At 50.8% G+C, this 57,671-nt stretch carries 48 protein-coding genes and 1 pseudogene (2 of these 49 cut by a window edge); 24 read left to right on the top strand and 25 right to left on the bottom strand.

The window, feature by feature from the left end:
- From G9409_RS00985 to G9409_RS00960, 6 genes are all read left to right on the top strand, one after another.
- Positions 1–192, top strand: the final stretch of a protein-coding gene (locus G9409_RS00985; protein ID WP_166807023.1) for a WbuC family cupin fold metalloprotein. The gene continues 354 nt to the left of window position 1, outside the view; 192 of the gene's 546 nt are visible here — the last part of the coding sequence; the start codon falls outside the window, past its left edge; its stop codon occupies positions 190–192.
- A gap of 118 nt (positions 193–310) precedes the next feature.
- Positions 311–1,195, top strand: coding sequence for a glucose-1-phosphate thymidylyltransferase RfbA (gene rfbA, locus G9409_RS00980; RefSeq protein ID WP_166807022.1), 885 nt, complete (start codon positions 311–313; stop codon positions 1,193–1,195).
- Positions 1,196–1,249: 54 nt separating this feature from the next.
- Positions 1,250–1,849, top strand: a complete 600-nt coding sequence (gene rfbC, locus G9409_RS00975; protein ID WP_166807021.1) for a dTDP-4-dehydrorhamnose 3,5-epimerase — start codon at positions 1,250–1,252, stop codon at positions 1,847–1,849.
- A 30-nt stretch (positions 1,850–1,879) separates the two neighbouring features.
- Complete coding sequence (locus G9409_RS00970; RefSeq protein WP_166807020.1) at positions 1,880–2,623, top strand: YdcF family protein; 744 nt, start codon at positions 1,880–1,882, stop codon at positions 2,621–2,623.
- Between the two features lie 281 nt (positions 2,624–2,904).
- Positions 2,905–3,489: a UpxY family transcription antiterminator gene (locus G9409_RS00965; RefSeq protein WP_166807019.1), complete on the top strand. Its 585-nt coding sequence runs from the start codon at positions 2,905–2,907 to the stop codon at positions 3,487–3,489.
- A gap of 281 nt (positions 3,490–3,770) precedes the next feature.
- Entirely contained in the window at positions 3,771–4,970 is a 1,200-nt protein-coding gene (locus G9409_RS00960; protein WP_166807433.1) for an MFS transporter, read from the top strand.
- Positions 4,971–5,162: 192 nt separating this feature from the next.
- Here G9409_RS00960 and uvrA read toward each other — a convergent pair whose 3' ends face one another.
- Positions 5,163–8,009 (bottom strand): excinuclease ABC subunit UvrA, encoded by a 2,847-nt coding sequence (gene uvrA, locus G9409_RS00955; protein ID WP_166807018.1) that lies wholly within the window; start codon positions 8,007–8,009, stop codon positions 5,163–5,165.
- A 598-nt stretch (positions 8,010–8,607) separates the two neighbouring features.
- A complete protein-coding gene (ppdK, locus tag G9409_RS00950; protein ID WP_166807017.1) occupies positions 8,608–11,358 on the bottom strand; it encodes a pyruvate, phosphate dikinase in 2,751 nt (916 codons plus the stop codon).
- A gap of 152 nt (positions 11,359–11,510) precedes the next feature.
- On the opposite strand from ppdK, the gene G9409_RS00945 reads away from it, so the two are divergent.
- The 3 genes from G9409_RS00945 to G9409_RS00935 all read left to right on the top strand — a co-directional run bounded on the left by G9409_RS00945 (position 11,511) and on the right by G9409_RS00935 (position 14,082).
- Positions 11,511–12,374: an ABC transporter permease gene (locus G9409_RS00945; protein ID WP_166807016.1), complete on the top strand. Its 864-nt coding sequence runs from the start codon at positions 11,511–11,513 to the stop codon at positions 12,372–12,374.
- A gap of 132 nt (positions 12,375–12,506) precedes the next feature.
- Positions 12,507–12,842: a helix-turn-helix domain-containing protein gene (locus G9409_RS00940; RefSeq protein WP_166807015.1), complete on the top strand. Its 336-nt coding sequence runs from the start codon at positions 12,507–12,509 to the stop codon at positions 12,840–12,842.
- Positions 12,835–14,082 (top strand): type II toxin-antitoxin system HipA family toxin, encoded by a 1,248-nt coding sequence (locus G9409_RS00935; RefSeq protein WP_166807014.1) that lies wholly within the window; start codon positions 12,835–12,837, stop codon positions 14,080–14,082. Before G9409_RS00940 ends, G9409_RS00935 begins: the two co-directional genes overlap by 8 nt.
- Before the next feature lie 224 nt (positions 14,083–14,306).
- On the opposite strand, the gene elbB is transcribed toward G9409_RS00935, so the two are convergent.
- The gene (elbB, locus tag G9409_RS00930) at positions 14,307–14,963 is read right to left on the bottom strand and encodes an isoprenoid biosynthesis glyoxalase ElbB (RefSeq protein ID WP_166807013.1); all 657 of its coding nucleotides are present in this window, start codon (positions 14,961–14,963) and stop codon (positions 14,307–14,309) included.
- A 113-nt stretch (positions 14,964–15,076) separates the two neighbouring features.
- Positions 15,077–15,598 carry a methyltransferase family protein gene (locus G9409_RS00925; RefSeq protein WP_328700105.1) on the bottom strand — a complete coding sequence of 174 codons (522 nt, stop codon included), beginning with the start codon at positions 15,596–15,598 and terminating at the stop codon, positions 15,077–15,079.
- A 91-nt stretch (positions 15,599–15,689) separates the two neighbouring features.
- Between G9409_RS00925 and G9409_RS00920 the strand changes: the two genes are divergently transcribed.
- On the top strand, positions 15,690–16,232 hold the full coding sequence (locus G9409_RS00920; RefSeq protein ID WP_166807012.1) for a hydrolase: 543 nt from the start codon (positions 15,690–15,692) through the stop codon (positions 16,230–16,232).
- Positions 16,233–16,395: 163 nt separating this feature from the next.
- Here the strand turns inward: G9409_RS00920 and lpxK are convergent, their stop codons facing one another.
- Together lpxK and G9409_RS00910 are read right to left on the bottom strand one after the other, a co-directional pair.
- Positions 16,396–17,463, bottom strand: coding sequence for a tetraacyldisaccharide 4'-kinase (lpxK, locus tag G9409_RS00915; RefSeq protein WP_166807011.1), 1,068 nt, complete (start codon positions 17,461–17,463; stop codon positions 16,396–16,398).
- On the bottom strand, positions 17,456–18,073 hold the full coding sequence (locus G9409_RS00910) for a lysophospholipid acyltransferase family protein (protein WP_166807010.1): 618 nt from the start codon (positions 18,071–18,073) through the stop codon (positions 17,456–17,458). The genes lpxK and G9409_RS00910 overlap by 8 nt, the downstream gene beginning before the upstream one ends.
- Positions 18,074–18,217: 144 nt before the next feature.
- On the opposite strand from G9409_RS00910, the gene purD reads away from it, so the two are divergent.
- The 4 genes from purD to trpC all read left to right on the top strand — a co-directional run bounded on the left by purD (position 18,218) and on the right by trpC (position 22,622).
- A complete protein-coding gene (purD, locus tag G9409_RS00905) occupies positions 18,218–19,507 on the top strand; it encodes a phosphoribosylamine--glycine ligase (protein WP_166807009.1) in 1,290 nt (429 codons plus the stop codon).
- A 137-nt stretch (positions 19,508–19,644) separates the two neighbouring features.
- Positions 19,645–20,076: a Mov34/MPN/PAD-1 family protein gene (locus G9409_RS00900; protein WP_006365523.1), complete on the top strand. Its 432-nt coding sequence runs from the start codon at positions 19,645–19,647 to the stop codon at positions 20,074–20,076.
- A gap of 285 nt (positions 20,077–20,361) precedes the next feature.
- Entirely contained in the window at positions 20,362–21,840 is a 1,479-nt protein-coding gene (gene carB, locus G9409_RS00895) for a carbamoyl-phosphate synthase large subunit (protein WP_166807008.1), read from the top strand.
- Between the two features lie 5 nt (positions 21,841–21,845).
- Positions 21,846–22,622 carry an indole-3-glycerol phosphate synthase TrpC gene (gene trpC / locus G9409_RS00890; RefSeq protein WP_166807007.1) on the top strand — a complete coding sequence of 259 codons (777 nt, stop codon included), beginning with the start codon at positions 21,846–21,848 and terminating at the stop codon, positions 22,620–22,622.
- On the opposite strand, the gene rpe is transcribed toward trpC, so the two are convergent.
- From rpe to pheA, 7 genes and pseudogenes are all read right to left on the bottom strand, one after another.
- On the bottom strand, positions 22,603–23,268 hold the full coding sequence (rpe, locus tag G9409_RS00885) for a ribulose-phosphate 3-epimerase (protein ID WP_166807006.1): 666 nt from the start codon (positions 23,266–23,268) through the stop codon (positions 22,603–22,605). The two genes, trpC and rpe, sit on opposite strands and share 20 nt — an antisense overlap.
- A 48-nt stretch (positions 23,269–23,316) precedes the next feature.
- Complete coding sequence (locus tag G9409_RS00880; protein ID WP_235923203.1) at positions 23,317–24,687, bottom strand: BamA/TamA family outer membrane protein; 1,371 nt, start codon at positions 24,685–24,687, stop codon at positions 23,317–23,319.
- Between the two features lie 519 nt (positions 24,688–25,206).
- Positions 25,207–25,356: pseudogene (locus tag G9409_RS11975) on the bottom strand (POTRA domain-containing protein); the annotation flags it as partial.
- A gap of 211 nt (positions 25,357–25,567) precedes the next feature.
- A complete protein-coding gene (locus G9409_RS00875; RefSeq protein ID WP_006365518.1) occupies positions 25,568–25,795 on the bottom strand; it encodes a DUF2795 domain-containing protein in 228 nt (75 codons plus the stop codon).
- A gap of 20 nt (positions 25,796–25,815) precedes the next feature.
- A complete protein-coding gene (locus G9409_RS00870) occupies positions 25,816–26,595 on the bottom strand; it encodes a M23 family metallopeptidase (protein WP_166807005.1) in 780 nt (259 codons plus the stop codon).
- An 82-nt stretch (positions 26,596–26,677) separates the two neighbouring features.
- The gene (gene polA / locus G9409_RS00865; RefSeq protein ID WP_166807004.1) at positions 26,678–29,512 is read right to left on the bottom strand and encodes a DNA polymerase I; all 2,835 of its coding nucleotides are present in this window, start codon (positions 29,510–29,512) and stop codon (positions 26,678–26,680) included.
- Positions 29,509–30,351: a prephenate dehydratase gene (pheA, locus tag G9409_RS00860; RefSeq protein ID WP_166807003.1), complete on the bottom strand. Its 843-nt coding sequence runs from the start codon at positions 30,349–30,351 to the stop codon at positions 29,509–29,511. The genes polA and pheA overlap by 4 nt, the downstream gene beginning before the upstream one ends.
- Before the next feature lie 232 nt (positions 30,352–30,583).
- On the opposite strand from pheA, the gene G9409_RS00855 reads away from it, so the two are divergent.
- The 3 genes from G9409_RS00855 (at position 30,584) to G9409_RS00845 (ending at position 32,554) form a co-directional block, all read left to right on the top strand.
- Positions 30,584–31,336, top strand: coding sequence for a YebC/PmpR family DNA-binding transcriptional regulator (locus tag G9409_RS00855; RefSeq protein ID WP_166807002.1), 753 nt, complete (start codon positions 30,584–30,586; stop codon positions 31,334–31,336).
- 7 nt (positions 31,337–31,343) lie between these two features.
- Positions 31,344–31,910 (top strand): crossover junction endodeoxyribonuclease RuvC, encoded by a 567-nt coding sequence (ruvC, locus tag G9409_RS00850; RefSeq protein WP_166807001.1) that lies wholly within the window; start codon positions 31,344–31,346, stop codon positions 31,908–31,910.
- Between the two features lie 89 nt (positions 31,911–31,999).
- Positions 32,000–32,554, top strand: coding sequence for a CDP-alcohol phosphatidyltransferase family protein (locus tag G9409_RS00845; protein ID WP_166807430.1), 555 nt, complete (start codon positions 32,000–32,002; stop codon positions 32,552–32,554).
- 318 nt (positions 32,555–32,872) lie between these two features.
- Here G9409_RS00845 and G9409_RS00840 read toward each other — a convergent pair whose 3' ends face one another.
- Positions 32,873–34,276, bottom strand: a complete 1,404-nt coding sequence (locus G9409_RS00840) for a bifunctional UDP-3-O-[3-hydroxymyristoyl] N-acetylglucosamine deacetylase/3-hydroxyacyl-ACP dehydratase (protein ID WP_166807000.1) — start codon at positions 34,274–34,276, stop codon at positions 32,873–32,875.
- 155 nt (positions 34,277–34,431) lie between these two features.
- A complete protein-coding gene (locus tag G9409_RS00835; RefSeq protein WP_166807429.1) occupies positions 34,432–35,232 on the bottom strand; it encodes an inositol monophosphatase family protein in 801 nt (266 codons plus the stop codon).
- A 204-nt stretch (positions 35,233–35,436) separates the two neighbouring features.
- Between G9409_RS00835 and G9409_RS00830 the strand changes: the two genes are divergently transcribed.
- The gene (locus tag G9409_RS00830) at positions 35,437–35,913 is read left to right on the top strand and encodes a TspO/MBR family protein (protein ID WP_166806999.1); all 477 of its coding nucleotides are present in this window, start codon (positions 35,437–35,439) and stop codon (positions 35,911–35,913) included.
- Between the two features lie 144 nt (positions 35,914–36,057).
- On the opposite strand, the gene G9409_RS00825 is transcribed toward G9409_RS00830, so the two are convergent.
- From G9409_RS00825 to rsmI, 6 genes are all read right to left on the bottom strand, one after another.
- Positions 36,058–36,552 (bottom strand): DUF4405 domain-containing protein, encoded by a 495-nt coding sequence (locus G9409_RS00825; RefSeq protein ID WP_166806998.1) that lies wholly within the window; start codon positions 36,550–36,552, stop codon positions 36,058–36,060.
- Between the two features lie 279 nt (positions 36,553–36,831).
- Positions 36,832–38,835, bottom strand: coding sequence for an acetate--CoA ligase (gene acs, locus G9409_RS00820; RefSeq protein ID WP_166806997.1), 2,004 nt, complete (start codon positions 38,833–38,835; stop codon positions 36,832–36,834).
- Positions 38,836–39,023: 188 nt separating this feature from the next.
- Complete coding sequence (leuS, locus tag G9409_RS00815; RefSeq protein ID WP_166806996.1) at positions 39,024–41,453, bottom strand: leucine--tRNA ligase; 2,430 nt, start codon at positions 41,451–41,453, stop codon at positions 39,024–39,026.
- 135 nt (positions 41,454–41,588) lie between these two features.
- Positions 41,589–43,784, bottom strand: coding sequence for a polyribonucleotide nucleotidyltransferase (locus G9409_RS00810; RefSeq protein WP_166806995.1), 2,196 nt, complete (start codon positions 43,782–43,784; stop codon positions 41,589–41,591).
- Positions 43,785–43,990: 206 nt separating this feature from the next.
- A complete protein-coding gene (gene panC / locus G9409_RS00805; protein ID WP_166806994.1) occupies positions 43,991–44,842 on the bottom strand; it encodes a pantoate--beta-alanine ligase in 852 nt (283 codons plus the stop codon).
- Positions 44,826–45,560 carry a 16S rRNA (cytidine(1402)-2'-O)-methyltransferase gene (gene rsmI / locus G9409_RS00800; RefSeq protein ID WP_166806993.1) on the bottom strand — a complete coding sequence of 245 codons (735 nt, stop codon included), beginning with the start codon at positions 45,558–45,560 and terminating at the stop codon, positions 44,826–44,828. Before rsmI ends, panC begins: the two co-directional genes overlap by 17 nt.
- Positions 45,561–45,695: 135 nt before the next feature.
- On the opposite strand from rsmI, the gene G9409_RS00795 reads away from it, so the two are divergent.
- Entirely contained in the window at positions 45,696–46,679 is a 984-nt protein-coding gene (locus G9409_RS00795; RefSeq protein ID WP_166806992.1) for an ABC transporter ATP-binding protein, read from the top strand.
- 91 nt (positions 46,680–46,770) lie between these two features.
- Positions 46,771–48,480: a signal peptide peptidase SppA gene (gene sppA, locus G9409_RS00790; protein WP_328700104.1), complete on the top strand. Its 1,710-nt coding sequence runs from the start codon at positions 46,771–46,773 to the stop codon at positions 48,478–48,480.
- A gap of 181 nt (positions 48,481–48,661) precedes the next feature.
- On the opposite strand, the gene G9409_RS00785 is transcribed toward sppA, so the two are convergent.
- From G9409_RS00785 to G9409_RS00775, 3 genes are all read right to left on the bottom strand, one after another.
- Positions 48,662–49,969 carry a DcaP family trimeric outer membrane transporter gene (locus G9409_RS00785; protein WP_166806990.1) on the bottom strand — a complete coding sequence of 436 codons (1,308 nt, stop codon included), beginning with the start codon at positions 49,967–49,969 and terminating at the stop codon, positions 48,662–48,664.
- Positions 49,970–50,086: 117 nt separating this feature from the next.
- A complete protein-coding gene (locus G9409_RS00780) occupies positions 50,087–51,637 on the bottom strand; it encodes a YifB family Mg chelatase-like AAA ATPase (RefSeq protein WP_166806989.1) in 1,551 nt (516 codons plus the stop codon).
- 106 nt (positions 51,638–51,743) lie between these two features.
- The gene (locus G9409_RS00775) at positions 51,744–54,500 is read right to left on the bottom strand and encodes a phosphoenolpyruvate carboxylase (protein WP_166806988.1); all 2,757 of its coding nucleotides are present in this window, start codon (positions 54,498–54,500) and stop codon (positions 51,744–51,746) included.
- Positions 54,501–54,729: 229 nt separating this feature from the next.
- On the opposite strand from G9409_RS00775, the gene G9409_RS00770 reads away from it, so the two are divergent.
- On the top strand, positions 54,730–55,380 hold the full coding sequence (locus tag G9409_RS00770; protein ID WP_166806987.1) for a photosystem P840 reaction-center cytochrome c-551: 651 nt from the start codon (positions 54,730–54,732) through the stop codon (positions 55,378–55,380).
- Positions 55,381–55,459: 79 nt separating this feature from the next.
- Here the strand turns inward: G9409_RS00770 and queF are convergent, their stop codons facing one another.
- On the bottom strand, positions 55,460–55,810 hold the full coding sequence (gene queF / locus G9409_RS00765) for a preQ(1) synthase (protein WP_166806986.1): 351 nt from the start codon (positions 55,808–55,810) through the stop codon (positions 55,460–55,462).
- A gap of 178 nt (positions 55,811–55,988) precedes the next feature.
- Between queF and G9409_RS00760 the strand changes: the two genes are divergently transcribed.
- The 3 genes in view from G9409_RS00760 to G9409_RS00750 are tightly spaced (each overlapping or abutting the next) and all read left to right on the top strand, a layout consistent with a single transcriptional unit that may run on beyond the window.
- On the top strand, positions 55,989–56,699 hold the full coding sequence (locus G9409_RS00760; RefSeq protein ID WP_166806985.1) for a class I SAM-dependent methyltransferase: 711 nt from the start codon (positions 55,989–55,991) through the stop codon (positions 56,697–56,699).
- Positions 56,696–57,559: a DUF4905 domain-containing protein gene (locus G9409_RS00755; protein ID WP_166806984.1), complete on the top strand. Its 864-nt coding sequence runs from the start codon at positions 56,696–56,698 to the stop codon at positions 57,557–57,559. The genes G9409_RS00760 and G9409_RS00755 overlap by 4 nt, the downstream gene beginning before the upstream one ends.
- Positions 57,556–57,671: the start of a tyrosine-type recombinase/integrase gene (locus G9409_RS00750; protein WP_166806983.1), read on the top strand. Its footprint extends 895 nt past the window's final position; the window shows 116 of its 1,011 coding nt (coding positions 1–116); the start codon lies at positions 57,556–57,558; the stop codon falls past the right edge of the window. The genes G9409_RS00755 and G9409_RS00750 overlap by 4 nt, the downstream gene beginning before the upstream one ends.

The raw sequence follows: 57,671 nt of genomic DNA, 5'->3' as shown, positions 1-57,671 counted from the left end.
GAGTTACCTTCCGGCTCATGGCATACAGTCGTTGCATTAGTTCCCGGGTCGGTACTTTTTGAAGTTAAGGCTGGGCCATTTAATCCTGACCAAGCTAAAGAGGTTGCTCTATGGGCACCTCAAGAAGGCAGTGAAGAGGCTGCTTTGTATTTGAAAAATTTGCAAGTTATTGTGCAAGAGGATAAGAGATGATGCAGGTGATTACTAATACTTCAAGAGATTATTGGTTTTGAATGCCGATTTTGGAATTAAGAGGGGGAGGTGAGTGTGTTATGCAAATTCCCGGAAATATTGTAATCAAGTACGAAGTATGAAAGGAATAATTCTTGCCGGGGGATCTGGTACGAGGCTCTACCCGGTAACAAAAGGAATATCCAAACAGCTCCTGCCGGTTTATGACAAGCCGATGATCTATTATCCCCTGACGACCCTGATGCTTGCAGGAATCAGGGAGATACTCATCATCACCACCCCTGAAGACCAGTCGATGTTTATCAAATTGCTTGGTAACGGCAGTGACTGGGGGATTTCACTCTCCTATACTGTCCAGCCCTCTCCGGATGGACTTGCTCAGGCGTTTATTCTTGGTGAATCTTTCATTGGTAGTGATGACGTGGCGCTCATTCTCGGTGATAATATCTTTTTCGGATACGGGTTTACGCAGATGCTTGAAGCAGCAGTCAGAATGGTGGCGGAAGAGCGTCGGGCAAACATATTTGGTTACTATGTCAGTGACCCCGAGCGATATGGTGTTGCTGAGTTCGATGCGGCGGGAAATGTACTCTCGATTGAAGAAAAACCGGTATACCCGAAATCGAATTTTGCTGTCGTCGGGCTTTACTTTTATCCGAATGATGTGGTGGAGATTGCAAAAAATGTTTGTCCATCAGCAAGAGGAGAGCTTGAGATTACCTCGATAAATGAAGTATATCTGAAGCGTGAAGTATTACAATGTTCGATGCTTGGTCGCGGTTTTGCATGGCTTGATACGGGAACGCATGAATCCTTCCAGGAAGCGGGAAACTTCATCCAGACGGTCGAAAAACGGCAGGGGTTGAAAATCGCATGTCCTGAGGAAATTGCCTGGCGTTACGGGTGGATAACAGATGCAGATCTTTTGCTGTTGGCGGAACCGCTCATGAAAAATCATTATGGAGAGTATCTGAAGAAGCTGCCTTTTCAAGGAAAATATTGATGGTGTTGTGACGCGGCGCTGTATTTTGGGCTTAATTTATATTGAATAAAGGTTATGCGAGTAACTGTTTCAGCTATACCTGATGTGCTGTTTTTTGAGCCGGAAGTTTTTGGAGATAACCGTGGTTATTTTTTTGAGTCATTTCGTCAGGATGAGGTCGAGACGCAGATAGGAAAGGTTTCGTTTGTGCAGGATAACGAGTCGAAATCCGGTTATGGCGTGCTTCGCGGTTTGCATTTTCAGAAACCGCCCTTTACCCAGTCGAAACTTGTGCGTGCGGTTCAGGGCCGGGTGCTTGATGTCGCGGTGGATATCCGCCAGGGATCGCCCTGGTATGGCAGGCATGTATCCTGTCTGCTTGATGGTGATCGCAAGAACATGATGTGGGTGCCGAAAGGGTTTGCGCACGGATTTGTTGTACTCTCGGAGGCGGCGGTTTTTGCCTACAAGTGTGACAACTACTACACCCCTTCGCACGATGCCGGTATCATGTGGAATGATCCCGCTCTCGGTATCGACTGGACTCTTCCGCAAGAGGATATCAGGGTATCTGCAAAGGATGCCTGTCAGCCTTTTTTCGATCAGATCGATCTGTTCCCATACAACGAATACAGGCAGGAAAAACTCTATCCGGGTAAAGCCCCGCACGTATAACCCGTTTCATAATTCATAAGAGGGAAGCAGGTGATTAACAAGATACTTCCGATACTGGTGCTGCCGTTGGGTTTGAGCCTGCTGCTTTTAGTTGCAGGGCTGTTTTTTCGCCGTCGCCTGCTGATTGGGCTCGGTATCATGGTTCTGGGAATGTTCAGTATGCCGGTTGTCAGCGCTTCCTTGATACGGGCAGTGGAGGGCTGGGCAAGCAGGGTTCCGGTGAGTTCTCTGCACAAAGTGGATGCTGTTGTGGTATTGAGTGGGATAGTTGGTCAGATTAAAGGGGCACCTTTGGGAGAATGGAATGGCGGGGTAGATCGTTTTGAAGGTGGTATTGATCTGTTCAAAGCAGGCAAAGCTCCGGTGATTGTTTTTACCCGAGGTCAGGTGCCATGGCAACCTGAATCAATTCCCGAAGGTGAGCTGCTTGCCAAAAGGGCTATGCTTATCGGTGTGCCCGAAAAGGCGATTCTCTTAACCGCAGTTGCAGGAAATACAGCGGATGAAGCGGTAGCAGCAGCGCGGCTGCTTGGGGTCAGAAGTGGTGCGCGGAAAAAAATTATACTGGTTACGAGCGCATTCCATATGCGTCGAGCTGCAATGCAGTTTGAAAAGGCAGGATTTCAGGTAGAGCGATATCCTGTGGATTTTCAGGCAGGAGACAATAGTGAAGTGACCATTTTGGATTTTCTTCCTGATCCCGGTGCGCTTGCTCTCTCTTCAACAGCCTTGCGGGAGATGATCGGATTGATTTATTATTGGGCGAAGCCCTGATAATAATGATTCTGAATTTTGAATTATTGATTTTAAATTAAAAACATAAAAACGAGGACTACCCTTTTTAAAATCCGGCATCCATAATAATCAGGGCCGAACAATTACTCTAATCGCGCTTTCAGCGCTTTTTTTTGGTTCATTTTTTGCCGCTGAAAGGGTAAGATGACGAGGAGAGATTTTTTATGGTGCATTTTGTGAACTATTGTGCAGTGGTTACCTTGTCTTTCATTCTTTTGGTGGGAATTGCGCATTGGTTTAAATAAAGAGGTCCGGATATTATGGTTGAGGATGAGAATCTGCGTTGGTATGCTGTTTATGTTCGATCCCGTTATGAAAAAAAAGTGTACCGGATGCTGGTTGAAAAGCAGATTACAACTTTTCTACCGCTGATTGAAACATGGAAGCAGTGGAGTGACCGGAAGAAAAAAGTGAGCGAGCCTCTGTTTCGGGGTTATGTGTTTGTCAATATCGATATGCGCCATGATCATCTTCCTGTACTTGAGACGGAAGGTGTGGTCAAGTTTATCGGAATCGGTAAAGTGCCTTCGGTGATAGCGGAAAAAGATATTGATTGGCTCAGAAAACTTGTCAGGGAGCCGGATGCGATTGGACGTACAGTCGCCGATATTCCGGTTGGACAGAAGGTCAAGGTTCTTGCCGGTCCATTCAGGGATTTAGAAGGGGTGGTAGTGAAGCATGGTCGGGAGACAAGGCTTGTTGTCTTTTTTGACAGTATCATGCAGGGGGTCGAGGTCAGTATTTTTCCGGATGTACTGCAGCCGGTTGCCGGTTTACGGAAGCCTTTGCCTGGAGAAGAGCATAAAGAGCTTGAGGCGGTTGAAAAGCATTTTCTGAAGTTGTGAAGAAAGTGGACGCCTGTGGACGAAGAGATGGTGGATGGAAGTGGACGGAGTGGACAGGATTTAAGAGATTATGGATTTTGGATTGAACCCCGGAGGGGTGCGATATTGGTAGCGGCGAGTGCTGAGCGAAGAGAAAGAGATCGTCCACGAATTTACACGAATCAAGGGGCGGGTTGCACCCGCCCTTTGTTTGATTTATTCAATCGCCTTAAGGGCAATAAACCTTAGAGGGAGGCTTTGTGGAGCTTAAGGAGCATGTTTCGGTTCGTGATATTTTCAGCATGCCGGTTATTGTGGCGGCACTTGGTTACTTTGTCGATATCTACGATCTGGTGCTGTTCAGTATTGTGAGGGTGCCGAGTTTGAAGTCATTCGGACTTGGAGGCAAGGAGCTGATCGATTACGGGGTTTTTCTGCTGAACATGCAGATGATCGGTATGCTTGTCGGAGGTATTCTCTGGGGTTGGCTCGGCGACAAGAAGGGCCGGCTGAAAATCATGTTTGCCTCGATTCTGCTTTACTCACTTGCCAATATTGCCAATGGTCTTGTTACCACCCTTCCGGCTTATGCGGTGTTGCGCTTCATAGCAGGTGTCGGGCTTGCCGGTGAGCTCGGGGCGGGCATTACGCTTGTTTCTGAAGTGCTGCACACCCGTATCCGCGGTTACGGTACCATGCTGGTGGCTTCAATCGGTGTTTCGGGCGCGATTCTTGCCAACTATGTGGCCAATACCTATGAGTGGCATAACGCTTTTTTCATCGGAGGCGGACTTGGTCTTCTTCTGCTTGCTGCACGGGTGAAGGTTGCCGAGTCGGGGATGTTCAAAAAAATGGAGGAGAAATCCGGGGTGAGCAGGGGGAACATGTTTGCCCTGTTTACCGACAGGGGCCGTTTTTTGCGCTATATCAACTCCATCATGATCGGCGTGCCGATCTGGTTTGTTGTGGGTGTGCTGATCACCTTCTCTCCCGAGTTTGCCGTTGAGCTTGGTACAACAGGACCTGTTTCCGCCGGAAATGCGGTGATGTTCTGCTATCTCGGTCTGGTGTTCGGTGACCTTTCGAGCGGTCTCTTGAGCCAGCTGCTGCAGAGCAGGAAGAAAGTTATTCTGCTTTTTATGCTGCTTACTGTCGTCTCCATTGCACTCTATTTTCTCCAGGGAAATCGCACTCCTCAGTTCTTCTATGCAGTATGCACTGTTTTGGGTTTTTCCGGTGGATACTGGGCTATTTTTGTGACCGTTGCGGCCGAGCAGTTCGGCACCAATCTGCGGGCAACAGTGGCGACTACGGTGCCGAATTTTGTTCGCGGCATGGTGGTTCCCATTACCATGCTTTTTCAGTTCAGCAAGGGCTTTTTCGGTCTGGAGTCCGGAGCTCTTCTGGTCGGTGCACTCTGTATCTCGGCAGCCTTCATTTCACTTAACTCCCTTGAAGAGACCTTCCACAAGGATCTTGATTATTACGAGGAGTTTCTGTGAGGAAAGTGGACACCAGTGGACGAAGAAATGGTGGACAGCAGTGGACTGGACGGAGTGGACAAGATTGAAAAGATTCTGAATGTAGGGGGGGTACTGTGTGACTGCCCTCTTTCTTCTTGTCGTTGTTGTCCCTGATGTCTTTTAGGTCGTTTTTAGTGACCAACGGAGGTACGGTACCTCAGAAATCAAGCATTACCCCGTCAGGGGTGTCATTTCCATTTTAAGGTAGCGGCCGGTATGGGAGTGTTCCATGGTGGCTATCGCTTCGGGTGTTCCTTCTGCTATTATCTCCCCCCCTTCATTCCCCCCTTCAGGTCCAAGGTCTATTACCCAGTCGCTGTTTTTGACAATGTCGAGGTTGTGCTCGATGATAATAACGCTGTTGCCTTTGTCAACAAGCTTGCGCAGGACTTCCAGCAGGTGCTGGATATCCTGAAAGTGCAGGCCGGTTGTCGGTTCGTCGAGTATGTAGAGCGTTTTGCCGGTCTGGATTTTAGCAAGTTCAGCCGAGAGTTTGATGCGCTGCGCTTCTCCGCCCGAGAGCATGGGGGAGGGCTGGCCGAGTTTGAGGTAGCCGAGCCCGACGCTCTGCATGGTGGTGAGGATGCGCCGAATACGTGGAAAGTCTACAAAGAACTCCGAAGCCTCTTCGATGGTCATTTCAAGCACATCAGCGATGGATTTGCCATGGTATTTGACGAGCAGGGTTTCGCGGTTGTAGCGTTCTCCCTTGCAGTTCTCACACTGGACATAGACGTCAGGCAAAAAGTTCATCTCTATTTTACGGGTTCCCGCTCCCTGGCACACTTCACAGCGTCCCCCTTTGACGTTGAAGCTGAAGCGTCCGGCCTTGTAGCCGCGTATCTGTGCTTCAGGCAGACGGGTAAAGAAGTCGCGGATAAAGGTGAATGCGCCGGTATAGGTAGCCGGATTTGAACGGGGCGTGCGCCCAATCGGGGACTGGTCGACATTGACCACCTTGTCGATATTCTGGATTCCCTCCACGCTCTCATGGGGATAGGTCAGCAGTTTTGAGCGGTAGAAGTGGCGCGCAAGTATCGGGAAGAGCGTTTCGTTGATCAGGGTGGATTTACCCGATCCGCTGACGCCGGTAATGCTGACGAGCGAGCGGAGGGGAATGGTGATGTCAACGTTTTTAAGGTTGTTTCCTCTGCACCCTTTGATTTTCAGGTACTGTTTCTCCTCGGTATCGGTTAGACCTTCTCCCCTGAAGCTGACCTGCCGGGCTCCACTGAGATATTCAGCGGTGAGCGAGTGGGGGTCGAGGGATGCAGCAGTTCCCTGTGCAACAATCTCTCCGCCATACTCTCCCGCTCCGGGTCCGAGATCGATAATCTCATCGGCTGCCAGCATGGTATCCTTGTCGTGCTCAACCACGAGAACGGTGTTGCCAAGGTCGCGAAGCCGCTTGAGTGACTCAATAAGTTTGTGGTTGTCGCGCTGATGGAGTCCGATACTTGGTTCGTCAAGTACGTAGAGCACTCCGCTGAGCTGCGAGCCGAGCTGTGAGGCAAGCCGTATACGCTGGGCTTCACCGCCCGATAGAGTCTGCGAGCCTCTGTCGAGCGAGAGATAGCTGAGCCCTACATTCAAAAGAAATTCCAACCGCTTGACAATTTCATGCAGTACCGGTGTGGCGACCAGCAGCTCTTTCGGTGTGAGGGCTGGAGGCAAGGCAGTGAAAAATGCAAGGGCCTCGGGCAGCGGGAGCGCTTCGGCTTCGGCAATGTTGAGATTGTTGATTTTTACCAGCAGGCTCTCTTTGCGCAGTCGAGCCCCGTTGCACTCCGGGCAGGGCTGCCGGATCATAAAGCTCTCTGCCCACTCCCTGATTTTCGGTGATCCGGCATTCCGGCGGATCTCGTCAACATAGGGGAGGGCGCCGGGAAATGGCTGGGGATAGAGGGTGTCGTGGCCGGAGTAGGAGTAGCTGACGTTAAAGGTCCGGCTCCCTGATCCTTTAATGAGGATATTCAGGGCCTCTTTGGGTATATCGCAAAGCGGGGTGTCAAGGGTAAAGTCAAACTCTCTTGCAATTGCCCTGATCACCTGCCAGAGGTTTCGTTTGCCGGGTTTGCCGAACGGGTCAAGGCCACCTTCGTTGAGAGAACGCGAGAGGTCGGGGATCATCAGCTCTCCCGAAAGCTGCATGAGCTCCCCGAGGCCGTTACACTCCGGGCATGCGCCGTATGGGGAGTTGAAGCTGAAATGGTTGGGTGCAAGGGTATCGACCGGTACGGAGCCGTCAGAATAGGCGTAGCGTGTGCTGAAGACCAGCTCTTTCTGCTGACTTTCAAGCGGGTCGCAGATAACCGATGACTTGTGTTCCGAGAGGCTGATCGCAAGTGAGACAGCCTGCTTGAGCCGATCAGCGCAGTCGGGATCGATCACCATACGGTCCACCACCAGTTCAATCGAGTGACTTTTATATCGCTCGATCTGCATGTTTTTTTCCATCTCCCGGTACTCTCCGTCAATACGGACCCGGAGATAGCCTTTGAGCAACAGTCGTTCAAAGAGTTCGCGGTAGTGCCCTTTACGACCGGCAACAAGAGGGGAGAGAATCTGGATTTTCGTTCCTTCCGGAAGAGCAAGTATGGCTTCACAGATCTGTTCCTCGCTCTGTTTTTTGAGCATATGGCCGGTAACAGGGTCGTAGCGTCGTCCGGCCCTGGCGTAGAGCAGGCGGATGAAGTCATGAATCTCCGTGATGGTGCCGACTGTTGAACGGGGTGAGCGGTTTGTGCTCTTCTGGTCGATGGCTATAACGGGCGAGAGACCTTCAATAAAATCAACATCCGGACGCTCAATGCTGCCGATATACTGGCGAGCATAGGGTGAGAGGGTCTCCATAAAACGGCGCTGCCCTTCGGCATAAATCGTGTCGAAGGCGAGGCTGGACTTTCCTGATCCTGAAAGTCCGGTAATGACAACAAACCTGTTGCGGGGAATATCGAGAGAGATGTTTTTGAGATTGTGGACTCTGGCACCCTTGATATTGATATGACTGTATTCCATTGTTCTCTCTATTCTCTTTTGGGGCACCCCTATTAATGTATTTCGCGATCTGATCGTTTCGTTGGGTAGTGTTCGAAATCCTCATCCCAACCCCGACTTCATCGTGGGCTACCAATATTGCGCCTCTACAGGGCTTAATCAAGAATTCAAAATCCAAAATCTCTTCACCTACCAATATGTCGCTCCTCTGGAGCTTGAACTTCAAACAGCTCACGAGTACGTAATCGAATCGCTTGCATGGTGCCGTTTATCGGTTTTGCTTATTCTCCTTTGAAGGGCAGCATAACGGAACGAATTTCAATATCGATATTATTTTCCGTAAGCACATCTAAAAAGATCGGCCCACCTCTATAAATCTATTCCGCGACATGATGGTATCGTTGTGTGGTGCTCGAAATCCTCGAGTACTCCTTTGTACACTCCGGTTTCTGCGCTCCATACGCCTTGCCCTCAACCCGATCACGACAATTTATAGGTACCCATAAACAGCCTTCTGATTTTATAAATTCCACTCAGGAATCTGATCTGACAGCAAAATGACAACGGCGGCCTGGGGCCGCCGTTGTCATAAGAACATGGTGTGTGTGTGTGAAGAGCTTCAACCCTGCAGTGCAGCTCTTGCAGCGGCAAGGCGTGCAATCGGAACCCGGAAAGGGCTGCATGAAACGTAGTTGAGTCCTATCTGGTGACAGAACTCGACTGAAGAGGGATCGCCTCCGTGCTCACCGCAGATGCCGAGTTTGAGATCCGGTTTGACTGAACGGCCCTCTTTGGCAGAGATACTCATCAGTCGGCCAACGCCATCCCTGTCAATGGATTCAAACGGGTTGCGGGCAAAGATCTCCTGCTGCTGGTAGGTCGGCAGGAACTGGCCGGAGTCGTCGCGGCTCATGCCGAGTCCCATCTGGGTCAGATCATTGGTGCCGTAGCTGAAGAAATCAGCCGCGGTTGCAATCTGGTCGGAGGTGATTGCCGCACGCGGAACCTCGATCATGGTGCCTACGAGATATTTGACACCGGTTCCCTGTTCGGCTATGACGCTGCGGGCTGTTTTATGGATAACTTCGCTGGTGATCTCAAGCTCTTTTACGGTGCTGACAAGCGGAACCATGATTTCAGGTACCACTTCGAGCCCCTCCTTCTTGATTTTGCAGGCAGCCTCAATAATGGCGCGGACCTGCATCACCGTGATTTCAGGGTGAAGGATGCCGAGGCGGCAGCCGCGGAGTCCGAGCATCGGGTTGAATTCGTGCAGATCACTGATGCGTTCTTTTACGGCAGCAACCGATTTGCCCATCTTTTTGGCAAGGGATTCGATTTCGCTGTCGGTGTGCGGCAGGAACTCATGGAGCGGAGGATCGAGGAGCCTTATGGTGACGGGGCGGGATCCCATCGTCTTGAAGAGTCCGTAGAAGTCTTCGCGCTGATAGGGAAGCAGCTTTTCAAGTGCTTTTTTGCGACCGTCCACATTTTCGGCCAGAATCATTTCGCGCATCGCGTCAATGCGCTCTCCGCCGAAGAACATGTGCTCGGTACGGCAGAGGCCGATACCTTCAGCGCCGAAGGTGATGGCAATCTCAGCCTGGTCAGGCTGGTCGGCATTGGTGCGGATGTTGAGTTTGCGGTATTTGTCGGCCCACTCCATGAGCTGCTTGTAGATCGGCCAGGTCGGAGCATCTTCGGGCTTCAGGGTCTTGTCGACCAGAACCTCGATGATCTCGGAGTTTTTGGTTGCTACCTTTCCGGCAATGACTTCGCCGGTGCTGCCGTCTATGGAGATGTAGTCACCTTCATTGAGGACGATCGGGTTACCGCTGACACGAAGTTCACCTTTCTGGTAGTCAATGCTGAGTGCTCCGCATCCCACGACGCACACCTTGCCCATCTGTCGGGCAACAAGTGCTGCATGGGAGGTCATGCCGCCGCGTTCGGTGAGAATGCCTTCCGAAACAGCCATACCCTTGATGTCTTCTGGTGATGTTTCGATACGAACGAGAATGACCGCTTCTCCGCGCTTGCCGGCCTCATAGGCATCAACCGCGTTGAAGTAGATTTTTCCGGTAGCAGCGCCGGGTCCGGCATTCAGGCCGGTTGCAAGCAGACGTCCGCCGGCAATGGCCTCTTTTTTCTCGTCCAGGTTAAAGACCGGGCGGAGAAGCTGGTTGAGCTGTTCAGGCTCAATGCGCATCAGTGCCTCTTTTTCATCAATAAGCTTTTCGTTGAACATGTCAACGGCAATTTTGACAGCGGCAAAACCGGTTCGTTTGCCGACCCGGCATTGCAGCATGAAGAGCTTGTTGTTCTCGATGGTGAACTCGATGTCCATCATGTCGTGGTAGTGGTGTTCGAGAATCGAGCGTATATCTTCAAGCTGGTCGTAAATTCCGGGATTTTCAGCCTTGAGCTGTTCGATTTTAAGCGGGGTTCTTGTGCCTGCCACAACATCCTCACCCTGGGCATTCATCAGGAACTCGCCGTAGAAAATGTTATCGCCGGTTGCGGCATCACGGGTAAAGGCAACGCCGGTTCCGCAATCTTCGCCCATGTTGCCGAAGACCATCGCCTGGACATTGCAGGCCGTGCCCCAGTAGCCGGGAATGTGGTTGAGTTTGCGGTAGACAATGGCCCGTTCGTTGTTCCAGCTGTTGAATACGGCACCGATCGCACCGCGAAGCTGTTCGTGAGGATCTTCGGGGAATGTCTTGCCAGTTTTTTCGAGAATGGCTGCTTTGTATTTGCTGACGATATCCTGCAGGTCCTCAACCTTGAACTCGGTGTCGAGCTCAATACCAAGTTCATGTTTTTTGGCTTCAAGTATCTTTTCGAATGGATCAATCTCTTTTTTGTCTGCCGGTTTCAAATCCAGCACAACATCACCGTACATCTGCACAAAACGGCGATAGCAGTCCCATGCAAAGCGGGGATTGCCCGATTTTTTTGCAAGACCGGCAACGGTTTTTTCATTCAGGCCGAGATTGAGAATCGTGTCCATCATGCCGGGCATGGAGGCTCTTGCGCCTGAACGGACTGAAACAAGCAGCGGGTTTTCCGGATCTCCGAACTTCTTTTCAAGAACATCCTCGATTTTTGTGAGAGCCAGGGGAATATCTTTTTCAAAAAGGTTTGTCGGGTAGGTTTTCTGGTGGTCGTAATAGTAGGTGCAGACTTCAGTGGAAATGGTGAATCCGGGAGGCACCGGCAGGCCGATGTTGGCCATTTCCGCCAGGTTGGCGCCTTTACCGCCCAGCAGGTTTTTCATTGACGCATCACCTTCTGCAGAACCGCCCGAGAAGCGGTAGATGTACTGCTTGGCAGCAGCTTTTTCGTTACTCATCTCAGATGTTGGCATTGTTTTTCAGGAGTAAATTTATCTTTTCACCAGATTAACAAAAGGGGAGATGGTGAAAAAACAGATGAAGTTGACTACTATTACAAGAATTGAAATTTAATAAAAAAAACCTATGTAAAAATCTTCCGAAACGAAGATTATCTCTATTCGTTATGGGTGCTGAACTGATCGTTATTCTTTTGCAGATTTTGCGGATCGCCGTGCCTTACGTGCTGACCTCTGTGGGGGCCACTTTTTCCGAACGGGGGGGTATTGTCAACCTTGCACTTGAGGGGCTGATGCTTGCCGGAGCGTTCGGTGCGGCTTACGGCCAGTACCGGACAGGTTCTGCTCTTGCGGGGATTGCTCTGGCTCTGTTTTCCGGCTTCGCAGTCGCGCTGCTTTTTGCCTTTATTACCATTACCATTAAGGCTGACCAGATTGTTGCCGGCATTGCCGTCAATATTCTTGTCATGGGTGCCACCCGTTTCGGTCTTACTCTGCTTTACGGCAGTTCAATGAACTCCGAGCGAATTGCGGGGATTGAAGTTCCTTTTCTCTTTCTTGATCCTCTTTTTCTTGCTTCGATTTTCTCTGTGCCGGTCGGCCATTTTCTGCTCTTTAACACCCCATACGGATTAAGGCTTCGGGCTGCGGGACAGAGTGCTGAAACTGCGGAGAGTGCCGGAATCAATGTGGACTTTATGCGATATTCCGGAGTGCTGATTTCCGGTGGACTTGCCGCTCTTGCAGGTGCTTTTCTGGTCTTTCAGCAGCACACCTTTACCGATAACATGTCGGCCGGAAGGGGATATATCGCTCTTTCGGCCATGATCATCGGCAAGTGGACCCCTCTTGGAGCTGTAGCTGCAAGCCTGATGTTCGCCGCCGCCGAATCCATGGAAATATGGTTTCAGACAGGATGGATTCCATCCCAGCTTGTGCAGTCAATGCCCTATATCATAACCCTTGTGGTGCTTGCTGCGCTTTCGAAAAAGAGAAGTGGACGCAAGTGGACGAAGAGATGGTGGACATGAGTGGACAAGAACTGAAGAGGGGAGAAGAGTGCTGAGTAGCGAGTGCTGAGTGAAGGGAGGATTCTGTTTGGTTTTGTGATATGTAGCTTTCGTGTTACATTAAGTCTTGTTTAAGATAAATAGAGATTACAAATGCCGACACCTCATTTACCGACACCGGCAGTTCGAAAAGTGCTGCGCAAGTTAGGCAACAACATTCATGAAGCACGGATGCACCGCAAACTCCCGATGAGTGTAGTCGCTGAGCGTGCTTCCACCTCCCGGCCAACGCTCTCCCGTCTTGAGAAGGGCGATCCTTCTGTGAGCATCGGTATCTATGCATCTGTACTTCAGGCCCTTGGGTTGCTGGATGATCTTGCGGGTCTTGCCGACCCTTTGCGAGATAGCGTGGGTCAACAACTTGTGTCGGCAGCGTTGTCCATGCGGGCTCGCATTCCGGTCAACAATCGCAGGGATCGCAATGTCTGAAGTCGAGGTCTATATTGATTGGCAAGGTTCATGCCGATTGGTCGGCCGGTTGCACCGTCAATCCGGACGCGGGCGTGAGATGGTTTCATTTCAGTATGACAACGGATGGATTGATGCATCCGATCATTTTTCGATAGACGCATCAATCAAGGTGGGTCGTGGTGTTTTCGTTCCAAACCCTGGGCAGAATATGTTCGGTACGTTAGGAGACTCTGCTCCTGACCAATGGGGTCGGCGTCTAATGCGTCGTGCCGAGCGTCGTCGCTCCGAAAAAGAGAGGAGGACTCCCCGGACGTTATTTGAAACAGACTACCTGTTGGGAGTTGCAGATGAGACTCGTCTGGGCGCTCTTCGCTTCAAGTTCCCGGGAGAGGAGGCTTTTCTTGCACCGACAGATACTGGAGTACCAAAACTCATTGAGCTTGGAAAATTATTGGGTGTGAGTGAGCGGATTCTTCGCGATGAAGAGAGTGATGAAGATCTACGGATGATTTTTGCTCCCGGATCCTCACTTGGAGGTGCTCGCCCCAAGGCGTCAGTTATTGATCAGTATGGTCGTCTTGCGATAGCCAAGTTTCCAAAGGAAAACGACGAATACAGCATTGAAACCTGGGAAGAGATTGCGTTGAGACTTGCCGAAAAAGCAGGGATACGGACACCAGTTCATGAGCTTGTCAGGATTGCGGATAAAGCGATTCTGATATCCCGGCGTTTTGATCGAAACAAGGCTGGGCGTATTCCATTCATGTCAGCAATGTCTATGACCCGATCGTTGGATGGTGAGGGGGGAAGTTATCTGGATATCGTCGATGCGATTGGAGAATCCGGCGCTCAGGCGAAGGCTGACCGGGCTGATTTGTTTCGTCGCATGGTCTTGAATGTGCTGATTTCAAACGTGGATGATCATTTACGCAACCACGGTTTTTTGATGTTGAGCAGGCATGGCTGGACATTGTCTCCGGTGTACGATCTCAACCCGACACCTCAGGACCTGAAACAAAGAGTACTTGCTACAAATATCGACTTTGAAGATGGAACCTGCTCAATAGAGCTGGTACGGGAGGTCGCCCCTCTTTTTGGATTGCAAAAGGTTAATGCTGATCGAATGATTGCTGACGTGGCTCGTGCCACGCAGAGTTGGCGTGACGTCGCAAAAACCGTTGGTGCTCGCTCAGCAGAAGTAAAAAGAATGGAGAGCGCCTTTGAGCATGATGACCTCTATCGGGCATTACGGCTGTAAATGGATTATGGATTTTAGATTTAAGAGAAGAAAGGACGTGTTGAGGGACGAGTGCAGAGTTGAAGAAAGTGGACTTCGAGGACGAAGAAATGGTGGACATAAGTGGACGCGAGTGGACAAGAGCTGAAGAGTTGAGGGGAGATTGGTTTTTCGGTATTGTCCACTGTGTCCATTATCGTCCACTTATGTCCACCCTCCCGGCTCTCCACTTCATGTTAACAATCTCAGAGCATTGCTATGATTTCCGTAACGAGTTTGTCGATGCCTTTCGATACTTCTGCTATTGAGGTTTCGAGCATGTAGGCGGGGGTGCTTACTATTTTGCCCTTATTGCTTACAATGGTATTAGAGGCCGTACATTCGATGTGCCGGGCTCCCATAGCTTCTAAGTTATCGGCGGTCTCTTGGTCGCAGCCACTCGTCAGTTCAATCTGCTGGTCACCGAGTACCTTTGCGGCGATTACCGGGGTTATACAGATGAATCCAAGTGGTTTCCCTGCTTTGAAGAATGCGTGCAATATTTTTGAGACTTCAGGAATAACATCGCAATCGCTGCCTTTGAAGGCATAGGTGCAGAGATTTTTTCCTGCGCCGTACCCGCCGACAAGAATAAGGGCATCGAGATCAAGGGTATCAATGTTGCTGAGATCGGTGATGGCGCCCCGGGCAATGCGTGCTGCTTCGACCAGAACATTTCGGGATTCGGAGGGTACGGCTTCACCGGTGAGGTGGTTGACAACATGGTGCTGTGGTATGTTCGGCGCCAGACATTGAGCTTTTGCTCCGGCATTGTCTATTGCAAGCAGAGTAAGGACGGCTTCATGGATTTCCGATCCGTCAAGATATCCGCATCCGGAAAGCAGTACACCTATTTTTTTCATGGCAGTAATCAGTAACGTGTCGTTGTGACGATGATTCGTGAACACTAAGCGGTTCTTAAGGTGAAAGGTAATTGTTTGCGCTGAAATTTGAAATGGTTCAGGGGTTACGCTAATCAGTATATCCACGGGATGAATTTTTTTACACGATGCCTGTAACTATTATATTCAGGATGGCGTATACTGAGCCAGCGCTCTTCCTGTGCAGCCTTGTAGTCAAAGAAGAACAAGCCGATACCGGTCATGAAAAGATGGGAGAGGCTCATCTGGAAAGCACTCCATCCGAAGGCTGCAAAAAGCACGCCGCTGTAAAGGGGATGCCGTACGACATGATAAATTCCCGTAGTGACGAGTTGATTGTTCTCTGTCGGATAGGGGAGTGGCGTAAGCGATTTTCTGATGGAGAATAAACCAAGTGCGACCAATAGGAGTGCATATCCGGTGAAGAGTGAGAGTATTGTCCATCTGATGAACGCAAGCGATTTGAACAGTTCGAGGCCGGAAAGTTGCGGATAGACCGGTAGAACAATAAAGCCCGTCATCAGAATGAGCTGAAGCATGACCAGATATTCGCCCTTTTTGCCACGGGGCAATTCCCGCTCTTCCGGGGGTTTATTATTTATGGGACCGCTCTTCATATTTATCATTAAAAGTTACATATTTGTTGTTTTGTTGCTTTATACATACAACATTCTCCTGCTATCTAAAGTTTTTTCATTCAAGACGATTATGATTACTCCAAAGGAGACGCTGCTTCTGCTTATTGATGTACAGGGCCGACTGGCAAAGGGTGTATTTGAAGCGGCAAAGGTTGAGGGCACGCTCAGCCGCCTTATACGGGCTTGTCAGGTGCTTGAGGTGCCGGTTCTGGTAACCGAACAGTATCCCGGGGGGCTGGGCCATACCATTGAGTCTTTGATGGAGCTGCTGCCCGGAAATGTTCCCGTTGAGAAGCTTGCGTTCAGCTGTTGCGGCAGCCCGGAGTTCATGCACCGGCTCCGTTCATTCAACCGCAATGATATTCTTGTTGCCGGCATTGAGACCCATGTCTGCGTCTACCAGACAGCGGTTGAACTGATCGAGTTCGGTTATAATGTTCATCTGGTGACCGATGCCGTTTCATCAAGAACTGAAGAGAACAAAAATCTCGGAATTCGCTGTATTGAAAAGGCCGGCGCCTCCCTTACCAGCAGTGAAATGGCTCTCTTTGAGCTGCTGCGGGTGGCTGAAGGCGATATATTCAAGGCGGTTTCGAAGATCGTGAAAGAGTGAAAAGCGAAGAGGAAGTGGGCCAGGTGGACGAAGAAATTGTGGACAGGAGTGGACGCGAGTGGAGAAGAGAAGAGGCCGAAGAAAATTTCTGAGTGATGAGCTGAAGAAGAGGATTTTTCTCTTCGTCGTTGTTGTCTTTGCTGTCCTTTAAGTCCTCGTTACTCTATTTAATCCCGGCGGCTTCTCGCAGCATTTTTTGGAGTATCTCTTTGCCTTCAAAGATGTCGGTTTCTATTTTGAGGTAGTAACTGGGTCTTGCGGTTATGATGCTGATCAGTTCCGGACTTCCGAGCAGACGGAAGTAGTCTTTTTCGGTTGTAATCAGACACAGCCCCTTTTCATCGGCTTCACGCCGTATTGACTGAAGTTTTTTTGCAGTGAACGGCTCGTGATCCTTGAAAAAATGGTGAGCCGAGACGGTTATTCCCTTTGATTTAAGACTTTCCAGAAAGCTGCCGGGCGAAGCGATGCCGGCAAAGGCAAGGGCGTTAAGGCTTTCCGGCAGAGGGGCCTCATCTGAAGAGATGAATTCCCCTGAAAGGCAGACAAGGTCTCCGGTTTTGATACGGGCTTTTATAACCGGCCTTCCGGTTTTTTCCAGCTCTTTTTTCAGGATTTCGGCCTCTTCATGGTCACTGATTTTGTTGAGCAGAATCAGGTCGGCTCTTGCAATATTTTTCAGGGGTTCTCTCAATCTGCCTTCGGGCAGCATTCTGGCCTTGAAATAGGGTTCAGAGGCATTGATAATGGCGATGTCAAGCTCCCGGCCGATCTGACGGTGCTGGAATGCATCGTCAAGAATGATGACCGAGGGAACTCTTCGTGAAAAGTGCCTGATCATCCAGGTTACAGCAGCCTTTCGTTTTTCGCCAACAATGACTATGGCATCGGGATTGTTCCATGCAAGCATTGTTGTTTCATCTCCGGCCTCCCTGCTGCCGAGCAGAACTCTGTTGCCGTCTGAAACCAGTTTTACCCCTTTTGACTCCCGCCGGTAACCACGCGAGATGATTGCCGGTTTACAGCCGATTGAGAGGTAGTATTTGACAATCCAGTCAACGAGCGGAGTTTTGCCTGTTCCTCCTGCCGTAAGGTTGCCGATTGAGACAACCGGAATCGGGGAGCTCCATCGGTTGAAGCACGTTCGCTCGAAGAGTGCATTGCGCAGTTGCATGATGGAGCCATAGAGGAGAGCGACGGGACGGAGAAGTATGGAGAGCGGGTTATGCATGGCTCAGTTGTTCAGAAAGTTGTTTGCAGTAGGCGTGAAGTTCCTCTTCGCTTCTGAATTCGGGGAGTTCTATGAGCTGGAGTGTGACCGTCGTTCTGGTGAAGGGTTTCGGGATTTCAAACCGGTCCCAGCTTTTGAGTTTCCATGAGGATGCATAGCTGATTCGGGCGAAAATCAGAGGCGAGCGGTTTCGTGCGGCGAGGCGGAGCGAACCGTACTTGAACTGGTTTATCGGCCCTCTTGGCCCGTCAGGTGTAATGACGATAATCTCACCTTTGTCGAGGGTTTGCTGCATGCTGCGAACGACTTCAACGCTTCCTTTGGAGCTTGAGCCCCGAATAAGGGTGAATCCGAGTTTCTGTAGGGCATCAGAGAGAATACGGCCGTCTTTTGACTGGCTTACCACTGCAGCGGTAGACTCTCCGGGAAAGAGTTCCCTTGCCAGGAGCCATCCGGTAACCATTTTTCCGTGCCAGAAAGCGAAAATGGTTCCTTTTCCCTGCACTCTCATCTCTCCCTCCGGAGGTGTTACTGATATGCGGAGGCTTTTATAGAGAAGCTTCAGCACAAACGGCAGGATATGCCGGGTAATTACCGGTGAGAGTGCCATAAAAGGGGTGGCAAATTTTTTTTATTGTTTATTTTACCCTGCCTGCATTATATACATGCTACCTGCTGTATGAACGGGAGTAATTTAATAAACCACGCCGATAAACCACAGGGTGAACTGCGGCTGATGCCCACACTGAGAGCTATGAATGTTTTGATTATTGGAAGCGGAGCCCGGGAGCATGCCATGGCGCGGGCTGCAGCACAAAGTGAACGGGTGCAATCAGTTTTTGTTGCTCCCGGCAATGGCGGAACCGCACTGATGGGTGGTAAAGTCCACAATGTTGCGCTCAAGGCAACCGATCTGGACGGTTTATTACATTTTGCCGGAGAGAAGGGTGTTGAGCTGACGGTTGTCGGCCCTGAACAGCCGCTTGAGCTGGGTATTGTCGATCTGTTTCGCCGTTCCGGTAAAAAGATTGTCGGCCCGACAAGGGATGCTGCCCGTCTTGAATCGAGCAAGGTGTTTGCCAAGGAGTTTATGCAGCGGCATCATATTCCGACTGCCGGGTATCGTGTATTTCGCGATTCGGCCTCCGCTGTCAGCTACCTTGGTGCACTTCCGGAACGCTCCTGGCCCCAGGTCATCAAGGCCAGCGGTCTCTGCGGAGGCAAGGGTGTGATTATTGCCGAAGACCGTGACGTTGCTTTGCGGACCATCAGCGAGCTTTTTGACGATCGTATTTTCGGAGATGCCGCCGATGAGGTGGTTATTGAGGATTTTTTGAAGGGGGAGGAGGCAAGCGTTTTTGCCCTGACCGATGGTGTCAGCTACAGGTTGTTTCTCTCTGCACAGGACCATAAGCGGATAGGCGACGGGGATACCGGGAAAAACACCGGGGGAATGGGTGCTTATGCCCCGGCTCCGCTGGTGAATGCCGAGGTTATGCGAAAGGTTGAAGAGCGGGTTATCCGTCCTACTCTTGCCGGGATGGCTTCGGAAGGGTATCCCTATACAGGCTTTTTGTATGTCGGTCTGATGATTGATGGCGGTGAACCTTCAGTAGTGGAGTACAATGCGCGTCTCGGTGATCCTGAAACCCAGGTGGTGCTTCCGCTTTTGAAAAGTGATCTGATTGCGGCATTTCAGGCAAGTGTTGAGGGTGATGGACGGCTCAATGAGGTGCCTTTCGAGATGTATCAGCAATCAGCTGCGACGGTAGTTATTGCTTCAGGCGGCTACCCGGATCACTATGAAACCGGTAAAGCAATTACCATTGCCGACGGAGTCGGGAGTATGGAGGGGTGCATGGTGTTTCACGCCGGAACGAGCCTTGATGACGCGAGACTCTTAACGGCGGGGGGAAGGGTTTTTTCGGTTACTGCGCTCGGTGATACACTCAGAGAGAGTATTGACCGGGCCTATCAGGCGGTTGAAAAGATCAGTTTTGAGGGAGCATATTTCAGGAGGGATATAGGGGCAAAAGCGCTTTAGCTCTGCTTTTAATTTGTTGCGCGATCTGATTGCTTCGTTGTCCTGATGAGTCGGGATAACACTCAAACCGCTCATGACAATTTTAAAGGTGCCTATATCTACAAGGTTTACGTATCAAGTCAATCGATAGTTGTTTTATGAAACTACTCAGGCGTAAATTTGAGATTATTCAGGAACAGGCTTTCCGGGAACTGCCCTATGAGTGCTGCGGGCTGCTTGCGGGAGTGAAAAATGTAGATCACCGGGGCAATATTGAGAACATTGTCTATGAGGTTGCTCCCTGCAGGAACTGCCTTTATTCCGGACGGGAACATGGTTTTGAGATTTCACATAATGAGTATGACGCTGTCGAGAGGGAAGCCGAACGCCTCGGTTACCAGATTGTCGGCTCCTACCACTCGCATATCAATTCACCGGCGATTCCGTCACTTCACGATGTTGATTTTGCCCGATCGGGCCATACCATGCTGATTATTTCACTGATGAATCGTGAACCGAAAGAGGTGACGGCATGGCTGAGACGTGAGTCGGGCGGTTTTCACCAGGAGCAGATCAGGGTGATGGAATAAAGGAAGAGAGTGGACTTTAGTGGACGAAGAAATGGAGGACAGAAGTGGACAAAAGGGGTAAGAAAGTTTTAGTGACGAGTGCTGAGAGGAAGATTTTTGGCCACGAAATACTCGAAATTGCACGAAAAAGATGAAGAAAGTGGACTGAGTGGACAAGAAGAAGAGGGGAGGAAATGACTGGGGAGAATTGTGTCTATTGCATCGGGGGAGAGGGGTGAAACTCGGCAAATATTTTGTACATTACGTTCATTTTGAAGCTTACCAAGTATTAAAACCCGAAACAACGTGCCAAAGCGGGAAGATATAAAGTCGATTTTAGTGATTGGGGCCGGCCCTATTGTGATCGGTCAGGCCTGTGAGTTTGATTATTCCGGCACTCAGGCTTGCCGTGCTCTCAAGGAGGATGGTTATCGTGTTATTCTGGTGAACAGCAATCCGGCGACCATTATGACCGATGTAGAGTTTGCGGATGCCACCTATATTGAGCCGATTACACCGGAGTATGTGCAGAAAATCATAGAGAAGGAGAAGCCTGATGCGCTTCTGCCTACCATGGGCGGACAGACAGCCTTGAATACGGCGGTTTCGCTTGCCGAGTCCGGTATTCTTGAACGTAACGGGGTTGAGCTTATCGGAGCAAAGCTTCGGGCGATCAGAAAGGCTGAAAACCGTGAGTTTTTCAGTGATGCCATGAAGAAAATAGGCCTTGAGATGGCCAAGGGCGTTTTTGTCCGCAATGAAAAAGAGGCCAAGGAGGCGCTTGAGGAGATCGGTCTTCCGATCATTATCCGCCCCTCGTTTACGCTTGGAGGTACCGGCGGCGGTTTTGCCGAAACCAAGTCAGACTATTATGAAGCGGTACGCAGAGGTCTTGCTGAAAGTCCCATCAGTGAAGTGCTGGTCGAGGAGTGTCTCTTCGGCTGGAAGGAGTATGAACTTGAGGTGATTCGTGACCTGGCCGATAATGTCATTATTGTCTGTTCTATCGAAAATTTTGATCCGATGGGCGTGCACACCGGCGACAGCATTACCGTAGCTCCAGCCCAGACGCTTACCGACCGCCAGTACCAGGAGCTCAGGGACGCTTCGGTCAGGATTATCCGAGAAATCGGTGTTGAGACCGGCGGCAGCAATATCCAGTTTGCCATTCATCCCGGGAATGGCCGTATCGTTGTTATAGAGATGAATCCGCGTGTGTCACGCAGCTCTGCACTGGCCTCCAAGGCGACCGGATTTCCGATTGCCAAAGTTGCGGCAAAGCTTGCCGTGGGTTATACACTCGACGAGATTCTCAATGATATCACCAAAACCACTCCAGCCAGTTTTGAGCCGGTCATTGATTACTGCGTCGTCAAGGTTCCCCGCTGGGATTTTGAAAAGTTCAAGAATGTCGATGCCCGTCTGGGTGTGCAGATGAAGTCGGTCGGTGAAGTGATGGCTTTCGGTCGCAACTTCCGCGAAGCGCTGCAGAAGTCGCTCAGGGGACTTGAGATCGGTCGTGCCGGACTTGGCTCTGACGGCAAGGATATCATGAATGTGCTGGATATGACGCAGCAGCAGAAAAAGTTTGCCAAAGAGGATATTCTGGAGAAGATCAGGATACCGAAAGCGGACAGGATCTTTTATCTCCGTTACGCATTTCAGGCGGGTGCGACCATTGATGAGGTGCATCAGTCAACAGGAATTGATCCATGGTTTCTCGACAATATCCGCCAGATCGTTGAGTTCGAAAATGAGCTCAGGGAACTTGCTGCCGCCGAGTGAGCGCCATGACCTACCTTACCAGGATTTTAGAGGAGAAGAGACGGGAGATAGCGGAGCTCAAAAAAGAGAAGCCCCTGCAGCGCTATATGGCGGAGCAGGGCTCTTTTGCTTTGTGCCGTGATTTTACTTCCGCCATCAGAAGAAGTGACGGCGGGGTAAGGCTTATTGCTGAAATCAAAAAAGCCTCTCCCTCGCGCGGTCTTATTGTCCACGATTTTGATCCTGCAGCGATTGCCGGTCGCTACCGGGAACTCGGCGCATCAGCCTATTCGGTGCTGACCGACCGCCAGTTTTTTCAGGGGTCGAACGACTATCTCCAGCTTGTCAGCCGTTCATTTCCGCTGCCGGTTCTGCGAAAGGATTTTATTATCGATGAAACCCAGATTTTCGAGTCACGCCTGATCGGCGCGGATGCCATTCTGCTTATTGTTGCGGCGCTTGACAAGTGTCAGCTCAGCGACTATCTCCAGCTTGCAGCTTCAATCGGACTCCATGTGCTTGTAGAGGTTCATGACCACAAGGAGCTTGATATTGCTGTTTCTTCCGGCGCGGCGATTATCGGCGTAAACAACCGCAATCTCAAGGACTTTTCAGTTGATATCCAGACCTCTGTAAACCTCCGGCCCTGCATTCCATCCGGCGTATTGGCTGTGGCCGAGAGCGGCCTGAAAACCGCTGCCGATATAGCTCTTATCGAGCAGGCATCTTTCGATGCCGTGCTGATAGGAGAGGGGCTGCATACCAGTCCGGAACTCACTTCGCTTACCTGGTCAAGGCCCTGATTTTTGCCGCTGTTTCTGCCGGGTTTGCAGCCTTGAAGAACGCGGTTCCTGCTATCAGCGCATCTGCTCCTGCTGAAACAACCTCCTGGGCATTTTCCTCCGTAATACCGCCATCAATAGCTATAACCAGCTCAGGATTGAGCCTTGTGCGCATGTTGTGCAGTTCTCTGATCTTTCCTATTGAAGAGGGGATAAACTTCTGGCCGCCAAAACCGGGATTGACCGACATCAAAAGGACGAGGTCAAGGTCGGGAAGAATCGATTCAAGCGTTGAGACGGGCGTTCCGGGGTTGATCGATACTCCTGCTTTTACCCCGAGACTTTTGATGAACTGAATGGTGCGGTGCAGGTGCGGGCAGGCCTCCTGATGAACGGTGATCTGGTGTGAACCGGCTTTGACAAACTCCTCAATGTAACGGTCCGGTGCAGCAATCATCAGGTGTGTATCGATGATCATGGATGTGCATGAAGCGATTGCCTGTACGATGATCGGCCCGAAGGTGATGTTCGGTACAAAGTTTCCGTCCATGATATCGCAGTGAATCCACTCTGCGCCCGCTTGTTCAGCGATCGCTATTGAGGAACGGAGCTCTGTGAAGTCTGCCGAGAGAATGGATGGGGCCAGGAGTGTTGAGTGTGCAGGCATGGTTGAACTTCTGTTGATCGTGAAAAAAATAACCTCATAATGAAATAATTAAAAAGCCTCTCCAATTCCAAAATTGAAGGTGTAGTCTTTCAGGCGCCATTGCGATATTCTCCATGGCCGGGCTTCAGCAGGATCATGGATTTTCCAGGCAAAGTCAAAACGGAAGGGACCGATCGGGGAGCCAATTCTGAACCCGGCGCCTGCATCCCAGGCAAAGTCTCTTCTCAACGAGCGAAGTGTCAGGGCGTAAGGCCCTGTTCGATCCCATATGTTGCCGATATCGGTAAAGAAGGTGACTCCAGATTGCTGCTTGAAGAACTTGAAGAATTTGAGACGGTACTCCATACCGAGCTCAAGCTTGATGTCCGCGCCGAAATTTGAGGCAGCTTCACTTGCACTTCTGCCGGGTCCAAGGGTGTTGAAAAGCCAGCCGCGCATACTGTTAGGACCACCGGCATAAAATCGCCGCTCTTCAGGAGTTGTTTCAGCCTTGCCGTATGGCCTCATCAACCCGAGACTCCATCTCCCGGCCAGCTGGCTGCCGGGTGAAAGGTTTTTGGCAAACCCCATACCTGATTCCAGCTTGAAATACTGTGAATAGGCAATTCCGAATATCTGGGGTTCACTGTCGGTAAAGCCTGCATACGATTTTTTATCAAGATAGTTGTCAACGAGCCATGCAAGACTGCCGGACTCTTCAACGAGCAGGTCGAGGTTCCAGATAGTTTTTTCGGGCAGTGTGTTCAAGCGGTTTGAGTAGTTATAGCGAAGCCGGAAGCTCTGGTTGACATGGGTGTTGAGCAGGCTGTCAATTCCCGCGTTGACTCTGCTCTCATTTGCCGGGTCTATGCCGATATTGCGGGCAAGGTCGGTTTTAAAGAGCTTTTTAAAGCCGCGAAGGGAGTCCTTTTGTACCAGTTCAAATTCAAAGAAGTCGAAATTCAGGCGGGATGAAGGGCCAAGTTTTGCGCTGTAGCTGCTGCGGAGCAGTCCGTTCCGGCTTGAGAGCAGTATCGGTTGAGTTATGGTTGCATATTCTGCCGTTACGGAATAGAAGTTTCCCGGTTTTTTAAGAACAGGCAGAAGCAGCCTGTTTTTCAGGCTGAACTCCCTGGGTGTTACTTTGTCGTATTCACCCGGAGCAAGGTTTGAAAGCAGTCTGGTGCTGCTGCCTGACTGGGTGCCGTATGCTGCCGTTGAAAGGAATTTTTCGGCGCCACCAAAGACATTTTTGTTTTCAAAGGCCAGTGCTCCTCCGAAAAAAAGCTCCCCGTACCGGTTATCCACCAGCAGTTTAGGCTCTATCTGGTGCTTTGGTGCGGTTTCCAGATGGAGTGTGGTGAAGAGCTCGCCGGCGCGGACCGAGTCCTGATTTATATAAATAGAGGAAAAGAGGTTTGTAATGCCAAAATTCTGCAATGTGTTCTGTTCAAGACTCTGGCGGGTTGTATCGCCCGGTCTGAATTCTATGGCTGAAACAATGAGATCCGGAGATATTTTCTGTTTGCCGATAATGGTGGTGTTGATCCCCTCTTTTGTATATGAATTTACTTTTGCGGTGCCGGTGTTTCTCGAAGAAGTGTTGACAACGACATTGACACTGCCATATTTGAGGCGTTGCGGCAGATTGAACCTGAACCGGACGCCGGCATGGGTTCCGACGGTATCAACCTTGATGCGTATGCTGTCTTCATGAAAGAAGGCATAACCGTACTCTTTGAAAAAGGAGATGGTGCGGTTTCGTTCTTCAATCAGCCGTTCAACGGAAAAAATATCGTTGACTTTGAGGCGTTTCTGATTGAGAAAGAGCCTCTGGAGTTCGGCGGGAACGGGCTCAAGGCCAATGTAATTGAGACTGTCTACTCTTGTCGGGTCGTTTTCGCGGATCCGGATGCTGATGTTGACTTTCCGGCCGTCTCCTTTTTTGTCAACGGTGGTGTTTATGTCACTGAAAAAATAGCCTTTGTAGGTGTAAAGCTTTTTTATGAGGGAGATATCCTTGTTGAACTCTTCGGGGTTGAATGGTTTTTTTGCCCCGCCAAAGAGCCCTAATCCGAGGAAGGATGAGTGTTCTGTGGTAGCAATGATCTGGCGGAGTTCATCCTCACTGATGGATTTATTGCCGGAAAAGCGAATGTTGCCGACAAAGGGCGTTACCGTTTCTCTGACTGTTTCAGAAGGTTCGGGAAGAGCATTTACCGGTAAGGCACAGAGGAGAAGAAGGGCAACAAGTGCGAAGACTTTTGCCCTTGCATAACGGGATTTATTTAAAAAAAAAACACTGGCTCCCTTTTTGGCTCTATGTTAATGGTTCTTCATCGCCGTACAGAAAGTCTTCATCTGTAGGGTAGTCAGGCCATATCTCATCAATGGTTTCGTACATATCGTCACTATCGGGAAGATCAATAAGGTTGTCAATTACTTGCTGGGGTGCGCCGGTTCTGTTAGCGTAATTGATCAGTTCATCTTTTGTTACAGGCCATGGAGCATCGGCTATATAACGGGCCAGGTCTAAATTCCAATACATACTGCGTCGATTGAATCGGTTTAAGAGTTATTACCACTCTCTTCGGCTGAAGCGTCCTTTGTTGTGATGAATTTATCCGGATTTGCTTCATCAAAGAAATAGGCGGTTGGATTTACGATGAGATTGTTTTTCCGCACTTCGTAGTGCAGATGCGGCCCGGTTGAAACACCTGTGTTTCCTGAAAGCGCGATGATGTCGCCGCGCTTGACTCTTTGGCCCTGACGTACCAGAGCTTTAGAGAGATGGCCGTAGATTGTTTTATAGCCGTAACCGTGATTGATGGTGATTTTCTGGCCATACCCCCGGTCATATCCCGAGAAAGCCACGATGCCGTCACCGGTCGATTTCACTCTTGATCCTTCTGCAGCAGCAAAGTCAATGCCTGAGTGAAAAAGAGGAACATTATAAATCGGATGTACTCTGACACCGAATTTGCTGGAAATTGAGCCGGAAAGCGGTTTGATATTGGGTATGCTGGCAAAAAAGGATGTTGGTCTCGGGTTATCTGATAGTTCTCCCGTTTCAGGTGCGCTTTCCCTCTGGCGTTCAATCTGCAGGATAAGGTGCTCAATCATCTGTTCTGTACTTGCCAGCAGTCCCTCGGTACTTTTGGGACTATCGCTGGTTTTTGTAGCGGCAGGCTGTTTTTCTTCCGCATGAAGAGGTCGGGGTGACTGGAGCAAGAGAGAGAGAAGCAGCAGGGCAAGAACAGGTGTGACTGAAAAAGGGGTGGAAAAGAAGGAGTTCTTCACTTTTCTGACGTATTCGTTTCGAATCATAAATCGTGTATTTGAAGACATGGGCTATCCGGATTATCACGCTGAGCATACAAGTCATTAATCGATTGAGAAGTATAAAAAAACTTTTTCTATAACCCAATGTTTAGTGGGCCTCCAGCCAGTTTTTTCCGATGCCGGTATCGACCTCTACGGGAACATTTTTTAACCCGCAAATTATTGCGGCATCAATCATTGCCTCTTCTATTAAGTCGGAAAGCGGCTCTTTTTCTTCATCAGTAGTTTCGAAGAGCAGCTCGTCATGTACCTGCAGAAGCATGACCGAATGCATGGAGCTTTTTCGCAGGCGCTCGCTGCAGAGGTTCATGGCACACTTGATGATATCGGCCGCTGTGCCCTGGATCGGTGTATTCATTGCTGCCCGTTCCGCCGCTTTCTGAATATTGGAATTGCGGCTGTTGAGATCAGCAATATAGCGGCGCCGCCCGAGAAGTGTCGAAACGTAGCCATCTTTTTTTCCGGTTTCGATAATCTCCTGCAAGGCGAGGAAGAGTCCCGGATATTTGGCTTTATAGGTATCTATTATAGCGATTGCCTCGGAACGGGGGATGTTGAGCCGCTTTGAAAGGCCGAAAGGCATGATGCCGTAGAGGACACCGAAGTTCACCTCTTTTGCCTTACGCCGCATATCCGGGGTTATCTCATCGGTACCGAAAATTACCCGGGCAGTTGCTGTATGGATGTCTTCACGGTTACGGAAGGCTTCAATGAGCTGCGGGTCTCCGGAAATTTCAGCAGCGATTCGAAGCTCAATCTGGGAGTAGTCTGCCGACAGCAGCCACTTGTCTGGTGATGAAGGAATAAAAGCCCTGCGGATCTCCTTGCCGAGAGGGGAGCGGATAGGGATGTTCTGCAGGTTCGGGTTTGATGAGGAGAGCCTTCCGGTTGCCGTGATAAACTGGTTGAAAGAGGTATGCACTCTTCCGGTTAACGGATTGACCATTTTCGGCAGTGCATCAATATAGGTTGTTTTGAGTTTCTGGAGCGTCCGGTATTCAAGCAGACTTGCTACAACGGGATGAAGCTCTGCGAGCTCTTCGAGTACTTCGACATTTGTTGAAAAGCCGGTTTTGGTGCTCTTTTTTGTGGGAAGACCGAGCACATTGAAGAGAATATTGGAGAGCTGCTTCGGTGAATCGATGTTGAAGGGCGCGCCTGAAGCTGCGTAGATCTTTTCCGTCAGCAGTTCAAGTTCTTTTCCGACCGCTTCGGAGGTCTTTTCAAGATGGGGGGTGTCGATACAGATACCGGCATGCTCCATGGAGGCAAGTACGCTGACCAGCGGAAATTCAATATGCTCGCATAGCCAGAGAAGCTGCGCTTCTCCTTCGAGTTTTTTGCGGAAGATGTCCTCAAGCTGCAGGGCAAGATCGGCATCCTGACAGGCGTAGTCGGAGAGTTGTTCGGGCTCCACATCGAAAATATGCAGTTTTGCTTTTCCGCTGCCTGTGAGCTCCTCAAAGGTAGTCGTTTTGTACCCGAGATGGCGGGCTGCGAGGTCATCGAGATTGTGCTTCTCCTCCGGGTCCAGTACATAGCTGGCCAGCATGGTATCGAATCCGACAGGCGTGAGATCAATTCCGTATTTCTTCAGAACAAGAATATCGTATTTGAGGTTCTGGCCGGTTTTCGGGAGTTCAGGGTTTTCAAGCAGCGGCCTGAGGAGCTCAAGCGCAGTCTGAGGCTTCAGTGAGCTGTTTGCAAGTGCGATAAACCGGGCTTTACGGGCCTCAGTGGAGATTGATATGCCGGCAAGTTCAGCTTCAAAGGTGTTGAGGCTGGTTGTTTCAGTATCCACCGCGATTCGGGGTGCGTCCTGAAGTGAATCAATGAGTGCCTTCAGCCCTTCCTCTGTAGTGATTACGCCATAATCTGCGCCGGTTCGGGGTGAGTGCAGTTCCGGCTCTCTTTCAGCGAGGGTACTGTCCGTACCGTCATGCGGACCAGCCTCGAGGGAAGCATGTTCCATGATCTTCGGAAAGACGACAGGAAGCCGTCCGATAACGGTTTTAAGCTCCAGTCTTTTCAGGAGCGGTATCAGCAGTGTAAGGTCCGGCGAGCCGCAGGCAAGCTCTTTCAGGGTGAGGTCGATCTGTAGATCCGTGCGAATGGTGACGAGCTGCTTTATCAGGTCGAGTTGCGGCTGAAACTCTTCAAGAGTGAGTCGGTTTTTTGGTGAGAGATCACCGAGATGGAGGTAGATATTCTGCAGGGAGTCGTATTTGCCGAGCAGTGTTGCTGCGGTTTTCGGCCCGATCCCTTTTGCTCCGGGGATATTGTCGGAGGTATCTCCGGTTAGTGTCAGCAAGTCGGTAAATCGCTCGGGAGAAACCCCGAACTGTTCGGCAATCTCGCTTCGGCCGAGCAGTTCAAGTTCATTCTGGTTTTTACCGGGCCTCAGGATGCTGACTCCGTCCCGGACCAGCTGGGCAAGGTCCTTGTCCGGCGTGACGATAAAGACCGCGCATTCCGGTTGAAATATCCGTGCGGCTGTGCCGATAAGATCGTCGGCCTCGTATCCGGGGATTTTGATGAGCGGAATATCGAAAGCTGCAAGCAGCTCGAAGACGGCATCGAGCTGGCTGATGAGATCTTCGGGCGGAGCGGAACGGTTTGCCTTGTAGAGCGGGTAGAGATGGTGACGGAAGGTTTTTTCACGGCTGTCGAATGCTGCCGCCAGGTAGTCGGGCTTATAGGTTTCAAAGATTTTCAGCAGCGCTGTGGCAAATCCATACACTGCTCCGGTCGGCTTTCCGTCACGACTGGTCATCCCTGCCCGCTGGAGGGCAAAAAAAGCCCGATAGAGCATGGCCATGCCGTCGATCAGAATGAGCTTTGGTTTTTCAGCAGCCGGTTTTGGCGGGGCTGCCGCTTTTTCCGCACTGCCGGAATGGAAAAAATCAAGCTGTTTGCGGCTCATGATGCAACCACCCCGTAACTGCCAAGCACATTGACCATGGTTGCGAATTCGCGGAGATGGCAGAGGGCGTTATGGATATTCGGGTCGCTCTGATGTCCGGTAAAGTCAACATAGAAAAGATACTCAAACGCTTTTTTCCGAAATGGCCGCGACTCTATTTTTGTCATATCGATACCTCGCAGGGCAAAGGTTGCCATGGCTTTGAAAAGTGATCCCGGTTCGTTCGGCAGGGTGAAGGCTATGGATGTTTTGTATTGTGCGGAGTCCGTTCCGGTTTCGAGCTGAAGTGCAACAGTGTTCTCTGCATGCGAAATACAGAAGAATCGGGTAATATTCCACTCTTCGTCTGCCAGGTTCTCCTGCAGGATCTGGAGTCCGTAGAGTTCGCCGGCTCTTTTTGATGCAATGGCCAGTTTTGAGGGATCGTTGTCAGCAGCAATTATTTTTGCGCTGCCGGCAGTGTCATAGGCCACTTCAGCTTTAACTTCTTTGTGTGCTGCAAAGAAATTGCGGCACTGTGCGAGTGCCTGGGGATGGGAGAGTACCCTTCTTGCATTCGCTATGGTTGAGCCGTGAATGCCGAGCAGGCAGTGCTCCACCTTGACAAAGGTTTCGGCTGCAATAGTGACCGGATGCTGGAGGAGCAGGTCGTAGTTCTGATGAATGCTGCCTCCGAGTGAATTTTCAATGGGGATAACCGCGAAATCGGCCGCGCGGTTTTCGACGGCAGCAAATACCTCTTCAAAGGATTCGAAGGGTTTCGGCTCTCCAATCCTGAGGGCGGCAATTTCACTGTAGGCGCCGGGTTCGCCCTGGTAGGCTATGATCAAGTTTGTCATTATTTGTTCTTGTGATTACCTTGTATGGATCACGATCTATTCTCTTTCGCGATATACCGGTGTGCCGGGATCTCCTCCGGTTCCGGTATTCCGGTTGACTTTTTTAACAATGCTCCGGAGTGATAAATAGTGATTCCTTTGTACTTATGCCGTTGGATTTCATTTTATTTAAAGAAAATAAATCTATTATCATAGACGGGTGTTTCCGGCAATTATAAATCAGCAGTTTTTTATGTCTGGACATAGCAAATGGGCTACTATTAAAAGAAAAAAGGCGGCCACCGATCAGAAAAGAGGAAGCCTCTTTACCAAGCTGGTCAAAGAGATTACCATAGCAGCAAAAATGGGTGGAGGGGATCCAAACGGTAACCCCCGGCTCAGGCTTGCTATTGATACGGCAAGGGCTAACTCCATGCCGATGGACAATATCCAGCGTGCAGTCAAGAAGGGTACCGGCGAACTGGAGGGTGTGACCTATGATGAGATCACCTATGAGGGTTACGGTCCGGCAGGGATTGCCCTTATTATTGAAACGGCAACGGATAACCGCAACAGGACTGTAGCTGATATCCGTCATATCATGAGCCGTAATAACGGTTCTCTGGGCGAAAGCGGCAGTGTGGCATGGATGTTCCAGCGTAAGGGAACGGTTGATGTTCTGAAGTCCGCAGCCGATGAGGATCAGCTTATGGAAATTCTGCTTGATGCCGGCCTTGAGGATCTCAGTGATGATGATGATAACTACTATACCGTCATTACCGATGTCAGGCAGCTTGAAGATGTCAAAAAAGCACTTGATGAAGCCGCTATCGCATATGAAAATGCCAAGATTGATCTTCTTCCCGAAAACTATATCGAGCTTGAAGCCGATGATGCAGAGAAGGTGATCAAGTTGATTGATGCACTTGAAAACAATGATGATATCCAGGCCGTATACAGCAATATGGAGATCAGTGAGAGTGCCATGAACAGCTTGAACGGGTAGGCCCGGAATGGTTGTTCTCGGGATTGATCCCGGAAGCCTGATCACCGGTTACGGCGTTATTTGCCAGGAGTCAGGAGTGTTGAGGGTTCTTGCATCCGGAGTGATCCGGATGCAGGCCACCAGAAGTCATGCAGAGCGTATCGGTCAGATTTATCGTGAACTTGATGCTCTTATCACTGCATTTACTCCTGACAGGGTTGTGCTTGAGACTGTTTTTTTGAATAAAAATGTGCAGTCGGCTCTGAAGCTTGGCCAGGTGCGTGGTGCGGTGATTGCTCTGGTCATGAACCGTAACCTTGTTCTTCATGAGTATGCACCGCGTGAGGTCAAATCCGCAGTGACCGGAAGAGGCTCGGCAACCAAGGAGCAGGTTGCCTTTATGGTTGGAAGATTACTTGGCCTCAATCCGGTGCCCGAGCCGTTTGACGTTACCGATGCTCTGGGTATAGCATTGTGTGATCTGCTTCGGGGTGAAAGCAGGGATCGTGTAATACCGCAGCGAAAGTCCCGTTCCGGAGGGAGCAGCTGGTCGAAGTTTGTCACCGAATCACCAGATCTGGTTATCAGGGGCTGAACCGGAGTTACCGGTGATCTATGGCTGTCAGGGAGAGCATAATCGAGCAGTTTAATCCAGAGAGCAAGCTGAACCATAAATCCTATACTGTGGAAGGTCATATCATCAATCTGCCGAATTTTCTCAGTGTATTGAGAATAATACTGATACCCTTTTTTCTTTATTATTTTCATACCGGTCAGATCAATACCGCTATGGTTATCATGATTGTAGCTGTTTTGAGCGACTGGTTTGACGGCCAGGCTGCCCGTTGGACCAATGAGGTTTCGGATATGGGGAAAATTCTTGACCCTCTTGCCGACAAGCTCTGCCTTGCCAGTGTGGCTATCTATTTTCTCTGGATCGGTGAGCTTCCCCTCTGGTTTGTGCTTTTTGCTGTTCTTCGTGATATTCTGATCTTTATCGGTGCAGCCTATGTCCGGTTACGCCATTCAGTTGTTACCACATCTCTCTGGCCGGGGAAATGGGCCGTTGGATTTGTCTCCATGATGTTTATTGTCATGGTCTGGCCTCATCCGATTTTTGTCCGCTATCCGCTGAAGGAGGTTTTCCTCTATCTCTCCACCATCATGCTTCTCTACTCTTTTATCCAGTACTGTTTGAGATTCTACAGGATACACAAGGGCCAGGACTATCTTGCCTGACCGGAGTCGGGAGTTACCGGTTTTACGGTACTCTCATTATTGTCTTCAGGGTATTGATAACTTTTTTTGAAAAGTGATAGTTAAGGCCGTTTAGTTTTATAAATAGCTATTATAAAAGGGAATACAGTTCTTAACGGACTTTATGTCTGCTTGTCAAAAATGTTGATAACTTGTGGATGGAATGTTGAGTTGCGTTTTTGCAAGCGCCTTCAGCTATTTTTTCAGCCGATTACGTTGTGCTTGACGGGGATTGAGTGATGCAAAGAGAGAGCCCCCCTCCGGGGACAGGACGGGGGCTTCATACATTAAAAAAGCAGGTTATTTACTCTTCTGTACAACGGTCGCCATGAGTGAGGCTTCGCATACCAGCTCCCCCCGTACATAGGCTTTAGCGTCGAACTGGCAGACATTTCTGCGCTTGTTGGTCATGATTGCTTCAATGACAAGCGTGTCGCCGGGAAGCACCGGTTTGCGGAAACGTGCCTTGTCGATTCCCATAAAGTAGACAACACTCTCCTTGATATTGTCATTGCCGTTAAGCATCATGATGCCGCCTGTCTGGGCCATGGCTTCAAGGATAAGCACTCCCGGCATGATGGGGTTTCCGGGGAAATGGCCCTGGAAGAATGGCTCGTTCATGGTGACATTCTTGATTGAAACAATTTTTTCGTCAAGTTTGAACTCGACGATTTTGTCAATCAACAGGAATGGATAGCGATGCGGAAGGATGTTCTGAATGGCATTGATATCAAAAATGACACCGGCTTTTTTCTCATGCTGGAACTGCCGGGCGAGCTTGTTGCGATCGGCATATTTTTTCAGCTGTTTGACAAATTCAACATTTGATGCGTGACCCGGCCTTGCGGCAAGAACCTGGGCTTTCAGCGGCATGCCGAGCAGGGCGATATCTCCGAGAAGATCGAGCAGCTTATGGCGGGCAGGCTCATTTTTAAATCGAAGCTCCCTGTTGTTGAGTATGCCGTTTTTTCCGAGGATGAGGTTTGCGCTCTCAATACCGAGTTTTTCGCCAAGAGCACTCAGCTCCTCCTGCTGCATGGTTTTATCAATAATGACGATTGCATTGTCGATATCACCGCCTTTGATGATACCCTGATTGGCGAGTGCTTCGACTTCACTGAGGAAGCAGAATGTTCTGGATGCCGAAAACTCTTTTACGAACTCCTGCTCAAGATCAAAAAGACCGGAGTGCTGGGAGCCGAGCGCCGGATTTTTGTAGTCAACCATGACCGTTATTCTGAAATTGTCGAGCGGCAGAGCAACAATATCCACACTGTTTTCTGCATCATGGTACTCTATGGTCTCATCTATGACAAGGTAGTTTTTTGGTTCCTCCTGCTCAAGGAAACCTGCACCAAGCAGGGCTTCGGCAAAGGGGTGTGAACTTCCATCCATTACCGGAGGCTCGGGCCCGCTCAGTTCAATACGGCAGTTATCGATCTGAAGGCCGTAAAGTGCGCCAAGAACATGTTCAGTGGTATGAACCTTTACACCGTTCAGGCCGATGGTTGTGCCACGGAGAACATCAACCACATTCTCGATGAGGGCAGGTATTTCGGGACTGTTTTCAATATCGGTCCGGACAAAACGGTAGCCGGAGTTGACCGGGGCCGGTTTGAAGGTGATCATACACTCCTTGCCGGTGTGTAGTCCGGTACCCCAGAGAGAGACCTCTTTTTGCAGTGTGCGCTGATGAATGAGCATAGTGTTCTTGTTGCTCCTGACGAGTCTGCCGTACAGGAAATGAAGTGGAATTATTGGCTATACTATAGCCTTTTGCCGATTACAGGAGTAAGGGGTAACCGATAAAGCGTACAAGATAATAAAGATCGTATTCCTGTTCAAATCACGGCGGGCCATCATGCGGTAAAGTGCCTCTTTGCCTGATCGAGCAGGAGCGGATGAGTCACACTGTTGCCGGCGATGATGCTCTGCTGCCCGAAGAGATCGCTCTCTCCTCCAAAGCCGGTCACGCTTCCCCCGGCTTCACGGACCAGCAGGGCACCGGCGGCAAAATCCCAGGGAAAAAGCCGGTACTCCCAGAAGCCGTCAAAGCGACCGCAGGCGGTGTAGGCCAGATCAATTGCCGCTGAACCGGCACGCCGAACTCCCGCTGAATGTTCAATGACCTCCTTGAGCATGCCGAAATAGGCTTCCAGATAGTGGTACTCCTTGAAGGGAAGACCGGTTGCTATGAGAAAGCTGTTACTGTCCGTGCGGTTTGAAACAGAGATGCGCCTGCCGTTCAGGTATGCGCCTTTTCCCCTTTCAGCAGAGAAGAGCTCCTCAAGAAGTGGCTGAAAGACTACTCCGGCAAGGAGATCATCTCGCTCATTTTTCAATGCGATGCTGATTGAAAATACCGGGAATGAGTGAATAAAATTAAGCGTGCCGTCAAGCGGGTCGACAATCCAGGTGCGTCCCGAACTCCCTTTCCTGATTGTCCCCTCTTCCGAGAGAAGGCTGTCTTCGGGGAAATCCGCCATGATTATTGCTGTAATTGCAGCTTCACACCTTTTGTCGACTTCAGTCACAAAATCCTTGGACTCTTTTGCATGGATTTCGCGCTCGGTGAGCTCTCCGAGTTTTTCAAGAGTTATGGCCCCTGCAGCCCTTGCCGCGTTGACGGCGGTCTGCAGTTCCTTGCTCATTTGTTCCATGGTGTAGCATGCGGATAAGTTTTGCATAACTGGCACTCAATATAGCATTTTGAATTCAGTTGAGAGTTGAGAGAATGGGACCTATGGGTCTTATGAAACTTATAGGTCCTATATGCCTGGCAAGGGAATTATCGGGAAAGTTGATCTGTTAGATAATCAATTACTATACCGGGTTTTAAAATAAATATTCAAACACCAAAAATCATGAAACTCAACGTCCCAAAACTGGCACTCAGCATTGCATTCTGTTTTCTGTTTGCATTTGCCGGAGGAACCTTTACGCCGCAACCGGGCTCGGAGTGGTACTATCAGGTGCTCAATAAGCCGTCGTGGAATCCTCCTGACTGGCTTTTTCCGCCGGCATGGACTCTTTTCTTCCTGCTCATGGGCATCGCTCTCTACCTTGTTGTGATGCAGTGGAATGAAAATAAACTGGTGAAGGGGGCTCTTGCGGTGTTCGGTGTTCAGCTTCTTTTGAATCTTGCATGGTCAGCGCTCTTTTTCGGACTGCACTCCCCGCTCTTTGCTCTGGTGGATATTGTGCTGCTCTGGCTTGCGATCGTGCTTACTATCGTGAAATTCAGGGCGATTTCGCCTTTGGCGGGCAATCTCCTGATTCCCTATCTCCTCTGGGTCAGTTTTGCCTCGTTTTTGAACTTTACGATCTGGCAGCTTAACTGAAGAGGAGGAAAGTGGACTTAAGTGGACGTGAGTGGACAAGAGAGGAAAAAGTGCTGAGTAGAGGGTGCTGAGTTGCTCTCTTTTAGGTTCTTTTGGTTTTTTTTTTGAATTTCAGGGCAGGCACGGTACCTGCCCTGAATGTTATTATTTTTTTGGCTGATCGAAGATGATGCCGAGTATATCCTTCTCTTCCCTGCTGTTTTTTGCTGCAATTTCGCGGATGGTCATGGATGGCTTCTCAACGGTAATACCCTTGCTCTGGAGTTTGCTGATAATGGTTTCGCTTTTTTCGGCGGCAACTCCGGCAACCGTTTCGAGGCTCGAAGATTCAACGGCACGGAGGATATTCATCCGGGGGTTTGACTCTTTTTTTACCGGCGCGAAGACCGAGATCAAGGTGACAAGGAGCCCGGTGCCGATAATGGCAAGTGCGGGTTTTCGGGAGAAGTAGGCGGTAAATGATTTCCAGTTTGCGGCGATATGGAGTGCTACACCAGCGGTAAGCGCCCAGCTCAGCCATTCATGTACCGGCCCGATAAATCCTGTTTCAATTTTAAAGAACATCAGTATGCCGGTGACGGCAAGAATGATGAAGGTTCCTGTGGCAAGGGGAGTAGCCCATGATTTCATTGAGGACATGTTGTTTTTTTGTTTGGTTCAGGTTGTCTGACGGTTTGATTCCGGTATCAAGATCCCGGGTTCCTGAGTGTGACGCCGTTGCGGCTGAAAACCTGCGCTTGTTTAAGAAAAGAACGTGGACAGCAAGAGGGTGGACTTTGTGGACAACAGTGGACTGGAGTGGACAAGAGAAAGAGTGCTGAGTTTTCTTTGTCCTTGCTGTCCTTTTTTTGATTTAAAACGCAAAAAGCGCAGGGTGAGCTGCGCTTTTTGCGTTGTTATGCTGTCTTGTGAATGGAATCAGTCCTCTTCAGATCCGCGAAGGTTTTCCAGTACGCCGAAATCCTCAAGCGTGGTGATATCTCCCTTGATCTCATTGCTGGTTGCAAGTTCACGGAGGAGACGGCGCATGATTTTACCGCTTCTGGTTTTCGGAAGACCTTTGGCCCATCTGATCTCATCAGGTTTTGCAATAGGTCCGATCTCCTTGGCTACATGGTTGCGGAGCGCCTCACGGAGCTTCATGTCGCCGACATACTCGTCTTTCAGCGTTACGAAGGCTACCAGGGCGTTACCCTTGATCTCATCCGGACGGCTGACAACAGCGGCTTCCGCCACAGCTTCGTAGGAGACAAGTGCGCTTTCGACCTCGCTTGTGCCAAGGCGGTGGCCTGAAACGTTGACCACATCATCAACACGTCCCATGATCCAGATGTAGCCGTCATCATCCTTGCGGGCGCCGTCACCGGTAAAGTACATGCCGGGGAACTCCGACCAGTAGGTCTTTTCGTAGCGTTCGTTATCGTTGTAAATGGTACGGAGCATTGACGGCCATGGCTTTTTAATGACGAGGTATCCGCCTTCGTTGGCTTTGCATGGGGTTCCGTCCTTGTGGACAACATCGACTGCAATGCCGGGGAGCGGACGGGTTGCCGTGCCGGGTTTGGTCGGTGTTGCACCGGGAAGCGGAGAGACCATGATGCCGCCGGTCTCGGTCTGCCACCAGGTATCGACAATCGGGCATCTCTCCTGTCCGACCACCTTGTGGTACCACATCCAGACGTCGGGATTGATGGGTTCGCCGACGCTGCCGAGAAGTCGGAGCGAGCTGAGGTTGTGTTTGGTGACCCACTCGTTTCCGGCGCGGATGAATGCGCGAATGGCGGTTGGTGCGGTGTAGAGGATGGTAACTTTATGGCGGTTGATGATATCCCAGAACCGGTCCCACTGAGGATAGTTCGGAGCACCTTCATACATAAGCATGGTAGCGCCGTTGAGCAGCGGACCGTATGCCATATAGCTGTGTCCGGTAATCCAGCCTACATCGGCCGTACACCAGTAGATATCCTCATCCTTGATATCAAAAACGTATTTGAAGGAGCTTGCCGCATGCACCATGTATCCGGCGGTGGTGTGCAGGATACCCTTCGGTTTTCCGGTTGAACCGCTGGTGTAGAGCACAAAGAGCGGGTGTTCGGAATCGACCTCGACCGGTTCACACTCGTCGGAAGCAAGACCCATGAGATCGTGCCACCAATGGTCCATGCCGTCGTGCATGTTGATGGTCTCTCCGGTGACTTTGAGTACGATAACGCTGCGGACCGAAGGCGTGTTGACGATCGCTTCATCAACGATATTTTTCAGATTGATAGATCCGCCGCGGCGTCTGGTGCCGTCTGCGCAGATGACCATCCTGGCACGGGAGTCATTGACCCGCTCGGTGATGGCGTGAGCCGAGAAACCGGCAAAAATAACGTTATGGACAGCTCCGACACGTGCACAGGCCAGAACGGCAATGACCAGCTCGGGAACCATGCCCATGTAGATGGCAACCCTGTCACCGGGTCTGATACCGGCTATTTTCAGTACGTTTGCAAATTTGCTGACCTGGCGGTGCAGTTCGCCGTAAGTAAGCACACGCTGGTCACCTTCCTCGCCCTCCCAGATAATGGCAGCCTTGTTCTTTCTCCAGCTGTTGACATGGACATCAAGGGCATTGTAGCAGATATTGGTTTTGCCGCCGTTAAACCATTTGGCATAAGGGCTGTTCCACTCCAGTACGCTGTCCCATTTTTTGAACCAGTGAAACTGTTCGGCAATTCCTCCCCAGTATGCATCAGGATCTTCGGCAGCTGCAGCATAGAGCTTTTCATAATCCGCCATTGACTTGACATGGGCATTTTTCGAAAACTCTGCAGGGGGCGGAAACTTCCGTTTTTCAGAGAGCACGGAGCTGATCGAATCGTTTGCAGAAGACGAGGTCACGGTGTTCTGTGAGCTTGGTGTTGTTTCGTCTGTAGCCATTGATACCAGATTTTATGTGTTGAAAAAAGAAATATACCCCCGTTAAAGGTATGTCAGGAACATGGAAAATAACCGGTTAAAGCGGAGAATAAAAAGCCGTATGACGAGTTTTTCTATTTCACGCTGAATTCTACATAAAAATTTTCATCCTGCCAATATGTCCCGGGCAGTTCACTTTTTCCGCTTGCTTATTTCACTGCAAAATTGACCAGCTTGTCCGGGACAACAATTTCGCGGACAATACTCTTTCCCTCAAGAAATTTAATGACCGATTCAACCTTCAGAGCCTCTTCAAGGAGCAGCGCTTTCGGACTTTTTGACGGAGCCTGGAAGGTGCCTCTCAGTTTTCCGTTGATCTGTACGGCAATGGTCAATACCGAATCTTCAACAAGCTCCGGTCGATATGAAGGGAAGGGAGCCTTGCTGATGGAGCTGCTGTGACCGGCAGCTTCCCAGAGCTCTTCGGTAATGTGAGGAGCGTAAGGGGCAAGCAGGATGAGCAGGGTTTCCACAGCTTCGCGATTCCGGCATCCGGCCTTGTGCAGCTCGTTGACGAAGACCATCATTTCGGATATGGCGGTGTTGAACTTCAGGTTTTCGGTATCCTCGCCGACTTTCCTGATGGTTTTATGCATCTTCCTCAGCAGTTCTTCGGGCATCGGATCATCTGACAGCTTTGCAGCAGGGCTCTCTTCATCCCGGTCGGAATCGGAGTGAAAGAGTCGCCAGACTTTGGAGAGAAAACGGCTGATCCCTTCAATGCCGTTGGTGTTCCAGGGTTTTACCTGCTCAAGCGGCCCGAGAAACATCTCGTAGAGGCGAACGGCATCGGCACCGTAGCGCTCCAGAACATGGTCTGCCGGGATGACGTTGCCCCGTGATTTCGACATCTTCTCATTGTCTTCACCGAGTATCATTCCCTGGTTGAAGAGTTTTCTGAAGGGCTCCCGGGTACTTACAACACCAAGATCAAAGAGCACCTTGTGCCAGAATCGGGCGTAGAGGAGATGCAGAACAGCATGTTCCGCTCCTCCGATATAGAGATCGACATTCATCCAGTAGCGCTCCTTTTCCGGGTCGATCAGTGCATTGGTGTTTGCAGGATCAATGAAGCGCAGATAGTACCAGCAGCTGCCGGCCCACTGGGGCATGGTATTGGTCTCACGCCGGAAATCGCCGAATTCATCGCTTCCAAGGAGCCACTCCGCAATATTGGCAAGAGGAGACTCTCCGGTTGAAGAGGGGTGGTAGGCTTCAACTTCGGGAAGAACGAGTGGAAGAGTGTTTTCCGTACGAAGTGTTCCGTCTTCATAGTGCTTGATCGGGATCGGTTCACCCCAGTATCGCTGGCGGCTGAATATCCAGTCGCGGAGTTTGTAGTTTACTTTTCGTGCGCCCAGATTTTTCGATTCAAGCCATGAGGCCATGCATTCAAAAGCCTCCCTGAAGGGGAGCCCGTCGAGTGATATTTCACTGTTTGACGAGTTGACCGGGATGCTGTTTTTCTCGTCAAATACCTTCTCCTCTACATCATGGGGGCTTTTGATCACCTCAATGATCGGGAGGTTGTACTGTTTGGCGAACTCCCAGTCCCGCTGGTCGTGTGCCGGAACCGACATGATCGCTCCGGTACCGTAGCTTGTCAGGACAAAGTCGGAAATCCAGACTGGAAGGGGCTCATTGGTTGCAGGGTTTATGGCATAGGAGCCGGTAAAGACACCGGTTTTCTCTTTCTGCAGCCCGGTGCGTTCAAGTTCTGTTTTCAGTTTTGCCTGCCGGATGTACTCTTTTACCGCAACAAGCTGCGGAGCTGTTGCAAGTTTTTCTGCAAGCGGATGCTCGGGAGAGATAACCAGATAGGTTGCCCCGAAAAGGGTATCAGGACGGGTAGTATAGACCTTGAGTTTGCTTTTGTGGCAGCGGAGTTCAAAATCAATCTCAACACCTTCTGACCGGCCTATCCAGTTGCGCTGCATCTGTTTGACATTTTCCGGCCAATCCACTTCATCGAGATCGGCGATCAGACGCTCGGCGTAAGCGGTGATTTTAAGCACCCACTGCCGCAGGGGACGGCGGATAACGGTGTAGCCATCGGCAATTTTTTCTTCAACCTCTTCATTGGCAAGAACGGTTTTAAGCTCTTCGCACCAGTTGACGTCAACTTCGGACATATAGGCAAGCCCCATTTCATAGAGCCGGAGAAAAATCCACTGTGTCCATTTGAAGTATCCCGGATCGGTTGTGTTTATCTCCCTGGACCAATCGTAGGAGAAGCCCATTGCCTGCAGGGTCTCCTTGAAGCTTCTGATGTTCTGTTCGGTTGTTATTCTCGGGTGGGTGCCTGTTTTGATGGCAAACTGTTCTGCCGGAAGGCCGAAAGCATCCCATCCCATCGGGTGCAGTACATTGAAGCCGCAGCTCCTTTTGTAGCGCGCGGTTATATCCGAGGCGGTGTACCCTTCCAGATGGCCGACATGGAGTCCTGAGCCGCTGGGGTAGGGAAACATGTCGAGCACATAGTATTTCGGTTTATCGGCAGTTTCTGCGGTTTTAAAGCTCTCCTGCTGCTGCCAGTATGCCTGCCATTTCTTTTCTGTTTTTGAAAAATCGTACTTCATGGTGTTACGGATGAATGAGATCTCTGAAATAAATAACCAGAGGTCAATAAAGCGAACTCTCCCATCAATAAGAACGGGAGGGATAAAAAAAAGCAGTGCAGGTTTGGCTGCACTGCTTTTTCAGTGTTGTCATGTTCAGTCGTTTGCAGCGACAGGCTCCTGTGCTGCTTCCGGTTCGTTCTCCACAGCTTTTATGGAGAGTGCAAATCGGGTTTTTCCGGTACGGGGGTCTTTGCGTACATCGACCAGTTTTACCTTGATCTTGTCACCGATATTCAGGTGGTCGCTGACTTTATTGACCCGTTCGGTTGATGATATCTCCGAGATGTGGACCAGTCCGTCAGTTTTCGGCAGGAACTCGACAAAAGCGCCGAGCTCGTCACGGATATCGCGCACCTTGCCGAGGTATACGGTTCCGACTTCCGGTTTGGCTAGCAGGGTTTTGATGGTGGCAAGCGCTGCGTTGGTGCCCTCCACGCTTGTGCATGCAATGGTGACAGTTCCGTCATCATCAATGTTTATCTGTGCTCCGGTCTCTTCGGTGATGCTGCGGATGGTCTCTCCACCCTTGCCGATAATCATGCCGATCGATTCAACCGGTACCTTGATGGTGGTGAGGCGCGGTGCAAACTGGGCCAGCTCTTCGCGTGACTCAGGAATAGCGGCATCCATTTTGTCGAGAATGTGCAGCCGTCCTTTGCGTGCCTGCTCAAGCGCAGTTTCGAGAACATGGTAGTCAAGCCCGTCGATTTTGATGTCCATCTGGCAGGCCGTGATACCATCCCTGGTGCCGGTTACCTTGAAATCCATGTCGCCGAGGTGATCTTCGTTGCCGAGAATATCGGAGAGAACAGCATAGGCTGATCCTTCCTTGATCAGTCCCATGGCGATGCCGGATACCGGTTTTCTGATAGGAACGCCGCCGTCCATCAGGGCAAGCGTTCCGCCGCAGACCGATGCCATTGATGAAGAGCCGTTGGATTCAAGAATGTCCGAAACAATACGGATGGTATAGGGGAACTCCTGTTCGGTGGGGGCAACCATTTTAATGGCGCGTTCGGCAAGGTTTCCGTGGCCGATTTCGCGGCGCCCGGTGCTTCCGATTCTTCCGGTTTCTCCGACCGAGAATGGCGGGAAGTTGTAGTGAAGCATGAACTTCTTGTCGGCGCTGTTTGTCAGGTTGTCCACTGACTGTGCATCTTTTTTGGTGCCGAGCGTGATGGTGACGAGCGCCTGGGTTTCACCTCTGGTGAAGAGTGCCGAACCGTGAGCTCTCGGAATGATGCCGAGTTCAATCGATATCGGGCGGACCTCTTCAAGGGTTCTTCCGTCAAGGCGTTTGGAGTCGTCAAGAATCATGTGACGCATCACCTTCTTTTCAACCGAGTGGATCTCCTCTTCAATGATATGCTCGTTCAGGCAGAGTGCTTTTGCCGGATTGGCCGCTATATCTTCACTGCTGATTGAGGATTTGAATTTCTCTACGATGGCCTGTATGGTTTCGCGGTAGATGTGTGCGGTCTGGTCGGCACGATCTTCCTTTCTGAGCGGCGTGTAGGCAAGCTCTTTCAGGCGGGTTTCGCATGTCGAGCGAACAGCTTCGGTAAGCTCGGCAGGAACCTGCACAGGGACGAAAGGACGGTCCGGTTTTCCGACTGCAGCGGCAATCTCATCCTGGAGTGTGCAGAGTCTCTTGATAGCATCGTGACCGAATTTGATGGCGTCAAGCATTTCAGCTTCTGAAATCTCCTGCATCTCGCCCTCAAGCATGCATATAGTGTCTTTCGTGCCGCCGATACAGATATCGAGGTCGCTCTCGGCCAGTTCGTTGACGTCCGGGTTGATGATGAACTTGCCGTTGATTCTGCCGACGCGTACCTCACTCATCGCGTTGCAGAAGGGAATATCGGAGACCATGATGGCGGCTGATGCGGCAATACCGCCGAGAACATCGCCGTCATTGATCTGATCGGAGGAGATGACCGTTATAATGATCTGTGTTTCGTAGAGGTAGCCGTCCGGAAAGAGGGGTCTGAGAGCCCGGTCGATAAGGCGCGCAGAGAGTACCTCTTTTTCGGAAGGGCGGGTTTCGCGTTTGAAAAAGCCACCCGGAAATTTGCCGGCAGCAGAATATTTCTCACGGTATTCAACCTGAAGCGGAAAGTAGTCCTGATTAGGCGGAGGTGTTTTTTTGCTTGAAACAACCGTTGCAAGCACCATGGTGTCGCCAAGGCGGACAACGGTTGCTCCGTCAGCCTGCTTGGCCATTTTACCGGTTTCGATAGAGAGTATCTTTCCCAGGCCGAGATCAATTTCTTTGTTGATAATCATGTAGATCGTGTGATAGTAGTGAAAAAAAATCTTTCGGGATATGTAGTGGCGCTTATCACGATTTATAGTGGGGCCTTGTATTTCGTTGTTCATTCCCGGCCGTACTCAGTGCAGGCTTAAGCATTTTATCAGAAGGCTGTCAATGAATGCGTTTTTAAATATAGCACAAAAAAGTTGTTTCCGGTAACGTTGAAGCGTGCGCTCCACTATGCATGGATTCTCCCGTTATCGATCAGTCGGACGCTTCCTGCCCATGCGGCAAGCAGCAGCCGGTACTCCTTTCCCTTCCCGGCGGTTTCAGCCGGTTCAAACCCTTCTTCATCAACAAATTCAACATAATCCGCACGAAAGCCGGGGGTTGAGGAGATCATCTCCATGATCTCTCCGGCAATGGTATGCAGTTTTGTTTCACCCTCAGCAACCCGCTTTTCGGCATGAAGGATTCCTCTGTGGAGAACGGCCGCATCACGGCGTTCCTCACTTGTAAGGTAGATGTTTCTGGAGCTTACCGCCAGGCCGTTTTCCTCCCTGATGACGGGGGCTCCGACAATCTTGATGTCAAGATTGAGATCGCCTGCCAGTGTTCGTATAATTGCGAGCTGCTGCGCATCTTTTTCACCAAAAATGGCCACATGCGGTTTGGTAATATGGAAGAGTTTGGTGACAACCGTGGCAACGCCGTTGAAATGGCCGGGCCGCTGCGCACCTTCAAGTCGTTCTGCGAGAGCTCCGCACTGAACGGTTGTTGAAAAGTTTTCGGGGTAGATGGTTTCTGCTTCCGGAGCAAAGAGGTAGTCGACTCCGGCAGCTTTGGCGAGAGCGACATCCTTCTCGAAAGGCCTCGGATAGCGGTGCAGGTCTTCGTTCAGTCCGAACTGACGGGGGTTGACAAAAATCGTAAGAATGACTGTTCCCGCACACTCCTGTGCGAGTTTCACCAGACTCAGATGTCCTTCATGCAGTGCGCCCATGGTCATGACCACACCGACAAGCTGCCGGTTGAGGCGAAGCTTTTCGGCTATGAGCTGCATCTGAGCGGGTTCAGTAATGATCTGCATGGTGCTCTTCTGATTTGTTTGATTTTTTGTCTGCGGGGTGAACAATAACGACAAATTCCCCCCGTCTCTTTGCTTCGGTCAGGTGGAGGCGGATCTCTTCAATAGTTCCGGTGATATACTCTTCATGTATTTTTGTCATCTCCCGTCCTATAAAAATCCGGGCATCCGCCATGACCTTTTCAATCTCGTCAAGCAGTTTCATGATTCTGAACGGGGACTCGTAGAGGACAATCGAAACATGGAGCCCGGCAAGCTGTTCAAGCCGGGTTTTACGCCCTTTTTTATGAGGAAGAAATCCTGCAAAAAAAAAGTTGTTGACCGGGAGCGGGCATACCGACAGAGCGGCGGTTAAAGCGCTCGGGCCGGGAATCGGAATGACCTTGAATCCTCTCTGGTGAAGGGCTTGCAGCATGGCGTATCCGGGGTCGCTGATCACGGGTGTGCCGGCATCGGTGGTAAGTGCGACATCCGAGCCCTCTTCAAGCAGGGCGATAATCTGTCCGATAGCTCTCGGCTCATTGTAGTTATGGTAACTGATGAGCTTTTTGCCTGAAATCTCAAGATTTTTAAGCAGAATTGATGCCCGGCGAGTATCTTCACAGGCGATAGCGTCGCACTGCTGAAGTGTTTTAACTGCTCTCAGGGTAATATCTTCGAGATTTCCGAGAGGAGTTGCAACAACGTAAAGTGTTCCGCTATGTAGCTGTTCTGATGGCAAGTGTAGAGATGCTTGAAACGAAGGATTTTTATTGTTCTGATCGAGCCCTTCACTTAATAGATAGAGAGCTCACTGGTAGATTCACATTGCTTTTAGTATAATAATAAAAATACGATAAACAGCGTTCAGTCAAAGATGAAGCTTCCACGGCGGTTACTCTCGGTCAGCGATCTGAGGGTACAATTTTTTCAGAGTCAGAGCGGGGGTTTTGCTAAACCCCTGCCGATCAAGGTGGTTAACGGGGTCTCTTTTGATGTTTTTGAGGGGGAGACACTCGGACTGGTCGGAGAGTCCGGTTGTGGTAAAACAACGCTCGGGAGGGCTCTGATCCGCCTCGGTCATGCCGCAGTATCGGGCAGGATCGTGTTTGACGACCGGGAGATCTCCTCGATCAGCAACCGTGAGTTCCGGACGCTGCGCAAGGAGATCCAGATGATCTTTCAGGATCCGTTCGGATCACTCAATCCCCGCTTGACCGTCGGGCAGATGCTTGGTGAAGTTCTCGCTGTCCATAATATTGCCCGCAAAGAGAGTGCCCGAAAGAGAATTGAGGAGCTGCTCGATGTTGTGGGTTTGCAGAGGGAGTATTTCAATCGCTATCCCCATGAGTTTTCAGGCGGGCAGCGTCAGCGGCTCGGCATTGCGCGGGCGCTTGCGGTCAATCCGAAATTCATTATCTGTGATGAGCCGGTCTCGGCGCTTGATGTTTCAATTCAGTCGCAGATCATCAATCTGCTTAAGGATCTTCAGCGGGAGCTGGGGCTGACCTATCTCTTCATTGCCCACGATCTGTCGGTTGTTGAATATATTTCCGACAGGGTTGCGGTCATGTACCTCGGAAAGATAGTTGAAATTGCCCGATCCGGCGAGCTCTATGCCAATCCAAAACATCCCTATACCCGGGCACTTCTTTCGGCAATTCCCTCTCCGGATCTCGGCGGGAAAAAAGAGCGGATTATTCTGAAGGGTGATCTGCCCGGACCAATGCATATCCCTTCAGGGTGCAGTTTTCATCCGCGTTGTCCCGTTGCCATGCCGGAGTGCCGGCAGAAGGAGCCTCAACTCAAGGTGATTGATAACAGTGATGGCCATCAGGTAAGTTGCCTCTTATATGAATAGTTCTCCAGAGCAAAATCGGGGATGCCGGCGTAAAAGCTGCCTTGTACTCACTCTTGTACCCATAGTGTTACTGGCGGTGTTTTTTTGCTTTTTGCGCTCTTCACATTCTCTGCCCGACCGTTTTGTGCTGAATCTTCAGCTTTCAGGTGATCTCAGCGAGATACGGGATGAAAGCAGCTCTCTGCCGTTTCTCTCCTCCGGAGCACCGCTTGCGCTGCAGGAGCTGCTCTTTATCCTTGACCAGGCGGCGGCTGATGAGCGGGTGAGTGAGGTGCTGCTTGAAATCGGAGGGTTGCACGCATCGCCGGCAAAAATCTGTGAGTTGCGCAGCTCGATTGAAAAGGTGCGTTCAGGGGGTAAAAAAGTTACGGCCTTTTTGAGTTCGGCGGAGGATAGTGATTATCTGCTTGCTTCGGCATGCGACACTATTGTAATGGAACGGGGAGGCTATCTTCTGCTTGACGGACTGAAAGCCGAAACACTTTTTTATACCACACCACTTGGAAAGATCGGCATCAGGTTTCAGGCAGCTCAGTGGAAGCAGTACAAGAGCGGTATCGAACCTTTTGTAAGAACCGGGGCGAGCCGTGAGTATTTTGAACAGATCGGCGGGCTGCTTGATGAGGTCTATGATGATTACCTTGGTTATGCATCCCGGCGGCGAGGAATCAGCCGCGATTCACTCAGCGGGATTATTGACCGGATTGCCCTGATCTCCGATTCCAGGGCAAAAACACTCGGACTGGTTGACTCCGCAGCTTCGAGCTGGGAGTTGAAGCGCGCCATGAACAGAAAAATAACAGGCAAAGAGCCGACCGGAGAGAACGATGCCCTGGTCTCCGGCGGAGAGTATCGTTCTGCAGTTGATTGGCCGATGAAGGGGGATGGTGATGAGCGTATTGCTCTGATAACGCTTTCCGGTCCGATTGTTCGCACTGCGGGTGAAAGCGCTCTCGGTATGGGAGAGGGCGTTGATGTGGAGAGTCTGAGGCACTCGCTCGATGCGGCCCTTGATGACAAAAAGGTCAAGGCTCTTGTGCTGCGCATCGACAGCCCCGGTGGAGATGCCCTCGCGTCGGCGGAGATGCTCCAGATGCTTGACTCTGCTGCCGTTAAAAAACCGCTTGTGGTCTCCATGTCGGGTGTGGCTGCTTCAGGCGGCTATATGGCAGCTCTTGCAGGGAAAACGGTTTTCGCTTCACCGCTTACCATTACCGGTTCCATCGGTGTTTATGCGCTCAAGCCCGAGATCAGCGCTCTTGTTGCAAAAACAGGTCTTGGTCGTGATGTGGTGACCAGGGGACGCCTGGCTGATGCCAATAGCCCTTTCAAACCGCTTGATAAAGAGGCCTACCGGAAATTTGTGGCAGCTTCAGGTGAGATCTATGATGATTTTATAGGCAAAGTTGCACGCTCAAGGAGAATGCCGCTGACGGAGGTTGACAGCGTTGCCGGGGGACGTGTCTGGAGCGGAACCCGGGCTCTGAAGGCGGGTCTGGTTGACCGTACCGGAGGACTCTTTGATGCCATTCATGCGGCCCGGCTTCTTGCAAAGATGGATATGAGCAAAACCCCCCGGATCATTCTTTATCCCGAACAGAAGAGCTGGATCGAAATGCTCGTACAGGGAAACAGTGCCGGGCTCCCGGGCATGTTCAGTGCGGCATTTAAAAAACAGCTCATGCAGGAGTTCCTTCCCGTCCGCCATCTCTCCTCAATTGCGGCGTTCTATGAGACGCTGATGCTCTCGGGCAGGGTGCATATGATGGCGATGATGCCCTCAGAGATTATTATTGAATGAAGAGCCTCACTATTTCTTTGTTACGCGGTATGATTACTGCGTTGGGCGGTGCTCAAAATCCTCAGGTACTTCGTGTACATTCCGGTTTTAGCGCTCCGTCCGCCTTGTTCTCATATCGATCACGACAAGTAATAGCGAGGCTTTTGCTGAAGTCCCTCCCTCCCCGACAAACACTCTTTCTCTAAAATTTGTAGGTCAGGGAGCTCTGTGCACGCAGGGCATCGGAGGTTCCTGAGTTCAGATATCCGGTCCGCCACTCTGAAAGCTGAATGCCGAGAATAAGGTCCGGTGTGATTTTATTGATGATGTTGGCGAAAATGGTCCCGTTCACTTTTCTGCCCCCTGCGGGAAGGTCACTATCCCTGGGGTCGTCAATACCTCCACCCATATTGATGGTGATTGATGGAGATGGCGTGTACCTTATGGCCCCCCATCCTCCACTGGAACGGATCTCCCTCAGTGTTGCGGTGTTGACGCCCTGACCGATACCGCCGAGATAGTCGTCAAGGTTTGTGCCGGTAAAGTATTCACCGGCCAGTGTCAGTTTCCGGCTCACCGGCATGGAGAGTTCAACACTGCATGACCATGAGTCAACTGTTTGATGCGTTCCTGCTTTATCGGTGTCCCACTCCTCCTCTGCGTAGTGGCCCGAGAGTGCAACGGTTGCCGGCTGATTACTCAACAGAACCGGTCCCGACCAGGCGATGCGGCCCTGGATTGCCGGAATCGCTGCATCCTTCCCCGGATCGGTGTTCCATGTATCGGCAAGAGTGTTTGTCTCTCCGATCGTTCTTGCTGCGGCTGCGGAGAGTTCCACATGACCTTTTTCGCCGGCAGAAAATCCTTTGGTCAGCCGGAACTGTGGATGACGGGAGCCGATATTGCCGCCGTTCCACATCAGCGCAGGGTCATCCACAAATGGAATAAGCGATGAGTTGACATCCCACGTCTGGCCGGCAAGAATGCTGAAATCCGATGCAGGCCAGTATGCCTTCAGATAGCCGTGACGGAGTCGGGGAATCTGGTTGTTTTCCGTTCCTCCGCCAAAAAAGTCCATTTCGATGTTGCCCGAGAGTTTTATGCTCTTCGTATCCGGACCGCTCAGATTTATGCCGATACGTGTTGCACCCGCGGTCATATTCCACTCCCCGTCATTGTTGTTCAGATTCTCTGGACGAACCCACATGGCGGTGTTGCCGGGATTGATTTTTCCTGAATCGTATGCGCCGTCAAGGCGGGCAAAGCCGTAGAGCTGCACCTTTGCTCCGGAAGCTGACGATACCGTAAGGGGAGTGCTTGTTACAGGTTTTTCTGACGTTGGAGCACTGCTCTTTACGAGAGCCTTCAGTTCGGCAAGCTCACGCTCAAGAGTGCTGATGCGCGCCTCTATGGCAGTTGTACTCCCTGAAGGTTCTGCAGCCAGGCCGTGTGCGGCGGAAAAAAGTATGCCGGCAAGCAGTGCATACCGGAAAGTTCCCCTTGCTTTCATGATCATGTTCCGTGTTACTGAGATTAAGGATGTCAACTGGCTATTGAAGCGGTAATATAGAGAGCGGGGTGGCAATATTCAATTATGGATCATGGTCTTCATAGAGGTTTGATGACATCAGAAGCTCCAGAAATCGCGGTCAAGGTTGCGGTACTGTATCCCCTGTATGAGATGCTTCATCGCTATCTTCTCGGAGCCCTCAAGGTCGGCGATAGTGCGGCTTACTTTCAGAATACGGTCGTGAGCCCTTGCTGAAAGGTTGAGGCGGTTCATGGCATCCATGAGTTTTTGTGAACTTTCGGTGTCGAGACGGCAGAAGAGTTTGATCATTTTCGCATTCATCTGGGCATTGGTATAGATTGTTGGCGTTCCGTTGAACCGCTCAAGCTGGATCTTTCTTGCCTCAATGACCCGTTTGCGGATTGTTTGCGAGTTTTCGGCTGTCGATGTTGAAAAGAGCTCGGTGTTCTCGACTTTCGGGACATCAATGTGAATGTCAATGCGGTCGAGCAGGGGGCCGGAAATTTTGGAGAGATATCGCTGGATCTGCGGAGGAGTTGCCGTCAGGTTTCCGTCACGGTCCTTAAGGGCGCCCGCCGGGCTCGGGTTCATGGCCGCAATAAGCATAAATCCTGCCGGATAGCGTGTCGTGATGGATATTCTTGAAACGGTCACCTCCCGGTCTTCAAGCGGCTGACGGAGTACTTCGAGGGCGTTACGGGTGAATTCAGGCAGTTCATCAAGAAAAAGAATACCGTTATGAGCAAGACTGACCTCTCCCGGTTTTGCATTTGAACCTCCGCCGATAAGCGCAATATTGCTTGTGGTATGGTGGGGACTGCGGAAAGGACGGGTGACCATGAGCGGTCGTTGCAGTTCCAGCAGGTTGGCTACCGAGTAGATTTTGGTGGTCTCAAGGGACTCTTCAAAGCTCAACGGAGGGAGAATTCCCGGCAATCCCTTGGCCAGCATGGTTTTTCCACTCCCCGGAGGGCCGATCATGATGACGTTATGGCCTCCTGCTGCGGCAATTTCAAGCGCTTTTTTTGCCGCCCCCTGCCCCTTGATATCGGCAAAATCAACCGGGTATTCCGGTTCCCGCTCAAAGAGCTCTGCGACATTTACGGTAACAGGAGCCTGTTCACTTCTGCCGTTCACAAGCTCAACGGTACCGTTGAGGGTTTCCACACCGTAAACCTTGATGGTTGCATTTGATGCCGAGACGGCCACAGCGGCTTCGGCAGCATTGGCCTGCGGCACGATCAGCCGTTTAATTTTCTCTTTTCCGGCCATGATCGCAACCGGCAGCGCTCCGTTGATTCTTCGTACCGAACCGTCAAGGGCAAGTTCACCGAGAATCAGTGTGTTTTCAAACCGGTGGCTTATGAGGTTGAGTGAGCCGAGCAGTCCGATGGCAATCGGAAGATCAAAGGCCGTCCCCTCTTTTTTTATATCGGCCGGGGCAAGATTGACCGTGATTTTTTTCGGAGGTATATCAAAGCCTGAATTTCTGATTGCGGTGAGAATCCGCTCCCGGCTCTCGCGGATGGCATTGTCCGGAAGTCCCACGACCGTAAACGAGGGAATCCCTCCGGTTACATTGGTTTCGACCGCCACTTGCATGGCGTCAATGCCAATCAGGGCTGCCGCGTTGAGGGTGGAGAGCATCAGAGTCGGTTGTTGAGTATTTTGGACTATCTGCGTAATAATAGGTAAAATTAGCAGTAATCCAACGTTTTTCAGACGGATCTGTCCGATCTGCCTGATCTCACCATTACCCGGTGGTGCGCAGACCTCCCGAAATTGCATTCACGGTCAGAAGGAGCTCGGGGAGCATGCTCTCCGCCTCCTCCTGCTTTCCCGAGTTCTTCAGCTCTCTCCATTGCCGGAGCAGAGTGATCTGCTGACGGTGGAGTATATCAAGTCCTTCACGGCGCAGGGAGATAAAGCGGTTAACATTGATTCGCTGTGTTTCGAGCTGCGCCGTATAGAGCAGGTCGATATAGGTTTTTGTCCGGTGGTACTCCGCTTCGATCAAGCCGAGAAACTTCTCCCTGAGGCTGCGGTCACTGACCATTGAGGCATACTGGCGCATGATCTGCAGGTCAGCCGAGGCAATGCTCGTGTCGGCATTGCTGATGATGTAGCGCAGCGGAGGCCAGGCATGGCTGCGCTGACGGATCTCTTCAAACGCCTCAGGATTGCTTTCGTGCAGGTATTCAAGCGCACTGCCGACACCGTACCAGCCGGAAAGCGAGAAGCGGGCCTGGTTCCAGCTGAAGACCCAGGGGATTGCCCGAAGGTCTTCAAGGCTGTTTTTACCGCTTCTTCTTGAGGGGCGCGAACCGATTCTGCTGGATTCAATGATGTCGATAGGTGTGGCCTGCCGGAAAAACGTGAGAAATCCCTTTGTTTCGATCAGCTCCCGGTATGCCTGGTAGCTTTTTTCCGACAGCAGGTCCATCATCGGCTCAAGCGGATGCACCCGATGTTCGCTCTGCTGCTGCTTTCCAAGTGCTCCGGCAACGCCGGCCATGAAGAGTTCAAGATTATAGACGGCGCTGATGCGATTGGCATATTTCTGTGCAATGGTTTCACCCTGTTCGGTAAAGCACATACCGGTTTTGAACGACCCGTAGGGCTGAGCCTTGATAAAGCGGTGCGTCGGGCCTGCTCCACGGCTGATGCTTCCGCCTCTGCCATGAAAAAAAAGAATATCCGTTCCGCTCTCTTTCCCTGCAGCAATCAGAGTCTCCTGTGCACGGTAGAGTGTCCATGTACTGGTAAAAATACCGCCGTCCTTGTTGCTGTCGCTGTAACCGATCATTGCCTGCTGGATTTTGCGTGGTTTTCCTGCCGCCTCTCTCCGGTATTCGAGGCTTCTTCGGGTGACCGGATGGTGGAGAAATTCAGAGAGAATCGCCGGACTTTTCCGGAGATCGTCAATGGTCTCAAAGAGCGGCACAACAGGGAGTATGCATGCGTCTCCATCTCCGGTCGGTGTCATCAGGCCGACTTCCCGGGCAAACAGGTAGACGATAAGCAGGTCGGAGACATTTCTGGTCATACTGACGATGAGCGATCCGAGACCGTCGGTGCCATAGCTCTTATTGTGCTTCAGCAGCACCCGGTAACAGGCGAGTACCGCTTCAGCTTCGGCACCTGCACTCATATCCGGATGGGTGAAGGGGCGGGGAGAGTGCAGTTCACGATCAAGAAATACTCTTCTGGCCGTTTCATCCCATTCAAGAAATCCGCTTCCGTCCAGGCCTGCAGCCGTCATGAGCTGCGAAAGGGCAAGCTCATGAATGTGGCTGTTCTGGCGTATATCGAGTGTGCCGAGATGAAAACCGAAAGTCTGAACAATCCGGTAGACCGGTGCAACCTCCATGTCGGCCAGATGCTGTGCTCCTACAGCAAGCAGGGAGTGGCGCAGGAGAGAGAGATCTTCGAGGAGTTCAACCGAAGCGTTATAGCCGCAATGGTTACACGCTGCCGGGATCTCCGCTTCAGGCGGAAGTGCGGCAATGAGCAGGTTGAGAAACTGGCGCCATGGTTCATGACGGTTTTTGCGGAGTGCATCACTGCCTTTCTCGGCGAGCTTTTTCTTTAATGTCTCCATGCGCAGCACCAGTGGTTTTCCGGGAGACTGGAGCCGGTCGGAGAGGCTCAGTTTGGATGCAAGTTCATAGAGATGGTGCCTGACAAGTTTCAGGGCGCTCCGGCGCATTTCGGCCAGGGTCTCTTCAGTAACTTCCGCCGTAACGAGCGGATGGCCGTCCCGGTCACCGCCTACCCAGCTTCCGAAGTTAAGGCGGGGGAGTGAGCGGGGATCGGAGAGATGAGCGGGATCAAATCCGGTTTCCCGCCACGCCTGCTGGAGTCGCTTGTCAAGCATGGGGAGTGCTTCAGGGAAAATATTGTAGAGGTAGTGAATAACATTGCGCCGTTCATCGTCAATTCCCGGCTTTTCGTAGAGAAGCTCTCCCGTTCTCCAGAGTCTTTCGAGCACGCTTTTGATCTCACTTTTGATTTCAAGCTGTTCAAGCGGGGTCCACATCTGGTTTTCACGTTTGACCAGAAGCAGATAGAGCTGACGATGCTGTTCGAGCACCGTCTTTCGTTTGGCTTCAGTCGGGTGCGCTGTCAATACGGTGTTAATGGCCACATCCGGCAGCAGGCTGCAGATCTCCTCCACAGGGATTTCGCGTTCACGAAACCGCAGCAGAGTTCTGCCCCAGAGTCCGGTGAGATGGGATAATCCCTTGTCGGCTTCCAGTGCCCGACGGTTCTGGGCGGCGGAGTTCTCCTCAGCCATATTGAGAAGCTGGAATACAATGGAGAAGGCCTGCAGGGCCCGCTCCGTGTCGGGATAGTGTTCAAGGGGGAGGCTTGCACCCTGCCAGGGGAGGTGGTCGGCAAGTTTTTTCTCACCGAGTTCACACAGTACCTCCTGAAAGCAGTGGAGCAGAAAGGTGAAATCGCGTTCGGCCTTCTCGAAATCTATGACGTTGCTGGTAGTGGTGAGCATCACGGTGAGGCGGTTTCCGGGTTGATTACGGTAATTTTTTGATTTTTGCAGTATTCGAAAAAATCAACTCAGTTACAAATGATGTTTCCCTGCTTTTGTCAATTACGACGAACGGGCAGGAGTAATACAAAAGCTTTTTAAGGTTTCTGTTTGTCGTCTTTACTATTTATGCTTATCTTGACTCTATAATTTTTTGGGTAAGCCACTAACACCTAACTCATTACCTGACATGGACAACAAATCAAATGGTAAGCTTGCTGCCCTGGCAGTAGGGGGAGCTGTCTTAATGGGGGCTTTGCTTTTCGGGTTGTCTTTTTTAACCGGGTACAAGCTCCCGGCTGACAATCTCTCTCCAATACTGACTCCCTTGCGCTCCTTTGCGGGATGGTTTGCACTGATCTTGTTTGCCTCGCTGACCATCATGGGGCTTGGCAAGATGTCCTCAAGAATCAGCGCCAAGTGGTTTCTGAGTTTTCCCCTTACCATCATTGCCATTGTTGCCCTGATGTTTGCCTCTCTTTGGCTGAGGCCTTCCGGTATTCTGATGTCGGGTACCGGGCGTACAACCCTGCTTGACGGTTCATCTATCCGTTCGGTTACAGAACTGAAAGCCTACTTGGAAAAACCGGTACTCTCTCCCAATGTTCCCCTTGCACCCGCAGGATTTGATTTTGTTGCTGCAAAGGCTCTCTGGACTGCCAAGTGCAACATCTGTCACTCGCAGGTTTCCACCATGGATGCATTGAAGAGCAAGTACAAAAAGACCGGCAAGATTGATGTGGTTGTCAATCGTATGGTAGGTGCTGCTGGCGGTATGATTACTCCTGAAGATGCCACAAAAATCATGCAGTTCCTGAACGAGGGGCTTGATAAATACTGATCGAAAGAAGTCCGATAGTTACATAAAGTATAAAAAAAGCCTCAGAGTGCTCCTCTGAGGCTTTTTTTATACCTGGTATTCATCGCGCAGCACTGTAGCTGACGCTGACGGTTTCGGTTATTCCGCCCCTTGCTTTCCATTCGGTTGTGACAGAGAGCGAGCGTGGCTGCATGACGCTGACCAGATCGTCAAGAATCCTGTTGGTGATGTTCTCGTAAAAGATGCCGGCGTTGCGGAATTCAAGGTAGTAGTATTTCAGCGATTTCAATTCAACACAGCTTTTATCGGGGACGTAGCGGATGGTGATGGTGCCAAAGTCCGGAAGTCCGGTTTTCGGGCAGACCGAGGTGAACTCCGGATTGACTATTTCAATGGTATAGTCCCGGTCCGGGTAGGTGTTGCTGAAGATTTCGAGGATCTCTTTTTTCATCTGGTGTGCGGTTTGGTGAAGTTATCTTGTTTTGAAGTTTCTGTTTGATGCAAAATAGAAATCCGGATCTATTTTTCGGTAAATTCCGTTGATTTTTTATGGATCGAAAACCGGGGAGTTCTATCCATGCCGGTAACCCACTTTTCTGAACAGTTGACGTATAAAAAGGCGCGTAATCATGAACTCACCAAATACCGGGGCGGGAGGGGAGACAGAGCAACTGTATGAGGCACTTGCCGGAGAGTATGATCTTGATGAGAAGCACTATACCTTTGGCGCTCACTCCTTCAGCTTTCTCTCTGTTCTTGACAGTTATGCGCTTCTTGACAGGATATCGCCGGAGGAGTTTGTGAAGGATGAACAGATGCCCTACTGGGCTGAAATCTGGCCTTCCGCCATCACGCTCTCCACTTTTATTGCTGATGAGCTTCCGCTTGAGGGCAAGCGTATCGTTGAAATCGGTGCCGGAGTGGGGATGGCTTCGATTGTTGCAGCCTGGAAAGGGGCGAGTGTGCTTGCTACAGACTACTCTCTGGAAGCACTTCGTTTTATCCGCTATAATGCGCTGAAAAACAGGGTAAAGGTAGAGACCGAAAGGCTTGACTGGCGGCTGGTGCAGTGCAGAGAACAGTTTGACCTGCTCTTTGCCGCAGATGTGCTTTACGAGCGGGTGAACCTCCTTCCGATTGTCTATGCAATTGACAAGCTGCTTAAACCGGGTGGAGCGGCTTTTATTTCTGATCCCCGCAGAAGGCTTGCCGAGCAGTTTCTTGAGCTTGCCGGTGAGAATGATTTTTCGGTTACCCCTCTGGTCCGGGAGTATCGGACAGGCACAGAGTCGGTTGCGGTCAATATCTACCGATTGATGAGGAGCGCAGAGAGTCCATGAACAGCATCCAACAGCAGCTTCCGGTTATCTGGAGCTATCATGCGGGAGCCGGTGCGCTCATCTGGCAGTTCATGTTTACCGGCAATGGAGAACTGATCGGTCAGAAGCGCTTTCCACTTAGCCGCGAGGCACTTTTTTTCAGCATTGAGACAGAGAGCGGAAAGGTTTTTTTTGATGATTATCTCCTGACGGACACTCGGCATCCAATCGCCGCAGGGGAGGGGTGGTTTACCGGTTTTGAAACAACATCCCGTGATCTGCTCTATTGCCACCTTTATCAACCGCAAAGTCCGGAGCATCAGGGTATATGGGCGCTGGATGCGAAGAGCGGGCGCGTTGTATGGTCACGCAGAGATATTATTTTTGCCGCGAATCTCGAGCATGAGTTTCTGGTCTACCGGCTATCGGTTTTCGCCGGTTTTCCCGAAAGACATTTTATCCTTATTGACCCGGAGAGTGGTGAAGATCTCCGCCATCTCGGTACTGAGAGTATGTCGGTCAGTGAGATAAGGGCACAGCTTGTTCCTGAAGAGGAGCGCCAGCAGGTTATTCTGCCTGAGTTTGTCTCTGAAGGTATGGCGCTTGAACACCTTGCGCTGCAGCGTGTTGGTGTTGCCGGGTCGGAACGCTGTGAATGTATTGTGCTGGGCGCACTGACTGTTGCAGCGCTGCATGAAGCGGCTGATCACCCCGGTTTATGGAACTCCCGGCTCAAGGTGTGGCAAAACGACCGGCTGGTTTATGCTGACTGGATGGAGAGCGGTGTCGAGAAGCCGGGTTTGAACAATTTCCTGATCCGTGGTGTTCATTTGTATTACATTAAAAATAAAGCGGAACTTCTCTGTGTAGCACTCTCATGAAGGATTCATCCTCATCATGGTTTTCCATACCGGCGGCTGAAGAGTACAAGCCTCTCGGCAACTTTCTCAGCGCACTCCGGAGCAGAAAAAACCTTTCACCCAATACGCTGAA

This window comes from Candidatus Chlorobium masyuteum, from assembly GCF_011601315.1.
GTDB lineage: Bacteria > Bacteroidota > Chlorobiia > Chlorobiales > Chlorobiaceae > Chlorobium > Chlorobium masyuteum.
This window is presented reverse-complemented; position numbering and strand designations above follow the sequence as displayed.

Coding starts and splice junctions, on each gene's coding strand:
- rfbA (WP_166807022.1), top strand. CDS start 311: ATGAAAGGAATAATTCTTGCCGGGGGATCTGGTACGAGGCTCTACCCG.
- rfbC (WP_166807021.1), top strand. CDS start 1,250: ATGCGAGTAACTGTTTCAGCTATACCTGATGTGCTGTTTTTTGAGCCG.
- G9409_RS00965 (WP_166807019.1), top strand. CDS start 2,905: ATGGTTGAGGATGAGAATCTGCGTTGGTATGCTGTTTATGTTCGATCC.
- G9409_RS00960 (WP_166807433.1), top strand. CDS start 3,771: ATGCCGGTTATTGTGGCGGCACTTGGTTACTTTGTCGATATCTACGAT.
- uvrA (WP_166807018.1), bottom strand. CDS start 8,009: ATGGAATACAGTCATATCAATATCAAGGGTGCCAGAGTCCACAATCTC.
- ppdK (WP_166807017.1), bottom strand. CDS start 11,358: ATGCCAACATCTGAGATGAGTAACGAAAAAGCTGCTGCCAAGCAGTAC.
- G9409_RS00945 (WP_166807016.1), top strand. CDS start 11,511: ATGGGTGCTGAACTGATCGTTATTCTTTTGCAGATTTTGCGGATCGCC.
- G9409_RS00940 (WP_166807015.1), top strand. CDS start 12,507: ATGCCGACACCTCATTTACCGACACCGGCAGTTCGAAAAGTGCTGCGC.
- G9409_RS00935 (WP_166807014.1), top strand. CDS start 12,835: ATGTCTGAAGTCGAGGTCTATATTGATTGGCAAGGTTCATGCCGATTG.
- elbB (WP_166807013.1), bottom strand. CDS start 14,963: ATGAAAAAAATAGGTGTACTGCTTTCCGGATGCGGATATCTTGACGGA.
- G9409_RS00925 (WP_328700105.1), bottom strand. CDS start 15,598: ATGAAGAGCGGTCCCATAAATAATAAACCCCCGGAAGAGCGGGAATTG.
- G9409_RS00920 (WP_166807012.1), top strand. CDS start 15,690: ATGATTACTCCAAAGGAGACGCTGCTTCTGCTTATTGATGTACAGGGC.
- lpxK (WP_166807011.1), bottom strand. CDS start 17,463: ATGCATAACCCGCTCTCCATACTTCTCCGTCCCGTCGCTCTCCTCTAT.
- G9409_RS00910 (WP_166807010.1), bottom strand. CDS start 18,073: ATGGCACTCTCACCGGTAATTACCCGGCATATCCTGCCGTTTGTGCTG.
- purD (WP_166807009.1), top strand. CDS start 18,218: ATGAATGTTTTGATTATTGGAAGCGGAGCCCGGGAGCATGCCATGGCG.
- G9409_RS00900 (WP_006365523.1), top strand. CDS start 19,645: ATGAAACTACTCAGGCGTAAATTTGAGATTATTCAGGAACAGGCTTTC.
- trpC (WP_166807007.1), top strand. CDS start 21,846: ATGACCTACCTTACCAGGATTTTAGAGGAGAAGAGACGGGAGATAGCG.
- rpe (WP_166807006.1), bottom strand. CDS start 23,268: ATGCCTGCACACTCAACACTCCTGGCCCCATCCATTCTCTCGGCAGAC.
- G9409_RS00875 (WP_006365518.1), bottom strand. CDS start 25,795: ATGTATTGGAATTTAGACCTGGCCCGTTATATAGCCGATGCTCCATGG.
- G9409_RS00870 (WP_166807005.1), bottom strand. CDS start 26,595: ATGTCTTCAAATACACGATTTATGATTCGAAACGAATACGTCAGAAAA.
- polA (WP_166807004.1), bottom strand. CDS start 29,512: ATGAGCCGCAAACAGCTTGATTTTTTCCATTCCGGCAGTGCGGAAAAA.
- pheA (WP_166807003.1), bottom strand. CDS start 30,351: ATGACAAACTTGATCATAGCCTACCAGGGCGAACCCGGCGCCTACAGT.
- G9409_RS00855 (WP_166807002.1), top strand. CDS start 30,584: ATGTCTGGACATAGCAAATGGGCTACTATTAAAAGAAAAAAGGCGGCC.
- ruvC (WP_166807001.1), top strand. CDS start 31,344: ATGGTTGTTCTCGGGATTGATCCCGGAAGCCTGATCACCGGTTACGGC.
- G9409_RS00840 (WP_166807000.1), bottom strand. CDS start 34,276: ATGCTCATTCATCAGCGCACACTGCAAAAAGAGGTCTCTCTCTGGGGT.
- G9409_RS00835 (WP_166807429.1), bottom strand. CDS start 35,232: ATGGAACAAATGAGCAAGGAACTGCAGACCGCCGTCAACGCGGCAAGG.
- G9409_RS00830 (WP_166806999.1), top strand. CDS start 35,437: ATGAAACTCAACGTCCCAAAACTGGCACTCAGCATTGCATTCTGTTTT.
- G9409_RS00825 (WP_166806998.1), bottom strand. CDS start 36,552: ATGTCCTCAATGAAATCATGGGCTACTCCCCTTGCCACAGGAACCTTC.
- acs (WP_166806997.1), bottom strand. CDS start 38,835: ATGGCTACAGACGAAACAACACCAAGCTCACAGAACACCGTGACCTCG.
- leuS (WP_166806996.1), bottom strand. CDS start 41,453: ATGAAGTACGATTTTTCAAAAACAGAAAAGAAATGGCAGGCATACTGG.
- G9409_RS00810 (WP_166806995.1), bottom strand. CDS start 43,784: ATGATTATCAACAAAGAAATTGATCTCGGCCTGGGAAAGATACTCTCT.
- panC (WP_166806994.1), bottom strand. CDS start 44,842: ATGCAGATCATTACTGAACCCGCTCAGATGCAGCTCATAGCCGAAAAG.
- G9409_RS00795 (WP_166806992.1), top strand. CDS start 45,696: ATGAAGCTTCCACGGCGGTTACTCTCGGTCAGCGATCTGAGGGTACAA.
- G9409_RS00785 (WP_166806990.1), bottom strand. CDS start 49,969: ATGAAAGCAAGGGGAACTTTCCGGTATGCACTGCTTGCCGGCATACTT.
- G9409_RS00780 (WP_166806989.1), bottom strand. CDS start 51,637: ATGCTCTCCACCCTCAACGCGGCAGCCCTGATTGGCATTGACGCCATG.
- G9409_RS00775 (WP_166806988.1), bottom strand. CDS start 54,500: ATGCTCACCACTACCAGCAACGTCATAGATTTCGAGAAGGCCGAACGC.
- G9409_RS00770 (WP_166806987.1), top strand. CDS start 54,730: ATGGACAACAAATCAAATGGTAAGCTTGCTGCCCTGGCAGTAGGGGGA.
- queF (WP_166806986.1), bottom strand. CDS start 55,810: ATGAAAAAAGAGATCCTCGAAATCTTCAGCAACACCTACCCGGACCGG.
- G9409_RS00760 (WP_166806985.1), top strand. CDS start 55,989: ATGAACTCACCAAATACCGGGGCGGGAGGGGAGACAGAGCAACTGTAT.
- G9409_RS00755 (WP_166806984.1), top strand. CDS start 56,696: ATGAACAGCATCCAACAGCAGCTTCCGGTTATCTGGAGCTATCATGCG.